The sequence below is a fragment of the Terribacillus saccharophilus genome (genome assembly GCF_002272075.1).
Lineage (GTDB): Bacteria > Bacillota > Bacilli > Bacillales > Amphibacillaceae > Terribacillus > Terribacillus saccharophilus_A.
On sequence record NZ_NPBJ01000004.1, the window covers coordinates 173015 to 230107 of the forward strand.

63 protein-coding genes and 1 riboswitch (2 of these 64 only partly in view) are annotated in these 57093 nt (G+C 44.6%); of the genes, 8 read left to right on the forward strand and 55 right to left on the reverse strand.

Annotation, left to right across the window (positions count from 1 at the left end; genetic code table 11):
- Window positions 1-1167: the 5' portion of a RecQ family ATP-dependent DNA helicase gene (locus CHH48_RS03560; protein WP_095217941.1), read on the reverse strand. 354 nt of this gene lie to the left of the window's left edge; the window shows 1167 of its 1521 coding nt (coding positions 1-1167); it begins with the start codon at window positions 1165-1167; its stop codon lies beyond the left edge, outside the window.
- Window positions 1164-2162: a helix-turn-helix domain-containing protein gene (locus CHH48_RS03565; RefSeq protein WP_095217942.1), complete on the reverse strand. Its 999-nt coding sequence runs from the start codon at window positions 2160-2162 to the stop codon at window positions 1164-1166. The genes CHH48_RS03560 and CHH48_RS03565 overlap by 4 nt, the downstream gene beginning before the upstream one ends.
- A gap of 102 nt (window positions 2163-2264) precedes the next feature.
- On the opposite strand from CHH48_RS03565, the gene CHH48_RS03570 reads away from it, so the two are divergent.
- Window positions 2265-2513 carry a ferredoxin gene (locus CHH48_RS03570; RefSeq protein ID WP_095217943.1) on the forward strand — a complete coding sequence of 83 codons (249 nt, stop codon included), beginning with the start codon at window positions 2265-2267 and terminating at the stop codon, window positions 2511-2513.
- Between the two features lie 14 nt (window positions 2514-2527).
- Here CHH48_RS03570 and CHH48_RS03575 read toward each other — a convergent pair whose 3' ends face one another.
- The 14 genes from CHH48_RS03575 to CHH48_RS03640 form a co-directional block, all read right to left on the reverse strand.
- The gene (locus CHH48_RS03575; protein WP_095217944.1) at window positions 2528-3058 is read right to left on the reverse strand and encodes an ECF transporter S component; all 531 of its coding nucleotides are present in this window, start codon (window positions 3056-3058) and stop codon (window positions 2528-2530) included.
- A complete protein-coding gene (locus CHH48_RS03580; protein WP_217903015.1) occupies window positions 3058-3435 on the reverse strand; it encodes a DUF4430 domain-containing protein in 378 nt (125 codons plus the stop codon). The genes CHH48_RS03575 and CHH48_RS03580 overlap by 1 nt, the downstream gene beginning before the upstream one ends.
- Before the next feature lie 73 nt (window positions 3436-3508).
- Window positions 3509-3687: riboswitch (cobalamin riboswitch) on the reverse strand.
- Between the two features lie 15 nt (window positions 3688-3702).
- Window positions 3703-5463, reverse strand: a complete 1761-nt coding sequence (locus CHH48_RS03585; RefSeq protein WP_095217945.1) for an ATP-binding protein — start codon at window positions 5461-5463, stop codon at window positions 3703-3705.
- Window positions 5463-6179 carry a response regulator transcription factor gene (locus tag CHH48_RS03590; RefSeq protein WP_038560981.1) on the reverse strand — a complete coding sequence of 239 codons (717 nt, stop codon included), beginning with the start codon at window positions 6177-6179 and terminating at the stop codon, window positions 5463-5465. The genes CHH48_RS03585 and CHH48_RS03590 overlap by 1 nt, the downstream gene beginning before the upstream one ends.
- Window positions 6180-6205: 26 nt before the next feature.
- Window positions 6206-7363, reverse strand: coding sequence for a c-type cytochrome biogenesis protein CcsB (gene ccsB / locus CHH48_RS03595; RefSeq protein ID WP_095217946.1), 1158 nt, complete (start codon window positions 7361-7363; stop codon window positions 6206-6208).
- On the reverse strand, window positions 7363-8910 hold the full coding sequence (gene resB / locus CHH48_RS03600) for a cytochrome c biogenesis protein ResB (protein ID WP_176466357.1): 1548 nt from the start codon (window positions 8908-8910) through the stop codon (window positions 7363-7365). Before resB ends, ccsB begins: the two co-directional genes overlap by 1 nt.
- Before the next feature lie 17 nt (window positions 8911-8927).
- Entirely contained in the window at window positions 8928-9461 is a 534-nt protein-coding gene (resA, locus tag CHH48_RS03605; protein ID WP_095217948.1) for a thiol-disulfide oxidoreductase ResA, read from the reverse strand.
- 56 nt (window positions 9462-9517) lie between these two features.
- Window positions 9518-10258, reverse strand: coding sequence for a pseudouridine synthase (locus CHH48_RS03610; RefSeq protein WP_095217949.1), 741 nt, complete (start codon window positions 10256-10258; stop codon window positions 9518-9520).
- 64 nt (window positions 10259-10322) lie between these two features.
- Complete coding sequence (locus tag CHH48_RS03615; protein ID WP_095217950.1) at window positions 10323-10856, reverse strand: spore maturation protein; 534 nt, start codon at window positions 10854-10856, stop codon at window positions 10323-10325.
- The gene (locus CHH48_RS03620) at window positions 10853-11446 is read right to left on the reverse strand and encodes a nucleoside recognition domain-containing protein (protein WP_095217951.1); all 594 of its coding nucleotides are present in this window, start codon (window positions 11444-11446) and stop codon (window positions 10853-10855) included. Before CHH48_RS03620 ends, CHH48_RS03615 begins: the two co-directional genes overlap by 4 nt.
- Window positions 11440-12495 carry a D-alanyl-D-alanine carboxypeptidase family protein gene (locus tag CHH48_RS03625; protein ID WP_095217952.1) on the reverse strand — a complete coding sequence of 352 codons (1056 nt, stop codon included), beginning with the start codon at window positions 12493-12495 and terminating at the stop codon, window positions 11440-11442. Before CHH48_RS03625 ends, CHH48_RS03620 begins: the two co-directional genes overlap by 7 nt.
- 101 nt (window positions 12496-12596) lie before the next feature.
- Window positions 12597-13448: a superoxide dismutase gene (locus CHH48_RS03630; RefSeq protein WP_245840295.1), complete on the reverse strand. Its 852-nt coding sequence runs from the start codon at window positions 13446-13448 to the stop codon at window positions 12597-12599.
- 51 nt (window positions 13449-13499) lie between these two features.
- The gene (scpB, locus tag CHH48_RS03635; RefSeq protein ID WP_095217953.1) at window positions 13500-14072 is read right to left on the reverse strand and encodes an SMC-Scp complex subunit ScpB; all 573 of its coding nucleotides are present in this window, start codon (window positions 14070-14072) and stop codon (window positions 13500-13502) included.
- A complete protein-coding gene (locus CHH48_RS03640) occupies window positions 14056-14808 on the reverse strand; it encodes a segregation/condensation protein A (RefSeq protein WP_095217954.1) in 753 nt (250 codons plus the stop codon). Before CHH48_RS03640 ends, scpB begins: the two co-directional genes overlap by 17 nt.
- Window positions 14809-14945: 137 nt before the next feature.
- Here CHH48_RS03640 and CHH48_RS03645 point away from each other — a divergent pair, with 137 nt between their 5' ends.
- On the forward strand, window positions 14946-15026 hold the full coding sequence (locus CHH48_RS03645) for a YjcZ family sporulation protein (protein ID WP_038561009.1): 81 nt from the start codon (window positions 14946-14948) through the stop codon (window positions 15024-15026).
- Between the two features lie 48 nt (window positions 15027-15074).
- On the opposite strand, the gene CHH48_RS03650 is transcribed toward CHH48_RS03645, so the two are convergent.
- Complete coding sequence (locus CHH48_RS03650) at window positions 15075-15428, reverse strand: GNAT family N-acetyltransferase (RefSeq protein WP_095217955.1); 354 nt, start codon at window positions 15426-15428, stop codon at window positions 15075-15077.
- Window positions 15429-15779: 351 nt separating this feature from the next.
- On the opposite strand from CHH48_RS03650, the gene CHH48_RS03655 reads away from it, so the two are divergent.
- Window positions 15780-16220, forward strand: a complete 441-nt coding sequence (locus CHH48_RS03655) for a peptidylprolyl isomerase (RefSeq protein WP_038561014.1) — start codon at window positions 15780-15782, stop codon at window positions 16218-16220.
- Window positions 16221-16255: 35 nt separating this feature from the next.
- Here CHH48_RS03655 and lysA read toward each other — a convergent pair whose 3' ends face one another.
- The 20 genes from lysA to CHH48_RS03755 all read right to left on the reverse strand — a co-directional run bounded on the left by lysA (window position 16256) and on the right by CHH48_RS03755 (window position 32129).
- Window positions 16256-17554, reverse strand: coding sequence for a diaminopimelate decarboxylase (gene lysA, locus CHH48_RS03660; RefSeq protein WP_095217956.1), 1299 nt, complete (start codon window positions 17552-17554; stop codon window positions 16256-16258).
- 159 nt (window positions 17555-17713) lie between these two features.
- Window positions 17714-19189: a spore germination protein gene (locus tag CHH48_RS03665; RefSeq protein ID WP_095217957.1), complete on the reverse strand. Its 1476-nt coding sequence runs from the start codon at window positions 19187-19189 to the stop codon at window positions 17714-17716.
- Window positions 19182-19745, reverse strand: coding sequence for a stage V sporulation protein AE (locus CHH48_RS03670; RefSeq protein WP_095217958.1), 564 nt, complete (start codon window positions 19743-19745; stop codon window positions 19182-19184). Before CHH48_RS03670 ends, CHH48_RS03665 begins: the two co-directional genes overlap by 8 nt.
- Before the next feature lie 7 nt (window positions 19746-19752).
- Window positions 19753-20103, reverse strand: coding sequence for a stage V sporulation protein AE (gene spoVAE, locus CHH48_RS03675; RefSeq protein ID WP_095217959.1), 351 nt, complete (start codon window positions 20101-20103; stop codon window positions 19753-19755).
- Between the two features lie 2 nt (window positions 20104-20105).
- On the reverse strand, window positions 20106-21116 hold the full coding sequence (spoVAD, locus tag CHH48_RS03680; RefSeq protein WP_095217960.1) for a stage V sporulation protein AD: 1011 nt from the start codon (window positions 21114-21116) through the stop codon (window positions 20106-20108).
- 5 nt (window positions 21117-21121) lie between these two features.
- Window positions 21122-21583, reverse strand: a complete 462-nt coding sequence (gene spoVAC, locus CHH48_RS03685; protein ID WP_095217961.1) for a stage V sporulation protein AC — start codon at window positions 21581-21583, stop codon at window positions 21122-21124.
- A 16-nt stretch (window positions 21584-21599) separates the two neighbouring features.
- Window positions 21600-22016, reverse strand: coding sequence for a stage V sporulation protein AB (locus CHH48_RS03690; protein ID WP_095217962.1), 417 nt, complete (start codon window positions 22014-22016; stop codon window positions 21600-21602).
- On the reverse strand, window positions 21997-22620 hold the full coding sequence (locus CHH48_RS03695) for a stage V sporulation protein AA (RefSeq protein WP_095217963.1): 624 nt from the start codon (window positions 22618-22620) through the stop codon (window positions 21997-21999). Before CHH48_RS03695 ends, CHH48_RS03690 begins: the two co-directional genes overlap by 20 nt.
- A gap of 113 nt (window positions 22621-22733) precedes the next feature.
- Window positions 22734-23489 carry an RNA polymerase sporulation sigma factor SigF gene (sigF, locus tag CHH48_RS03700; protein WP_095217964.1) on the reverse strand — a complete coding sequence of 252 codons (756 nt, stop codon included), beginning with the start codon at window positions 23487-23489 and terminating at the stop codon, window positions 22734-22736.
- 9 nt (window positions 23490-23498) lie between these two features.
- Window positions 23499-23942 carry an anti-sigma F factor gene (gene spoIIAB, locus CHH48_RS03705; protein ID WP_095217965.1) on the reverse strand — a complete coding sequence of 148 codons (444 nt, stop codon included), beginning with the start codon at window positions 23940-23942 and terminating at the stop codon, window positions 23499-23501.
- A complete protein-coding gene (spoIIAA, locus tag CHH48_RS03710) occupies window positions 23939-24295 on the reverse strand; it encodes an anti-sigma F factor antagonist (RefSeq protein WP_095217966.1) in 357 nt (118 codons plus the stop codon). The genes spoIIAB and spoIIAA overlap by 4 nt, the downstream gene beginning before the upstream one ends.
- A gap of 99 nt (window positions 24296-24394) precedes the next feature.
- Window positions 24395-25555 carry a D-alanyl-D-alanine carboxypeptidase family protein gene (locus CHH48_RS03715; protein WP_095217967.1) on the reverse strand — a complete coding sequence of 387 codons (1161 nt, stop codon included), beginning with the start codon at window positions 25553-25555 and terminating at the stop codon, window positions 24395-24397.
- A gap of 107 nt (window positions 25556-25662) precedes the next feature.
- Window positions 25663-26964, reverse strand: a complete 1302-nt coding sequence (locus tag CHH48_RS03720; RefSeq protein ID WP_095217968.1) for a pyrimidine-nucleoside phosphorylase — start codon at window positions 26962-26964, stop codon at window positions 25663-25665.
- A 15-nt stretch (window positions 26965-26979) separates the two neighbouring features.
- On the reverse strand, window positions 26980-27804 hold the full coding sequence (locus tag CHH48_RS03725; RefSeq protein ID WP_095217969.1) for a purine-nucleoside phosphorylase: 825 nt from the start codon (window positions 27802-27804) through the stop codon (window positions 26980-26982).
- A gap of 2 nt (window positions 27805-27806) precedes the next feature.
- A complete protein-coding gene (deoB, locus tag CHH48_RS03730; protein ID WP_095217970.1) occupies window positions 27807-28994 on the reverse strand; it encodes a phosphopentomutase in 1188 nt (395 codons plus the stop codon).
- Window positions 28995-29018: 24 nt separating this feature from the next.
- Entirely contained in the window at window positions 29019-29903 is an 885-nt protein-coding gene (gene xerD, locus CHH48_RS03735) for a site-specific tyrosine recombinase XerD (protein WP_095217971.1), read from the reverse strand.
- A 5-nt stretch (window positions 29904-29908) separates the two neighbouring features.
- Window positions 29909-30118, reverse strand: coding sequence for a DUF4227 family protein (locus tag CHH48_RS03740; protein WP_038561065.1), 210 nt, complete (start codon window positions 30116-30118; stop codon window positions 29909-29911).
- Between the two features lie 160 nt (window positions 30119-30278).
- A complete protein-coding gene (gene fur, locus CHH48_RS03745) occupies window positions 30279-30770 on the reverse strand; it encodes a ferric iron uptake transcriptional regulator (protein WP_051748136.1) in 492 nt (163 codons plus the stop codon).
- Window positions 30771-30878: 108 nt separating this feature from the next.
- Window positions 30879-31514, reverse strand: a complete 636-nt coding sequence (gene spoIIM / locus CHH48_RS03750; RefSeq protein WP_038561067.1) for a stage II sporulation protein M — start codon at window positions 31512-31514, stop codon at window positions 30879-30881.
- A gap of 66 nt (window positions 31515-31580) precedes the next feature.
- Entirely contained in the window at window positions 31581-32129 is a 549-nt protein-coding gene (locus CHH48_RS03755) for an NUDIX domain-containing protein (protein WP_095217972.1), read from the reverse strand.
- A gap of 125 nt (window positions 32130-32254) precedes the next feature.
- Here CHH48_RS03755 and CHH48_RS03760 point away from each other — a divergent pair, with 125 nt between their 5' ends.
- The gene (locus tag CHH48_RS03760; RefSeq protein WP_095217973.1) at window positions 32255-33175 is read left to right on the forward strand and encodes an aldo/keto reductase; all 921 of its coding nucleotides are present in this window, start codon (window positions 32255-32257) and stop codon (window positions 33173-33175) included.
- 13 nt (window positions 33176-33188) lie between these two features.
- Here CHH48_RS03760 and CHH48_RS03765 read toward each other — a convergent pair whose 3' ends face one another.
- Genes CHH48_RS03765 through CHH48_RS03775 form a run of 3 tightly spaced genes read right to left on the reverse strand, consistent with a single transcriptional unit; the run spans window position 33189 to window position 36019 of the window.
- The gene (locus CHH48_RS03765; RefSeq protein WP_175073000.1) at window positions 33189-33557 is read right to left on the reverse strand and encodes an iron-sulfur cluster biosynthesis family protein; all 369 of its coding nucleotides are present in this window, start codon (window positions 33555-33557) and stop codon (window positions 33189-33191) included.
- A gap of 14 nt (window positions 33558-33571) precedes the next feature.
- Window positions 33572-34360 carry an SDR family NAD(P)-dependent oxidoreductase gene (locus CHH48_RS03770; RefSeq protein ID WP_176466358.1) on the reverse strand — a complete coding sequence of 263 codons (789 nt, stop codon included), beginning with the start codon at window positions 34358-34360 and terminating at the stop codon, window positions 33572-33574.
- A 39-nt stretch (window positions 34361-34399) separates the two neighbouring features.
- Complete coding sequence (locus CHH48_RS03775) at window positions 34400-36019, reverse strand: M20/M25/M40 family metallo-hydrolase (RefSeq protein WP_095217976.1); 1620 nt, start codon at window positions 36017-36019, stop codon at window positions 34400-34402.
- Between the two features lie 79 nt (window positions 36020-36098).
- Here CHH48_RS03775 and CHH48_RS03780 point away from each other — a divergent pair, with 79 nt between their 5' ends.
- From CHH48_RS03780 to rnz, 3 genes are read left to right on the forward strand one after another with little or no spacing between them, the layout of a single operon-like run.
- Window positions 36099-36836, forward strand: a complete 738-nt coding sequence (locus tag CHH48_RS03780) for a glycerophosphodiester phosphodiesterase (RefSeq protein ID WP_095217977.1) — start codon at window positions 36099-36101, stop codon at window positions 36834-36836.
- A gap of 22 nt (window positions 36837-36858) precedes the next feature.
- Window positions 36859-37881, forward strand: coding sequence for an NADPH dehydrogenase NamA (gene namA, locus CHH48_RS03785; protein ID WP_095217978.1), 1023 nt, complete (start codon window positions 36859-36861; stop codon window positions 37879-37881).
- A gap of 19 nt (window positions 37882-37900) precedes the next feature.
- Window positions 37901-38836: a ribonuclease Z gene (gene rnz, locus CHH48_RS03790; RefSeq protein ID WP_095217979.1), complete on the forward strand. Its 936-nt coding sequence runs from the start codon at window positions 37901-37903 to the stop codon at window positions 38834-38836.
- Window positions 38837-38845: 9 nt separating this feature from the next.
- On the opposite strand, the gene CHH48_RS03795 is transcribed toward rnz, so the two are convergent.
- Both CHH48_RS03795 and CHH48_RS03800 read right to left on the reverse strand, forming a co-directional pair.
- Window positions 38846-40078: a DNA polymerase IV gene (locus CHH48_RS03795; protein WP_095217980.1), complete on the reverse strand. Its 1233-nt coding sequence runs from the start codon at window positions 40076-40078 to the stop codon at window positions 38846-38848.
- 82 nt (window positions 40079-40160) lie between these two features.
- On the reverse strand, window positions 40161-41288 hold the full coding sequence (locus CHH48_RS03800) for a M20/M25/M40 family metallo-hydrolase (protein ID WP_095217981.1): 1128 nt from the start codon (window positions 41286-41288) through the stop codon (window positions 40161-40163).
- Between the two features lie 158 nt (window positions 41289-41446).
- Here CHH48_RS03800 and CHH48_RS19915 point away from each other — a divergent pair, with 158 nt between their 5' ends.
- Window positions 41447-41506, forward strand: a complete 60-nt coding sequence (locus tag CHH48_RS19915) for a hypothetical protein (RefSeq protein ID WP_366249913.1) — start codon at window positions 41447-41449, stop codon at window positions 41504-41506.
- On the opposite strand, the gene CHH48_RS03805 is transcribed toward CHH48_RS19915, so the two are convergent.
- The 13 genes from CHH48_RS03805 to CHH48_RS03865 all read right to left on the reverse strand — a co-directional run.
- Window positions 41481-42020: a L,D-transpeptidase gene (locus CHH48_RS03805; protein ID WP_095217982.1), complete on the reverse strand. Its 540-nt coding sequence runs from the start codon at window positions 42018-42020 to the stop codon at window positions 41481-41483. The two genes, CHH48_RS19915 and CHH48_RS03805, sit on opposite strands and share 26 nt — an antisense overlap.
- A 30-nt stretch (window positions 42021-42050) precedes the next feature.
- A complete protein-coding gene (locus tag CHH48_RS03810) occupies window positions 42051-43034 on the reverse strand; it encodes an aromatic acid exporter family protein (protein WP_400660218.1) in 984 nt (327 codons plus the stop codon).
- Between the two features lie 70 nt (window positions 43035-43104).
- Window positions 43105-43539, reverse strand: coding sequence for a BrxA/BrxB family bacilliredoxin (locus CHH48_RS03815; RefSeq protein WP_095217983.1), 435 nt, complete (start codon window positions 43537-43539; stop codon window positions 43105-43107).
- Window positions 43540-43609: 70 nt separating this feature from the next.
- On the reverse strand, window positions 43610-44875 hold the full coding sequence (locus tag CHH48_RS03820) for a dihydrolipoamide acetyltransferase family protein (protein WP_095217984.1): 1266 nt from the start codon (window positions 44873-44875) through the stop codon (window positions 43610-43612).
- 13 nt (window positions 44876-44888) lie between these two features.
- A complete protein-coding gene (locus CHH48_RS03825) occupies window positions 44889-45872 on the reverse strand; it encodes an alpha-ketoacid dehydrogenase subunit beta (RefSeq protein ID WP_095217985.1) in 984 nt (327 codons plus the stop codon).
- Between the two features lie 12 nt (window positions 45873-45884).
- Entirely contained in the window at window positions 45885-46910 is a 1026-nt protein-coding gene (locus CHH48_RS03830; RefSeq protein ID WP_371809484.1) for a thiamine pyrophosphate-dependent dehydrogenase E1 component subunit alpha, read from the reverse strand.
- Complete coding sequence (gene lpdA, locus CHH48_RS03835) at window positions 46903-48324, reverse strand: dihydrolipoyl dehydrogenase (protein ID WP_095217986.1); 1422 nt, start codon at window positions 48322-48324, stop codon at window positions 46903-46905. The genes CHH48_RS03830 and lpdA overlap by 8 nt, the downstream gene beginning before the upstream one ends.
- A 12-nt stretch (window positions 48325-48336) precedes the next feature.
- Window positions 48337-49419 (reverse strand): butyrate kinase, encoded by a 1083-nt coding sequence (gene buk, locus CHH48_RS03840; RefSeq protein WP_095217987.1) that lies wholly within the window; start codon window positions 49417-49419, stop codon window positions 48337-48339.
- An 18-nt stretch (window positions 49420-49437) separates the two neighbouring features.
- Window positions 49438-50532 (reverse strand): Glu/Leu/Phe/Val family dehydrogenase, encoded by a 1095-nt coding sequence (locus CHH48_RS03845; protein WP_095217988.1) that lies wholly within the window; start codon window positions 50530-50532, stop codon window positions 49438-49440.
- 11 nt (window positions 50533-50543) lie between these two features.
- Window positions 50544-51446 (reverse strand): bifunctional enoyl-CoA hydratase/phosphate acetyltransferase, encoded by a 903-nt coding sequence (locus CHH48_RS03850; RefSeq protein WP_095217989.1) that lies wholly within the window; start codon window positions 51444-51446, stop codon window positions 50544-50546.
- Window positions 51447-51464: 18 nt separating this feature from the next.
- The gene (locus tag CHH48_RS03855; RefSeq protein WP_176466359.1) at window positions 51465-53477 is read right to left on the reverse strand and encodes a sigma 54-interacting transcriptional regulator; all 2013 of its coding nucleotides are present in this window, start codon (window positions 53475-53477) and stop codon (window positions 51465-51467) included.
- Window positions 53478-54287: 810 nt separating this feature from the next.
- A complete protein-coding gene (locus CHH48_RS03860; RefSeq protein WP_095217991.1) occupies window positions 54288-55637 on the reverse strand; it encodes an aspartate kinase in 1350 nt (449 codons plus the stop codon).
- Between the two features lie 182 nt (window positions 55638-55819).
- Window positions 55820-57093, reverse strand: the 3' portion of a protein-coding gene (locus tag CHH48_RS03865; protein WP_095217992.1) for an L-fucose/L-arabinose isomerase family protein. It continues 202 nt past the right edge of the window; 1274 of the gene's 1476 nt are visible here — the last part of the coding sequence; its start codon lies off the right edge, out of view; it ends in the stop codon at window positions 55820-55822.

Sequence of the window (57093 nt, forward strand, 5' to 3'; positions counted from 1 at the left end):
CTCACTAATCGGAATATGCTGGATGAGCAGCTCGTAGGAAGGCAGTTCAAGCTGTCCTGCTTTTACCCGCTGATAAAGGAAACGCAGCATTTGCTGAATCGAATCTTGCTCCGGAAGGTCCTGCTCAATTAGGTGGATCGGGATTTGCCAATCTCCCGGACTATAAAGAACCACACTTACACTTTCTTCGCCATCCCGGCCGGCTCTGCCGACTTCCTGAATGAAAGATTCCTTGTCACTTGGCAAATGATAATGAATTATCAGGCGTACGTCTTCTTTATCCACTCCCATGCCAAATGCACTTGTACAGCAGATGATCTGCAGCTGGCCGGATAAGAACTGCTGCTGTATCAATATCCTGTCTTCGTTCTCCATGCCTCCATGATAGTAAGCACATGGCATATCCGGCATATTAGCCCGGATGATGGCCGCAGTGCTTTCGGCCATATTTCGGCTTGAAAAATAAATAATGGTCGGAGCTTGAATCTTTCTAAGTAAAGCTAGCATCGTTTCATTTTTTTCCTGTTGATCTTGTACTTCTCTGATAAAGTATGAGATATTTTCCCGATCCATTGGATAGATATGCTTATCCATGTCCAAATCACCAAGCAAGTGCTGAATATCCACTTGGACTTCTGGAGTAGCTGTTCCAGTCAATGCAAGTACCGGCGGATTGCCTAGATTCCGAATCACTTCTGCCAGGCGCAGGTAATCGGTCCGGAATTCCTGCCCCCACTGGGAAATACAATGTGCTTCATCGACTACAAACAATTGGATATGCAGCGACTGCAAACGATTGATCAGATAATCATTTTGGAGCATTTCCGGTGACACATAAAGCAGATCGTAATTCTGGAGTTTTCGCATGATCTGCTGTTTGTCTTCATAATCGAGAAAACTATTCAGTGCAGCTACCCGCTTGAATCCTCTGGCACGCAGCTGTTTCACTTGATCCTCCATCAGCGAAAGCAGGGGGGAAACAACAATAACTTGTCCGCTCCGCATAAATGCAGGTAGCTGATAGCAAATAGATTTCCCTGTTCCAGTCGGTAAAACTCCCAATGTATGACGATTCTTCAATACACTTTCAAGTATCTCCTCCTGCCCAGTCCGGAAGTTGTCATACCCATAGAACTTCTGCAATGCCTTTTGTAAATCTGCGTTCATGCTTTCACCTCCTGCTCTTTCCGCAAAGCTAAAGCCAATCTAATTTGAAAATAGTCATATTTACCTTCCAGCAAAGCATGGATTTGTTTCAATTTATTAGTACCTGCTTGCATGGCGCACTCTAAAATGACAGCAGCATCGGTATCAGAAATAAACTTACTGGAAAGTGCTTCTCCATCAAGCCAAGTTATTTCCACTATATGATCCTTTATCGTGTTCTCCGTCAACCCTCTGACAAGCGCAATCTGCTCTACTGACATACCGCGTTCAAGCATTGTCCGTGTCTTTTGCGCCGTGGAAGTTATGGAGCGGATCTTGTGCTGGGGTCTATCCATAAGAGCAGCAAGGTGTGGAAAAGCTGCCGTATCGGTCTCTGCGTGCTGCAGGAGATGGTGAATAGTTGACGTCTGGTATAGGAGCACATCCGTATCATGCACATGATATTTTTCTGCTAGCTGTACAGTCGTCAACCCGATATGATGGTATCCCGTCAATCGATCTACAAATAACTCAGCCTGTATCTGCGGCAGTTCCTCCAGCAAGCCGTATAATTCCTCATATACTCCGTTTCGCCAATCATCCAAGCGATGCTGTTCCTGTCGATACAACTGCTTTATCCAATGCTGAATAGCAGGGTTATCCGTTACAGGTATATACCGATTCTCCCCTTTTGTTTGATTGGAAAGCAGCTGGACAAGCAGAAGCAGCCGATACAGAAATGGCTCTGTTTGTGATTGATAGGCCATACCATTGAAATACGGCATATTTTTTTTAATATCCTGTCCTTCTTCTTGCATGATATTGGCAGCTAATTTGTCGAATACCTGTCTCGATAGCTTCGGGTAGATACCGAACAGATGGGTAAGACCGTACATATGTGCATCCTGCAATGTTTGAGCGGATCGCTTCCCTTGCAGCAGATGATAGATAGATGCCGCGCTCCGTTCCTGACGTATGGGCTGTGCGGCATGGATTATGATAGATGCCAGAAGCATGCTAACCAACCTTTCTGTAAGCTTGTATTCCGTATCGGTACGCGCTACACTTAGTATAAAGCAAGAAACAGCTTTGGTGAAAGCGGAAGGGGGAAAAGCGGGATGGCAATGTATACATATGTCGATCAAGATACTTGTATCGCCTGCGGTACATGCGGAGCTGTCGCGCCCGATGTATACGATTATGATGATGAAGGTCTCGCATTTGTCCTGCTCGACCGCAATACTGGTACCTTCTCTGTACCGGAGGAATTGCAGGAGGATGTGACAGAGGCATTTGAAGCGTGTCCGACCGAGTCGATCAAGCTGAGTGATTTGGTTATTGCAAAGGATGCATTATCCCATATATGAAGAACCACTTCCCGTTAAGAGGAAGTGGTTCTTTTTCCTTCTGCAGGAATCCACTTGCTGAACAACCTGCGCAGTACAGGATATAAGATGAAAAAGAAAATTCCATTGCCGATCGCATGCATCGTATCGAAACTTATACCAGCAAGATAATACGCCAGGAAATGTTCCATTATGAACACATTCGGCAATGATATCAATAAGCCATACACATATCCTGCCAAAACGCTGGCAGCTGTCATGACAATCAGCGGGGGGTTTTTCCATAGCTTGCCCGCGAGACCGAAAGTCAGACCAATCAGTCCCCAAGCCAGCATCTGCCACAATGTCCATAATCCCATTCCTAGTATCATATTGGATAACAGCGTGGACAATACAGCGATAATGACACCTGCAGCCGGGCCAAGCAAAAGCGAACAAATGATGATGACACTCGTCATCGGCTGCATGTTCGGCAAGAAAGGAAACAGCACATTCGCATATATCCTTCCTACCGCAGCAAGTGCCGTCAGCATTGCTAAAAGAGTCAGCTTACGTGTGGTAAACATTAAGATTCCTGCAGATTGAAGATAACCTCGTCGCCGTCTTTCAGTTCAACCTCATTCGCTCCGACTGGTGATATTTCCTCATTCACGGTAAAAAGCCAATATTTGTTGGCATTTGCATCCTGAGCGTGGCCATCAATAGAAGTAATAAATCCACCATCTTCTTCGATGTCGAAGTTCTCTTTCATCACATCCAACAGAATATCGCCTTTCTCAAAGCTGACTTCCTTGGATGAAATCTCTTCTCCGTCTTCAGATAATGTTACTGTGACCTGCTGCTCTGCTTGCTGGTTTTGCTGCGGCTGTTCTTCCGTCCCGCAACCAGCCAGGACGCCTGCTGTCAGCAATAAAGCTGATAACATATGTAGTGCTTTTTTCATAAAAAAATCCTCCCTTTAGTAAAGGAAAGAGCATTAGAAGCTGCCGCTCCACCCGCTCAGTCCTCGAAGCGGTGAAACACAAGCACACAGGGCAGGTCTGCTGACTGATACCTTTATCTACTAAGAACCCTTCCCATCCAATTGGACAGTGGTTATGTTCTTTTCGGCGGTAATCACAGCTGCGAGGACAGTCACGGAATCACACCGCGTTCCCTATCAAGTCTGTTCGACACCTTGTACGCTTTGAATCCAGCTTATTTTATCATATTATGTCAGGTTTGTATCCCGCGGGAGACGAATAGTGAATGTTGTCCCCTCATGAAGCTTACTAGTTACTTTGATTGTTCCATCATGTGCTTGAATGATATTTTTAGCAATCGCAAGTCCTAATCCATTTCCGGTTCTGACAGTTTTTCTCGTCCTAGATTTATCGGCCTTGTAGAATCGTTCGAACACAAAAGGCAGATCCTCTTCAGGGATCCCGCTTCCCGAGTCTTTCACAATCATAACAAGCTGATCTTTATCGTCAGATACCAACACTTGGACAGCTCCTGCATTTTCAGTATGGGTAATCGCATTATCAATTAAATTAGTAAGTACTTGTTCAATTGCATCGGGAGCAAACTGGTAGGTCCGTTTATCTACTGCATTGACGAGTCCCAGTTTGATTTCCCGTTCATCAGCTAAACCCTGAAACTTACGGACGATCCGCTCCAGAAATGGATTTATTTCTACTTCTTCCATTACTAGATTTGTATCGCCTGCTTCCATCCGAGCAAGATCAAGCGACTGGTTGACGAGCCTTCCGATTCGTAAGGATTCATCATGAATGATTTGAGCAAGCTCGTTTTTCGCTTCAATAGTGTCAGCAATATCATCAATAATTGCCTCGCTATAGCCTTGCAGCAAGGAAATTGGTGTGCGCAGTTCATGCGTAATGTTCGTAATAAAGTCTTCGCGAAGCTTATTCAATCTGCGTTCCTGCGTCATATCCCGCACAACTGCAACCGCACCGCGAATTGCCGCATCATCATAAAGAGGTGTAGCAATAATCACCCATTCCCGTCCTTGGATCGTTACTTCACGGGTAACCTCCGATGCAGTTGAGACAACACTTTCCATGATTTCAAGCCAGACGCCTGGCACTTCATGGAATGTTTCGCCATTTTCAAACTGCCAATCATGGATAAATTCTTCAGCCGGCGGATTCGTCACGGTTAGTTCACCTTGCCGGTTGATCATGACAACACCATCTACCATTGCATTAACCACGCGGGCAAGATGTTCTTTTTCCTGACTGAGGGCATTAATATTGAATTCCAGCTGTTTTCCCATCTTGTTAAGAGCAGTCGCCAGCATACCTATCTCATCATGTGTGACAACAGGTACTTTGGTCCCGAATTCTCCTCTAGCAACGTTTAGTGCTGCATCCTGCATCTTTATAAGTGGTTTCGTGATCCTCGATGACAAGAAAAAGGCAAAAACGGTTGTAAGGACAAAGGCAATTCCTGCTCCCAGCAGGATGATTTGTGTCGTCTGATTACCTGTCTCTTTTACAACAGATAACGATTGATAGACATAAACCGCACCAGACCCATCCTGCAGTGGAGTACCGACAACTATTACACTTCTATCGGTATTAGGCAAGATAAGCTGTTTGGATACATCTTCTCCTTCTGTTACAGCTTTATTTAATACAGCATCATCCAGCAGCCATTGCTGGTCAACATCAGGCAATGGCTCCGCCTCATCCGGTTCAGATATCCAAAGCTCATCATCCTGAAGGATAGCAATGCGGGAATTCGGATCCTGGACACGCTCCGCAGTATCGTAGACGGTACTGCGGTCATCGATTTCTTCCAGCAAAATAGACACCTTCGCAGCTGTCTGCATAAGGCTCTCCTCTGCTTCTTCAATATGAAAATTACCGAAGAACTCCAGCAGCAGAAAAGTAAGCAGACCAAGGACGACTGACACAAGAACCAAGATAGTCAGCCATAGTTTGTTAACAACACTTCCCCACAGCATCAGCTTTTATCCGCTTCGAATTTGTATCCGACACCCCACACTGTCACTATCATGCTAGCTGCTTCTTCTGAAACCTTGCTCAGTTTTTCCCGTAGTCTTTTGACATGAGTATCTACTGTACGCAAATCTCCGAAGAACTCATATTTCCAAACCTGCTTCAGCAGCTCTTCTCTTCCGTACACTTTATCTGGTGTCGAAGCAAGAAAATGCAGCAGTTCATATTCCTTAGGTGTCAGTGTTACTTCCTGGTTATCCGCTGTCACCCGATGGGCATCTTTATCGATAGTAAGATGGGAAAATACAAGCAAATCCTTCGCTTTTGCATCGGTATGCAAATACTTAGTCGTGGAAGACCGTCGTAATAACGCTTTGACGCGCAAAACAACTTCACGAGGACTGAAAGGTTTTACAATATAATCATCCGCTCCGACTTCGAAGCCTTCCACGCGGTCAGCTTCTTCTCCCTTAGCTGTCAGCATGATGATCGGTGTTCCTTTTTCCTTGCGGATTTCCTGGCAAACTTCGATTCCATCCTTGCCAGGCATCATTACATCCAGCAAGATAACGTCATAGTCTGTTTCGTTTGCCATTTGAAGTCCCTGGTCTCCGTCAGCAGCTTCATCGAGCGTGTAGCCTTCTTTCTCCAGATACATGCGCACGAGTCTGCGGATTCTTTCTTCATCGTCTACTACAAGAATATGTGCTTCTGTTTCCATGGTCCTTCCCCTTTTCTCTTTTTAGGTTAAGCATACGCGTGTAAACCAACGATAAGCAAGTTTACTGCCAGCAAATTGAACATGATAATACAAAAACCGATAACTGCAAGCCAGGCAGATCGAATTCCTTGCCAACCTCTCAGCATACGTATATGTAAATAAGCAGCATAGAAAAGCCAAGTGATCAGCGCCCATACTTCCTTCGGATCCCAGCCCCAGAAGCGGTCCCATGCCTGCTGGGCCCAAATCATTGCAAAGATTAGGGCGCCAAGTGTGAAGATAGGAAAACCGACTGCTACTGAACGATAGCCAATGTCATCCAGCATATCCTTTGGCATCCTTTGCACGAACGGCTGCAGTGCTGCGCCAATCCTTTTTCTAGTGAAGAATCGAATGAGAATATACAACACACACCCTGAGAGCAAGGATAAGAAGATTGTATTAAGCTTCAGTGCCGCATTTTCACCGCGCATCCAGTCCGGAACAGAGACCTTGAACGGAAATGGTGAAGATACCATATCAATTGGAACAAAGAAAGGCGGCAGCTGATAGATGATGCTTGCATCTGCAGTCATCACAGTCGCAGTATATCCGAAAGTTCGGAAAAGAATAGCGAGCAGCATATACCCTGCAACCGATAAGATAAGAGCGATTATAGCTTCGATGAGCCATACCCTTCTATCCGGTTTCTCTTGGTCCGTTTCATGTAGGATATAAAGAAAACCTGCGAAAAAGCTGACAGCAAGTACTGCTTCTCCAAGTGCAGCCGTTGTTACATGAATATACAGCCAATGGCTTTGCAGCGAGGGTACTAGCGGTGCCACCTCACGCGGAAACATGGCGGCACAGCCAATGATAAGAATGCTAATTACCAATGCCATCACCGCTAAGAGTTGATAGCGATAAAACCGATACACAATCAGCAGCACCAATATGAGCATCATGCCAAAGAAGGTCATGAATTCGAATAAATTGCTTACTGGTGCATGTCCGCTGTACACCCACCGAAGGATGAAGAAACCGAGCTGTGCAATCCACCCGGCAGCAGTGACTCCCCAGGCAATCCTCTCAGTGACGCCATGCCGCTGCTTGGCTGCTGACCAAGTGAATAGAACGATACCAAACAGGTAACTGATAAAAGCAGCTTCCAGTAAATGTCCGCTTAAAATAGATAACTTATCCATCAGCTGCTCTCCCCTTTATCACAGATGTCAAAGATACGATCCATTTCTCTTTCAAAGGAGGACGTATGCTTATTCGTATGTCCCGCAATCAGATAGGAGCCATCTGCTTGTCTTTGGAGCCATATTCTGCGATGCTGCCAATAAAGACCTTGGATAAGACCGATCATGAAAATGAGTCCACCGAGCAGGAATACCGGCAAGGTCAAATCACGCTTTACTGACAATCCAGTTACATTATGCGTATCATAATCCACTGCACGTACGCTGTAATTGTTCGTTCCCGTTTTCGATACAGCCTCATCAATTGCTATGAAAAGCCTCTCCGTATGATTGTCCTCTGAAATATCGAAAACGAATCCAGGATTACGAGGAAATTTCGTTGCGGTGATGATTTTGTCCCCGTCTAATTGATAATCCGGATAATAATCAACCAATTTAGCTTGCAAGCCATTATCAAGCTCATAATCTGCTTGGGGATTTTCGGTATCGATCTTAAAATCAGCTGTTACACCTTCTTCATTTTCAGTGCGGAGAGTCAAGCTGCTGAATTCATTCAGCTGATAGCCTGATTGATAAATCGTAAATCCCGCAGCTTTGCCAGGATGATTCACAGACACCGTCATTTGATTCAATACATCCAAATCAGGGGTCTCACCTGCTATATGATCCTCAGCTTTGTAGACGATGATATCTGTTGAGAAGCTTTTCGGAATCGATCTACCTTCTTGTTCGATAGCAGCTTCGAATTTTGGATCGTCATTTTCGTATGTATCTACACTGAATTGCTCATTTTTGATAAACAATGATTGATCGGTATCGGGTACTACCGCTGTCTCTCCATCTCTTATCCAGACAAATTCATCTTGATAGAAATAAGGAAACAGTCGGAGAAAAGCAGCCAGCAGCACTAGCAGCAATCCGATATGATTCACATAAGGTCCCCATCTGGCAAACCTGTTTTTCTCTGCCAGATAATCTTCACCATTTTGACGAATCCGATAACCTCTGCCTCGTATTTGCTTCAACAAGCGCTCCTGATTACTTATTTCCTTATATCTCACATACACTTGACGTATGAGGAAATGTTTCTTGCGTTTCACTGGCTGCAGCTTCAAAGCACGGTATAACGGAAAAAAGCGATCGATACTGGCAATCAAGATACTGGCACCAAGTAATCCGAGCAGCGTCATATACCACCATGAGCTGTATAACTGATCAAAACCCAAGTCAAGATACAGACTCCCAAACACACCATATTCTGATTCGTAAAATTCCTGAGGTGTTCTCCCAATTGGAATGTATGCCCGCTGTGGAAGAATGGTCCCGATCGCCGTTATAAGCAATACCAGCAGAAGAATATACATTCCGTTCCGCACAGAAGCGAAAAACCGCCAGATCTTATCAATTATCGTCTGGGTACGCTGCTGGGAGCGCCGGTCTGCGCCTTCATAGCGCATATCCAGCTTTTCTATCAATACATTCCCACAATTATGGCATCTTTCGCTATCCAGATTGTTCTCATGCTTACAAATAGAACATTTCTGCAAATACATCGCCTCTTTTCTCAAGGCACAATCTCATCCACATATTCCTCCAGCCGCTCCGTCTCTAACGGACCATAAACCGTCCTGCTGACTGTTCCGTCAGCGGAGATGAAAAACGTAGCCGGCAACGCATCTACTCCATATGCTTCCATCACTTGTCCATTATCCAATAAGATTGGAAAGGACAAATTATACAGATCCAGGAAACGCTCAATAACAACGCTGCTTTCGTCCACATTGACAGCAGCAAAGATTACATCCTTATTTTCATATGTATGGGATGCCTTTTCAAATAAAGGCATTTCCTGCTTACAAGGCTCGCAATAGGTTGCCCAAAAATTGACTATAACACCTTTGCCGCGCTTTTCGGATAGCTTGAATTCCTGACCTGTCTGTAAATCCTTCAGCATGAAATCAGGAGTCTGCTGTCCTGCTTCCACTTTTGACGCCTTCCCTTCTCCCAACAGCTGCCAGCATGCTATCAAAACAAAGCAAGCCAGTATGGCAAGCACAGTCAGGCGTACAATGAAGCGCCGTTTACGAATAGGTGTCACGTATCCTCACCTCTTTGCCAAGTATAGCACGTCCGCCGGCTGCCAATTTTGACAAATTATTTACGATTTTCTTTGTATTCCTGTTTAATGCGATGTACTTCTTCAGGAGTCAGCTTACGATACGCACCTGGCTGAAGCCCTTCAAGTGTTAAGAAACCGTATCTTTCGCGCTTCAGCTTCTGAACAGGAAATTGAATTCTCTCCATCATTTTCCTCACCTGACGGTTACGTCCTTCATGAAGGATAATTTGAACGAGGCTCGTATTCTTCTTTCTATCAGCGCTCATCAGCTTCGCATAGACAGCTTTGCATTTATGCCCGTCTATCATAATGCCTCGTTTCAGCTGTTTCAGCTCTTCGGGGGAAGGTATGCCCTTAACTTTGGCAACATATACTTTGTCAATCTTCTGGCTTGGATGCATGAGCATGTTGGCAAATTCTCCGTCATTCGTCAAAAGCAACAAGCCTGATGTATCATAATCCAGACGGCCGATCGGATAGACTCTTTCCAACACATCCGGCATTAAATCAAGCACAACTTTCCGGTCTTTCTCATCCTGTACGCTTGAGATGACACCGCGTGGCTTGTACAGCATATAATAGACTGATTTTTCCTTTTCAAGCGGTATACCATTTACCTCTACGGTGTCTCTATCGGTTACTTTTATGCCAAGTTCCTTTACAACCTTGCCATTAACCTTAACTTTGCCTTCCAAAATCATCGTCTCTGCTTTTCTTCTTGATGTAATGCCACTGTGGGCGATTACTTTCTGCAGGCGTTCTGCTTGTTTATCCATGTACTGATCCTCACTTTTTATCATCAGGAACAAAAGAAAGAGCGTTAACGGTTGTCAACGCCTCTCATGCTCCGAATATAATCGTTACTACTATGATTGAAGCCATTATACCAATAACATCAGCTAACAGTCCAACTTTTAATGCATCTCCCATCTTCCGGATACCGACAGCACCAAAATAAACTGTCAGTACATAAAAGGTCGTATCCGTACTCCCCTGAAGAACCGAAGCCAGCCGGCCAATGAAGGAGTCAGGTCCATGGGTCGCAATCAGCTCGGTAGTCATCCCGAGTGCGGCTGTCCCGCTGATCGGCCTTACAAGCGCCAGAGGGACAATATCAGCAGGCATTCCGATAAAACTCAAAAAAGGCGTAATCAGACCGATTATGGCATCCAATGCACCAGAAGCCCGAAGAATCGCAATCGAGACAAGCATCCCTAGCAGAAAAGGGAGAATCGAGATAGCCAGACCGATGCCTTCCTTGCCGCCATCTACAAACAGTTCGTAAGTCGGCAGTCGTTTTGCTGTGGCGATAGTTAGTACGACAAGGATGAGACAAGGAATGATCCACATGCTGGCGGTCGCAAGCAGACTCATAGATGACGCTCCTTCCGTCGCCTGATTTCATAGAAAAGCCGATCAATCAGAATGGCTCCGATGAATGAGATGATAGAAGCCAGCAAAGTTGCGCTGACAATCTCAGTTGGTGATTGCGAATCATATTTCATCCGAACAGCAAGCACTGTCGTAGGAATAAGCGTCAAACTCGATGTGTTAATTGCAAGGAACGTAATCATGGAACGGCTTGCTTTCGGACTGCCGCTGAGCTTTTTCATCTCTTCCATCGCTTTGATTCCCATCGGTGTCGCAGCGTTTCCTAAACCAAAGAAATTGGCAGTCAAGTTGGACAGGATATATCCCATTGCCGGGTGATCCTTCGGAATGTCCGGAAATAATCGAGCAATGAATGGCTTAGCCAGCCGGACTAGACCCTTTAAAAGTCCGGCGGCTTCTGCTATTTTTGTGATTCCGAGCCAAAATACCATCACACTAATCAAACTGATGGCAAGCACAACTGCGTCATCTGCACTTTTGAAGATAGCTTTATTTACTTCATCCATCGTGCCATTGATCATGGCATAAATAATGCCGCCGATCGCCATGATTGCCCATATATAGTTCACCATAAGCGGACACCAGCCAGCTCATCAAAAAGTTGCTTTGTAGAACCAGCTAGCGTCGGTGTCTGCGGGACTGCGAAAATTGGCACTGTACCGATTTTCTTTTCGTTCAAATAATAAACATCGGCACCAATCTGCTGGTTTTCCTTTTGCTTGTCCTCTTTCAGGAGCTGGGTCATAGTATGCGCTTGTTTCTTTTCCTGCTCGGAAAGCGGATAAATAAGGGACGTGCCTGTTTCAGACTGTTTCAGCTTGGTAAGCTCATATTCATCGAATCCCCATTCAAAAAGATTCATATGATCACGCCAGTCATCCGGGTCGTTTATCGTGACAACAACCAGTTCCATTCCATCTTTTTCTGCAGTACTAACAAGTGTCCGGCCCGCCTTTTTCGTATAGCCTGTCTTACCGCCGGTAGAGTAATCATAATAACGCGTGAGCATCTTATTTTTATTGCCCCAGGCATACAGCTTAGAATCGGCTTTGTATGTTTTCGTCCCGCTGATCTTACGGAAGGTCTCATTTTGCATGCTATACTTCGTTAATAATGCCATGTCATATGCGGAGCTTTGATGTGTTTCGGTATCCAGACCGTGCGGATTATCAAAATGAGAATCCTGCATGCCAAGCCATGCTGCTTTCTCGTTCATCAAATGCGTAAATCCTTCTTCACTGCCGCCCACATGCTCAGCTATGGCTACGGCTGCGTCATTTCCGGATCGAAGCATCAGCCCGTATACAAGATCTTTCAACGGTATTTCCTCTCCTTCCTCCAGGTAAATGGAGGATCCCTCTGTATATACTGCATTTTTACTGACATGGACTTCTTCATCCATCTTGCCTGATTCAATAGCGATGATAGCGGTCATGATTTTTGTGATACTGGCGATCCTTTTCGGATCAGATGCATTTTTTTCATATAAAATCCTGCCCGTAGAAAGCTCCATCAGGATAGCAGCATCTGCAGATACTCCAGGTTTGGCGGCCGCTTGCCCTGGCAGGAGCATCGCACAGAGGATTATAACTATCATTACAACCAGAACGCGCTTGAACATGTTTCAAACCCTCCCTTAGTCATCTATCATCAGTGTATGCACAGAAGACAAGCTTATGAACAAGTGAAAGACCCCTATCCATATGGATAGGGGTCTTTCACTCAGAATGGCGCCCAGTTCACTTGCTTGGCAGTTTGAAATCTTTGTGTCACATTCGCCCAATTGACGACGTTCCACCAGTTTTCCACATACTGCTTCTTTTCTGTTTTATATTGCAGATAATAAGCATGCTCCCACATGTCTAAGACTAATAAAGGAATTGTATCTGCCAAACTGAAAAATTGATGCTTTTCAAGTGTCTGAATAGCCAAGTGTTGTGACCTTGGCTCCCAGACAAGGATAGCCCAGCCGACTCCTTCGACACTGTCTGCAGCCTTGGAGAACATGTCCTTAAACCTCTGGAAGGATCCAAAATCTTTTCGGATCTGCTGCGCGAGCTGTCCGGAAGGTTCTCCGCCGCCATTAGGCGACATATTGTACCAGAAAATCGTGTGAAGGAAATGACCAGAACCATGGAAGGACTGCTCTCTTAAATAATGCTTATAATCCGAGCTTGTTTTGTTCCCTCTATTCACGTACAGCATTTCCTCTGCTTTATTCAGTCCATCGACATAGGATTGATGGTGTTTTGTATAATGCAGTTTCATTATCTCTCTGCTTATGTGCGGCTCTAATGCATCAAATCGGTAAGGAAGTGGCGGCAGTCTATGCTGACCCCATCGGATACTATTCTGACGACTGACCTGCTCCGCTCGGGCTGCTAATCTCTCTGCATCCTGACGAAGTTGTAACACAGCTTCCTGTGAAATAGTTTCTGCAGATGATAGCGTCTGCTGCAGGTTATGCTGCAGTTCACGTAGATCAGGTTCCCATTCCTCTAAAGCCTCTCCTGCATGTTCTTGCATTGCCTTACTCCATTCTAACAATGCTTCCAGATAATTTCTGCTGTTCAAGATCACTCACCTCGCCCTAGCATATGTACCCGTACAGCTAGGGGAATCTTGTCAATCCGATTCGGCTGGAAAATCTTCGAAGAACAGATCTGCTGCTCCTTCAGGGTCATCGGTTCCTTCCGGTAAAGGAGGCAGGTCATCCAATGTATGTAAACCAAAGTAAGCAAGAAAAGCAAGTGTCGTAACATATAAGATCGGTCTTCCGATGCCTTCCTTGCGGCCGCTCTCTTCTATAAAGCCTCTGGCAACAAGTGTCTGAATCGGCCTCTCGCTCTTAACACCGCGAACTTCCTCAACCTCGATTCTTGTGATCGGCTGTTTATATGCTATGATTGCCAGCGTCTCAAGGGCCGCTTGCGATAGCTTGCTGTTTTGCGGAGAATCCAGCAGTTTACGATGATAAGCTGCATGCTCTGATTTTGTTGTCAGATGGTAGGCACCTTTCATTTCCATAATAGATAGACCGCGGTCTGGAGATTCGTAGGCCACCCTAAGTGCTGCCAATTCCTCTTCAACTTCTTTTTCTCCTAATTCCAATGCATGCATAAGCTGTTTCTTTGTCAAACCTTCATCGCCGGCTGCAAACAACAGCCCTTCCAGAATACTGTTATACGGTACTTCCATCTTGCATCCCCATTTCAAATACGATTAACTCATCAAAATGCTGTTTTTGCTTGCAGAAAATTTGCTGTTTTTTCATCAATTCTAATATAGCCATAAAGGTGACGACAATGTGCTGCTTTGTTCGTTCCGGGAATAATTCAAAGAAATCGACCCCTTCTTTTCTGGCTTTAAGAGAATGCAGTACCTCTCCCATTCGATCTTCCAGCAAAATTTCTGCACGCTGGATTTTCGTATCGAGCGGCTGGCTCCATTCTCTTCGGCGAAAAACACGCTGCAAGGCAGCTACCATATCATAGACCGTAACTTCACCTGGCTCGAGCGGTTTCAATTCCGGTTTATCCGGAAGCGGTGCTGGCGGTCTTGTATAAAGCTTGTCAGCAGACAGCTCTTTTTCTTTTAATTCTTCCGCTGCTTCTTTGAACTTACGATATTCAATCAAGCGATTCATAAGCTCATCTCGAGGATCTTCCTCCTCCATTGCGGCTTCTTCATCGAGTGCTGCTTGATTCGGCAGAAGCAGCTTGCTTTTCATTGCAAGAAGCGTTGCCGCCATCACTAAATATTCACTGGCAATGTTCAATTCCAATTGCTGCATCGTATGTATATAGTGCATATATTGCTCGGTGATCACTGCCACCGGAATGTCATAGATATCGATTTCATATTGGTTAATCAAATGCAGGAGCAGATCAAGCGGGCCTTCAAACCCATCCAGTTTCACACTGTATCCTTGCATATAATCTCCTCCTTCCGAAAAAAGTTCACTACCGCCCATACCCTGACTTAATTCCCGACATACCTTATACCGTAGGATAAATGTTCAGACATCCTGGCTTTTATCTGAGTCACATTTTATAAAGGAGGAATTTCACCATGGGTAGCTACGGCGGAGGATTTGCTTTGATCGTTGTGCTTTTCATTCTTCTAATTATCGTAGGTGCTGCTTGGCTATAAGCCGAGCGCATAAAGAAAACCAGCCTTCTTAGGAGGCTGGTTTTTATTTTAAGCTTCTGTTTCGCATTTCTCAAGGAAATTCTTTGTTTCATCCGTCGCAGTAACTTGATGCATAGGCGAATACATGTTACGTAACTCACAAACCATCTGCTTGCCGATGCCATTGCCTCGGTGAGATGGATCGACCGAAATATGCTGCACGATGGCTTTATCCTCATCGATCACGACTCCCAGTGCCCCGAGGATATCATCTTCATCTTTCCAAAGAAACAAGTGCCAATTCGGATTGTTATTGTATTCCTGAATTGTCTGCTGCAATTTTTTTACTTCTTTTACATCGGGCATAAAAGATAAAAGTCCCATTGCGATTTTTTCCATTGACTTCTTGTATCGTATTAGCATAATAACCCCTCATTAAGAAAATAACTTTCCGATCAAGGACAGAAGGAATAAGCAGCTTGCTCCCATCATGACCCAGAAAAGCACCTTCTCTTGTTTGTCACTATCCTGCAACTGTGTTCAACTCCTGCCGTACGTAGTCTTATTTAAAACCTATCTACGTTTTTTGTCAACTTTACTTTCACGCATTTTCCCCATATACTTACTGCCGGACTACAACAAAGAATTCTATGGTAGTTTCTCCTACATCCCTCGCTCCATACAAAGGATAGAAGCAGAATCTGGCGAGAGTGACGGTTTATGTGGTAGAATCATCACGAGTACATACTCATTTTAATCTAGGAGGACAAGCAAATGGCTAAAAAAGGTTACATCCTAATGCTGGATGGCGATAAAATTGAATTCGAACTATATCCGGAGGAAGCACCAAACACAGTAGCGAACTTCGAGAAGCTCGCGAACTCCGGTTTCTATAATGGCGTAACGTTCCACCGCGTTATCCCAGGCTTCGTGAGCCAAGGTGGCGACCCGACTGGCACTGGCGCTGGCGGCAGCGGTACAACAATCAAATGTGAAACAGAAGGAAACCCTCATAAGCATGAAGCCGGCAGCTTGAGCATGGCGCATGCAGGTAAAGATACAGGCTCCAGCCAGTTCTTTATCGTGCACGAGCCACAACCGCACTTGAATGGTGTTCATACTGTATTTGGTAAAGTAACTTCCGGTTTGGAAATCGCTCGCAACATGAGAAACGGCGACACAATGGAAACTGTAGAAGTTTTCGACGAAGAATAAAAAAATCCTGTATGCATCATGCATACAGGATTTTTTTATTCATAAGAAAGATCAAGCCTTGTTAGTTCCTCAGCTTCTTCTCTTCTGACGACAAGTCTATCGACTCCATTTTCGACAAAGACAACCGCTGGTCTGCCAAAGCGGTTATAGTTGTTTGCCATCGCGTAACCGTAGGCGCCGGTACTGAAAACTGCGAGCAAGTCTCCAGCCTCTGCTTTCGGTAAATCGATATCCCAAATCAGCATATCTCCTGATTCGCAGCATTTACCGGCAATGGATACTGTTTCTATTGCTTTCTCATCTGCACGATTAGCAATTTTAGCCTCATAAACAGCTTTATAAAGTGCTGGACGAAGATTGTCCGTCATCCCACCATCAACAGACACATATTTACGTACACCAGGAATCTCTTTAACAGAACCGATCGTATAAAGTGTTACTGCCGCATTCCCAACAATTGATCTCCCTGGCTCAATCCAGATTTCCGGCATCTCAATTGATGCTTCCTCGGCCTCCGCTTTGATTCGTGTTACCAATGCATGAATATAATCTGACAATGGAAGCGGTTCGTCGTTCTCCGTATAACGGATACCAAAGCCGCCGCCTACGTTAAGTACTGCAGGTGCATAACCAAAATCATTCTGCCATGCTTTAATAAGCTCGAACAGCCTGCCTACTGCCATCAGAAATCCATCGGTTTCGAATATCTGGGAACCGATATGACAATGCAGCCCCTTCATTCTGATCACTTCGCTATCCTTTACCTTACGAAACGCTTCCTCAGCTTGTCCATTACTAATATCAAAGCCGAATTTTGAATCCTCATTGCCTGTCAAAATATAATCATGTGTATGTGCTTCGATGCCCGGCGTAACACGCAGCAGGATATCCATCTGCTTTCCTTGTTCCTTCAATACCGCTTCCAATAAGGCAATTTCATGGAAGTTATCCACAACCACACAGCCGATGTCATGCTCTACAGCCATTGAAAGTTCTTCATAGCTCTTGTTATTGCCATGCAAGTGAATTTTTTCAGTCGGAAAGCCGGCTTTCAATGCAGTATGCAGTTCTCCGCGGGAAACTACATCCAAGCTGAGTTTTTCCTGCTTCGCTACCTGCACCATTGCGACCGAAGAAAAAGCCTTGCTCGCATATGCGACTTGAGCTTTGACTCCCAATGTTTCAAACGCCTCGACAAATGCCTTAGCATTTTTCCGGATAACGCCGACATCGTACACAAATAATGGTGTACCATATTTTTTGGCTAATGTGACGGCATCTACTCCGCCTACTTCCAAAATGTGCTGATCATTTACTACAAAAGGGTGCTGCATAAAATTACCTCCAAACAACGGCTTCATCGGATAAGGCATAAAACAAAGCCCATCTTTCCGCATAGGAAGAAGATGAGCTTTCGCTTCACACGCTACACTACCCGTACTGTCGTAAAAAATAGATAGAGTAAACGTACCATATTCTCATTTTTCTAGCAACTAAGAATTCGGCGCTCTTGTTTTATCTGGAGAGTTGGTAATGGTGGGACGATATTTTGTCAGCGGAACCGGTGTCCGGTAAGCAATCTCCAGAAGTGCTTTCATATTGAAAGGAATGAACGGCCACATATAAGGTGTGTTAAGTGATTTTGTCCCTACAAGAATCAAGATGGCTAAAGTGATGCTGATGACGAATCCCGGAACCCCGAAAATTGCTGTTGCTACGAGGAAGAAGATTCTTGTTATTTTGTTTGAAACACTAAGCTCGAAGCTAGGCGTAACAAATGAACCGACAGCAGAAACCGCTACATAAAGAATTACTTCTGGCGTGAACAAGCCTACGTTAATGGCAATCTCACCGATCAGGACAGCTGCGATAAGACCCATTGCCGTGGATAGCGGCGTAGGAGTATGAATTGCAGCTAGTCTGAGGAATTCTATACCAAGATCTGCAAGGAGGACTTGCAGAAATAATGGTATATGTCCGTCATCCTTATTGGGACCGATAAAATCGATGCTTCCTGGCAGCAATTCCGGATGAACTGTGATCAGATACCAAAACGGCAGGAGGAACAATGATACAAAGATCCCTGTGAGACGGACCCAGCGTATGAATGTTCCAGGCGCTGGTGATTCTCTGTATTCCTCGGCATGCTGCAAATGGGAAAAATAAGTCGCCGGTGTAATGATAACGCTAGGTGACGTATCCACAATAATAAGGACATGCCCTTCAAAAAGGTGAACCGCGCCAATGTCCGGACGTTCGGTGTATCTGACAAGCGGGAATGGTCTATTGCCTTGTTTTACAAGATATTCTTCCACAGATTTATCAGACATCGGAAGTCCGTCGATCTCGATTTCCTTCAATTCTTTTTTAATAAGCTTTACTAAATTTGGGTTAGCAACGTCTTCGATATAAGCGATACAAATATCTGTCTTTGATCTTTCTCCTACCTGCATCATTTCCAGTCGCAGCCGTTCATCCCGAATCCTTCTGCGCGTCAAGGCAGTGTTGATGATAATATTTTCCGTATATCCATCCCGCGGACCGCGGATGACCTTCTCCGTGTCTGGCTCCTCCGGCTGTCTGCCCGGATAGGACCTTGTGTCGACAACAAAAGCAAAATCACAGCCGTCCATGAATACGACAATTAATCCTGAAAGGAATTGATCGACACAATCATCGATGCTTTCTGTCCGCTTCACTTGCATGTGTACCAGTCGGTTTTCAATGATTTCGGAAACTTTGTTAGTATTTCTTTCGTCATCATTGATACTCATCAATTTCGAGAGCACACGCTGTACGACTTCTGCATCAGCAAGTCCAGTGGTGTAGTAGATTTCTACTTTTTTCTTAAGAATGATCAAGGTGCGGTGACCGACGTCGAAGGAGACACCGACACCAACACGCTCTTTCATAAACTCATTTACATCATCGACCTTTGCTGGTATGGGCATTTTTTGCTCATCAGCCATTTCTGCTTCCCTCCCTTTCTAGGATGATACGAAGCGCTTGTTCTGTAATTGGGGAGCCGATTTCGATTGCATCTTTTCCGTGCATCTTTCCGATATCTCCGATTGCCACGACTAAAGGAATATCCAGCTGGTCAAGCAGGTACACCGTATCGCCGTTGATACGGCCGATTTCCTCTGTAATGACCCCTTCTTTATCTACACCAAATGGCTGCAGCTCCCCATCCTGATCAATAGAGAAGTTGACGCGGCTCCATTCCCGGTTTTGCGTATGAGCCGCAACCGCTAATGCACCAATAACGTTGATTTCGGGATCATCTGAAATCGTCTGAAGCAGCATTTCACCGCTGCCTACACCCGGTACACCTCCATCATCGAGAAGGACATAAACCGGTTCTGCTTCAGCTGCATGGATAGCATCGACCATAGATTTAGCCTCCACTGTCATCGGATTATCAGCCAAATAAGATAGAGACGTCCCGCCTATTTTCTTAGCTAAATGGTCGATTGTTCGCTTTGCATAAGCGTCTCCGTCTGTAATCAGAATTACTCTCTTCATAAAGGGTTCATCCCCTTGGCTTAAAGATTACAGACACTAGGAACCCGAAAAGAATAGCGGCAGCGATCCCTGCAGATGTCAGCTGGAACATTCCGAGTGCAATGCCCCAAAAACCATGTTTGTCAGCTTGTTCCATTGCACCGTGAAGGAGGGAATGTCCAAAACTAGTGATGGGAACCGAAGCACCGGCACCTGCGAAAGAAAGTAAGTTATCATACAAGTCGAATCCATCCAGTACACAGCCTAGAACTACAAAGGTACTCATCACATGTCCAGCATCCAGTTTAGCAACATCTAAAAGCAGCTGACCGAGAACACAAATCAAGCCGCCGACTACAAATGCCCAAAAAAAGTCCATGCTTATCCCTCCTCCCTTACGAGTACGACACTATGTGCGATAGCTGGTATCGATTCCTTTTGACGTATCAGTGTTGGGTTCATTAATGCACCAGTTGCGGTAACAAGTATCCGTTTGTAGGTCCCTTTCCGCATCTCATCCAAAAGATGGCTATACGTCACAATGGCGGAACAGGCTGTACCGCTGCCCCCGGCGAGCATTCCTTGATCACTGTTATAAAGCAAGTTGCCGCAATCCTTATGTACGGCATCAATATTGATTCCATCACTCCGGAGCATATCCTTTAGGATAGGAGAACCAACGCTCGATAAGTCACCAGTAACTATTAGATCATAATCAGCAGGTGTACGGCCAAAATCGCTCAAATGCCGCTTGATCGTGTCATATGCTGCCGGAACCATTGCGCTTCCAAGGTCAAATGCGTTCGTTGCACCGAAATCGACTACCTTACCGATCGTTGCTCCCTCAATCCGGATTTGACTCTTTTCACGGCTTACTAGTGCACATCCAGCTCCAGTGGCTGTACTAGTTGCTGTAGCTGGTTTCTGATTACCGTATTCGGTTGGAAAACGGAATTGACGCTCTGCTGTTGCGTTGTGGCTGCAGACAGCCGTCAAAATGCGATCTGCCACTCCTGCATCGACCAATTGAGATGCTACAGCCAGCGTTTCCATACTAGTGGAGCAAGCTCCGAACATACCGAGATAGCTCATATCCATGTCACGTGCTGTGTAATTGGCACTCACATTCTGGTTCAGAAGATCTCCAGCAATGAACATATCAATATGTTGCTGCTTCAAACCAGCTTTCTCCAACGTTATTTGGATAGCATCCTGCAAGAGCTTTCTTTCTGCCATTTCCCAATTATCTTCACCGCAATATAAATTATCATAAGATTTATCGAAGGAATCTCCTAATGGACCTTTTGATTCCTTGGGTCCTACACTCGTACCTGTTTCTTGAATATAAACCTGTTGATTCAGCGTCCAGGATTGCTTGCCTAATTTCACCATTTTCTTTATCCCCCGATCAGCTGGTTGAATATATATCGGATAATGCCGACAATATAAGCCGACGTAACCCCGAATACAATGACACTGCCAGCAAGTTTAAACATATTGGAACCCACACCGAGCACATAACCTTCCGATTTATATTCCAAGGCAGCGCTTGTCACAGCGTTAGCGAATCCTGTTACCGGCACTGCTGATCCTGCCCCGGCAAATTGCGCGATCCGATCATATACACCAAGTCCTGTCAATATCGCAGATATAAGGATTAATGTTGTGACAGTAGGCGTTCCAGCCTCCTGCTGGGACATATCAAAGACTTGCATGTAAAATTTAGTTAGCAGCTCTCCAATGAGACAGATAAAACCGCCGACTAAGAAAGCTTTTAAACAATTTCTGACGTATGGGACTTTCGGATAATACGTTTTTGCTGTATCGGTGTAATTTTCTTTCTTGAACTTGGAATCCATGATGTCACCTCTTTAGTTAGTAGGAAAGTAAAAGCCATTGGAACAAGGATCCGGTGATTTTCCCCAGGACGATTGCCATAAAGAACCAGATCAGACTACTATCCAGACCAATTCGTCTAGTCAGGATCGGGAATACATTCAGCACCTCTGTCAAAGCTGCAGCAAGCATTCCGACGAATATACCATGCAAAAGACCCCAAAGCGTGATCAGAAGAGTCGGCGCATGAAAATGAAAATAGTGGAAGGAAAGAATTGTTCCGGCGAAAGCGCCGGCAGTGACACCTGCTTCATATGAAATCAGGAAATTCTGTGTCTTGCTAAGCTGCACCAATCTCGGAATAATACCTAGTACAGTCAGAAAAGCAACAAATCCTGCTCCAGTTGCAAGCCCGGCACTGAGCCCGATCAGCAGTTCAACTGTGGCGATCCACATGCTGCTGTTCCAATTCGTTTTCGTGATAAGCTACATAAACATCCATATCACGCTGATATTTGTGCATCTCTACCTCCAGAGGGCTAGGCTCTTCATTCAAACGCTTCTTGAATACATGGTTGAAAAAGAGAATCATTCCCACTCCGATGCCAATGCTGTACGGAATTTGCAGCCAAAGCGGATGCACAAGCCTTTCTCCAGTCAACAGAAAGTGAATCTGCTGCTGCACCGGCTCCATCGCAACATCGAAATGAAAATTCATGATCGTCATTGCCGACCCTATGAACAAAAGCAGCCAGATGAGAATGACGAGAGGCCATACAGTGCGTTTCTTTGCATGCTGGACATGGACAATCGTTTGTTCCGCGCCGATCAGCTGCAGTTCATGCTCCGGGAAGAGCTTCATCAGCTGCTGAAATACCGAGAAACAATCGAGGACAACGATATTGCTGTCTTTTTTAGTTATACGGTAGATAACGGTGTCGAGCATGCGTTCCTTATAATCTCCAGCATTCGCGATATGAGCGATATCTTTGAGCTTGATCACGGATTCTGGAGAAATAGTGATCTTCCGGATGAACCGGATATATACAATAGCTGGCATAATACACCTCTCCTCCTATGAAGAAGGGTTTCTGTACTTAGTATGGGAAAAGCACAGGAAAACATGCTGGTAATTACAGGCAATAAAAAAAGCTTCTGCACGATGTGCAGAAGCTACTTTTCCAGCTGTTCTTTTATACTAGCCAAAATTTTCTTTTCAAGACGGGAAACCTGGACTTGGGAAATACCGAGCCGTTCTGATACTTCAGATTGCGTTTGATCTTTGTAAAACCGCAAGTACACGATCAGCCGCTCTCTTTCACCAAGTGATTGAATCGCTTCTTGTAAGGCAAGTTTATCGAACCAGTTATCGTCCTGTTCGGCAATCTGGTCCAATAAAGTGATCGGATCTCCATCATTTTCGAAAACTGTCTCATGGATTGAATGAGGCAGCTTGGCAGCCTCTTCCGCGTGGACAATATCCTCCGGTGACAGCTCCAGCTCCTTGGCAATTTCCTGAATTGTCGGCACTCGATTGAGTTCTTTTGTTAATTCTTCTTTTTTCTTTCTTACTTTATTGGCTGTTTCTTTAAGTGAGCGACTGACCTTCAGACTGCCATCGTCGCGGATAAAACGTTGAATCTCCCCGATGATCATCGGTACCGCATATGTGGAGAAGCGTACGTCATATGACAAATCAAATTTATCAATTGACTTAATCAACCCAATACATCCAATCTGGAACAGATCATCAGGATCATAACCGCGATTAATGAAACGCTGGACGACAGACCAGACGAGTCGTACATTTCTTTCGACAAGGATGTCCCTTGCTTCTTTATCACCATTCTGACTTAACTGGATGTATGTTTTCACTTGCTTATCGGTCAATTGTTCTTTTGCCTTCTGCTGTTTCAAATATACATCCATATTTCCCACCTACTGACTCATGGCTTTGCTTCGATTGAACTGCTTATTCATCGTCACTGTTGTGCCTTCGCCTTCCCTTGAATGCACATATACATGATCCATGAAATTCTCCATGATCGTAAAACCCATGCCGGACCGTTCCAAATCAGGCTTTGATGTGTAAAGAGGCTCCATTGCTTCCTCTACATCTGGAATGCCAACACCTTCATCCTGAATGATCAATTCCACTTCATCATCAGACAGTGCACAAATAATTGTGATCATCTGGTCTGGATCTGAATTGTAACCATGGATAATGGAATTGGTTACTGCTTCAGAAACGACTGTTTTGATTTCGGTTAGCTCGTCCATTGTCGGGTCCAGCTGTGAGACGAAGGATGCAACTGTTACACGGGCAAAAGCTTCATTCCTGCTTTGACTCGAAAAGGAAAACCGCATCATATTCGTGTTCATGATAATACCACCCCGAAAGTTTCCAGCGCATAGCGCTCATTTTCTTCAAATCGGATAATCTTGAATAGTCCGGATAACTGGAACAGTCTGTCTACAGCCGGTGTAAGACTGCAGACGACCATTTCCCTTCCTTCTGCTTTTAGTTCTTTATATCTGCCAAGAATGACACCTAGTCCAGAGCTATCCATAAATGAAAGAGATTCCAGATTCAGAACCATATGTTTGATGCCAGGCTGCTGCAGGGCAAGCTGCCAGCTTTCTTTTAAATCGCTCGCTGTATGATGATCGAGCTCCCCGTTCAGACGTGCCAGCAAAATGGTTTCCTTCAATTCATAATCAACTGTCAACCCCATAGATTTTCTCCTCCCTTATCTGCTTATAGATTTCTGCAGAAAAAGGCGAATACCTTTCGAGTGACAAAAATAGAAAAAACTCGCACGTCTTAGTCAGAATCAGCGAAATTTCACCACATCGTCAAAGCTGCGTTTGATCAGCAGCCAATAGCTTGCTTTTGGAACGTCTTCTTTCATGATGAGCGGCGTTGAAGAAACATGTTTACCATCGGCTTTCACTTCAAGCACACCTACTTGTTCCCCTGCTTTTAGCGGAAGGGAGAGCTCTGGTTTATAGACGATTTCCGTCGACAATTCCCCAAGCTTTTCCCCTTTTTTGACAAGCAGCGACACTGGTGTGCTAGTCACTACTGGTACATCTTTATTGCGAGCCTTCAGCATATCAAGCTTGGCCACGGTCTGGTCCTGTTTATAAAGCTGCTTTATCGTATACTGGTTGAAACCATAATCGAGCAGCTGGGAAACTTCATTATTCCGCTGCTTAGGTGTCTCAGCGCCCATTACGACTGCTATAACCCGCATTCCATCTTTCTTGGCGGTAGCCGTGAGGCAATATCTTGCTTCTTTTGTAAATCCGGTTTTCAAGCCATCAACACCAGGATAAAACTTTACTAGCTTATTCGTATTGACAAGCCAGAATGGATCGTCGGTGTCCTTGCGCAGATAATCTTCATAAATACTTGTAAATTCAGTGATTTCTTCATGCTCAAGCAATGCTCTGGCCATCATCGCCATATCTTTAGCCGTCGAATAATGATCTTTAGCAGGAAGGCCGGTAACATTTTGGAACTTTGTATGAGTCAGGCCGAGTTCTCTTGCTTTCTCGTTCATTTTTTGGACGAATCCATCTTCGGTACCTGCAATCTTCTCAGCCAGTGCTACACTAGCATCGTTACCTGATGCAACAGCGACACCTTTAAGGAGATCTTTCACTGTCATTTCTTCTCCAGGTTCAAGGAAGATTTGTGATCCGCCCATGCTTGCTGCATACTCACTTGCTCTGACTTTTTCATCATATCGCAGCTTACCAGCTTCGATTTCTTCCATAATGAGTAGCATCGTCATGATTTTTGTCATACTGGCTGGCGGAAGCTGCTCCTCCATATTTTCACCTGCCAGGACACGACCGGTATCACGTTCGATTAAAATAGTTGATTTAGCTGTCTTTTCTTCTTGTTTTGCAGCAAAAGTCTGTGGCGGGAGTGCCATAAGACTAATAACGAAAGCGATCAGCAAACTTAATAGACTCATTTTTTTCATTTAAGGTTCCTCCGTTTACGGTAATACAGTTAGAATCTCCCAAATGAAATGATTTATTAATATTTTGCACACAAAAAAAAGCAGCCCTTAAAAAGGACTGCTTAACATTAGGAAATGACGTCGTATATCAGTTCCATTTTTTTAGGCTGAGCTGTATCGATAGTATATGAAGCTAATACTTTAGTCACGGAATCCACAGCTTGTGCATCACGTGCGTGCAAAATCGCAATTGTTTCGCCTTGTTCTACAGCATCTCCCTGCTTTTTCTTCAAGGTGATACCAACAGCATGATCGATGTCATCATCTTTTGTCGCACGACCTGCACCTAAATACATAGCTGCCGTTCCAATTCCTTCCGCATCAATGCTGTGAACGAAACCAGCAACAGGTGCTTTTACTTCAATATGATAATCCGCTTGTGGTAATAGTTCCGGGTTATCGACAAGCGCCGTATCGCCGCCCTGAGCGCCGATGAACGTACGGAAAGCTGCCAATGCAGTTCCGTTATCCAAGCATGCTTCCAGATGCGCACGGGCTTCCTCGTAGCTTGAGAACTTATCTGCTAAAAGTGCCATATGAGCTGCCAATTCAACGGAAATTTCACGTAAATCTGTTATCTTCTCACCACTTAAGACTTGGATTGCTTCTTTCACTTCGTTGCTATTTCCAACCTCAAATCCCAGCGGCTGGTTCATGTCCGTGATGACAGCAACCGTCTGACGGCCGAGATTCTTACCGATTTTAACCATTGTTTCTGCCAATTTCTTGGAGTCATCCAATGATTTCATGAAAGCACCAGAACCTGTTTTCACGTCAAGTACGATCGCTTCCGCACCAGATGCCAGCTTTTTGCTCATGATAGAGCTTGCGATGAGTGGAATTGTGTTAACCGTACCTGTAACATCACGCAGCGCATATAGCTTTTTATCTGCTGGTGCCAGGTTACCGGTCTGACCAGCTACTGCAAGTTTATTTTCATTCACCAATCCCATGAATTGCTCGCGGCTCAAATCAATTGAGAAGCCATTGAAGGATTCAAGTTTATCCAATGTTCCGCCAGTGTGACCAAGACCGCGGCCAGACATCTTCGCAACTGGAATTCCGATAGCAGCGACAAGCGGTCCTGTAATCAAGGTGATTTTATCTCCTACACCGCCTGTGCTATGTTTATCGACTTTTTTACCTTCGATGCTGCTAAGGTCAAATGTTTCGCCAGAGTTGGCCATCTCTTCTGTCAGCCAAGCTGTTTCTTCTTCTGTCATGCCATTGAAATAGACTGTCATTAAGAAGGCAGAAGCCTGATAATCAGGGATATCCCCTTTTGTATAACCATGGACGAAAAAGGCTACCTCTTCTTTGGAGAGCGTACCGCCATCTCTTTTTTTTGTAATTAAATCAACCATTCTCATATTCGTTCACCTGCTTTATTTTATTGGAAGCTGCTTAACAATTTCTTTTACGAAACGCAGGAAATCTTCCCTAACTTGACCCGTTGTCTCCATCACTTCATCATGCGTAAGCGGCTGGTCAAGGATACCAGCTGCCATATTGGAGATACAAGAAATACCCAGAACTTCCATTTTGGCATGACTGGCAACGATCACTTCCGGAACTGTAGACATACCGACTGCATCTCCGCCCCAAACTCGAAGCATCCGCACTTCAGCACCTGTTTCATAAGATGGACCTGTATTACCGACATAAACGCCTTCCTTCACTCCAAGTCCGATTCTAGCGGCCACTTCACGCGCATAGCCTAGAAGCTCTTTGCTGTAGACAGAAGACATGTCCGGGAAACGAGCTCCCAGCTCTTCATCATTTGGTCCGATAAGCGGATTTGTCCCCATATTGTTGATATGATCTGTGATCAGCATCAAGTCGCCTGGTTCGAAGCTTTCGTTAATTCCACCTGCTGCATTCGTAACAATCAATGATTGAACACCTAGAGCCTTCATTACACGGACAGGTAAAGTCACGAGCTCCATCGGATATCCTTCATAGAAATGGAACCGTCCCTGCATAGCTATTACATCTTGTCCTTCTAGCTTTCCGATGACAAGTTGACCTTTATGTCCGCTGACCGTCGAAACTGGGAATCCCGGAATATCTCCATAAGGTACGACTGTTGTTTCTGTAATCTCATCAGCCAGTACTCCAAGTCCAGATCCTAAAATTAGGCCAATCTTTGGTGTGCTAGTCAGTTTCTCTTTTATATAATCTGCTGCCTGTTTGATCGCTTCAGCCTGCATGTTCATTTCCCCTTCTTCTTCAATGCTTGTAAAAAGCTTGTTCCGTGCTCTGGCATTTCGATACCAAAGTTATCTGCAATCGTCGCAGCGATATCTGCAAATGTATTGCGCAATTCCAGTTCCACTCCTTGATCAGTACCAGTATGGTAAGCAATCAATGGCACATATTCACGTGTATGGTCTGTCCCAGGCGCAACAGGGTCATTACCATGATCAGCTGTAATAATAAGCAAATCGTCTTCTTTCAGTTTATCAAGTACTTCTGGAAGCCGTTTATCATAATCCTCCAGCGCCTGTGCATAGCCCTCCGGATCGCGGCGATGACCATATTTCGCATCAAAATCGACCAAGTTAAGGAAGCTGATGCCCGTAAAATCATCATCCATACTTTCTACAATCTTCGTCATACCATCGTCATTATCCTTCGTACGAACAGACTTTGTCACACCTTCACCATCGTAAATATCAGAAATCTTTCCTAGAGCGATGACATCAAAGTTCGCATCCTGCAAGCTATTCATGGTCGTTCTGCCGAAAGGCTTCAATGCATAGTCATGGCGGTTCGAAGTACGTTCAAAAGCACCTGGTTTACCAACGAATGGACGAGCGATGATGCGTCCTACCATATAAGGATCATCCAATGTCATCTCACGTGCGATTTCACAAATTTTGTACAGCTCATCAAGCGGGATGATATCTTCATGGGCAGCAATTTGTAAAACGGAATCTGCAGATGTATAAACAATCATATCTCCAGTTTTCATATGCTGTTCTCCGAGTTCATCCAAGATCTCTGTACCGGAAGCTGGTTTATTACCGATAATACCTCGTCCAGTCCGCTGCTTCAGTTCATCAAGCAATGCATCTGGAAAACCATCAGGGAACGTGCGGAAAGGCTGATCGATACGCAGGCCCATGATTTCCCAGTGCCCAGTCATTGTATCTTTGCCATTAGATGCTTCCTCCATTTTTGTGTAAAACGCTTTTGGCTGTTTGGCAGCCTGTATACCTTCTACTTCTCGGATGTTACCAAGGCCAAGAGCCGCCATATTAGGCATTTGCAAACCGCCGCGGTGAGAAGCGATGTGACCGAGTGTATCTGCTCCTTTATCACCGAAAGCTTCTGCATCCGGTGCTTCTCCAATACCGACAGAATCCATTACTATAAGAAATACGCGTTTGAAATCCAAGTTAAAGCCTCCTAATTTAAATCTTTAAGCCCGAGGATGATGTGTTTTGTAAATATCCTTCAGTCTTGTTTTCGTCACATGCGTGTAAATCTGTGTCGTACTAATATCAGCGTGACCGAGCATTTCCTGAACAGCACGCAAATCAGCCCCATTCTCCAACAAATGCGTTGCAAATGAATGACGCAGTGTGTGTGGGGTGATTTCTTTCTGAATCCCGGCATCCCGGGCTATCTGTTTCAACACCTTCCAGAATCCTTGTCGAGATAAAGGATTTCCATGATGATTCACAAACAGGATGTCGCTTGCTTTGGATTTTAGCAAGACCTTACGGGACCGGTTCAAATATTCCTCCAGCCTCGCCTTTGCCATATCTCCTAGCGGAACGATCCGTTCCTTCGATCCTTTCCCGAAACAGCGGACAAAGCCCATTTCCAGATGAAGATCATCCAGTTCCAATGCCAAGAGCTCTGATACCCGCAGTCCTGTTGCGTATAGTGTTTCCAGCATCGCGCGATTACGAATCGTCAATGTATCAGTTCCTGGACATGTGAGCAGTTTGTCCACTTCATCAGAAGAAAGGATCTTCGGCAGCTTGCGTTCTTTCTTCGGTGTATCGATATGTATACTCGGATCTTCCTTCAGTCCGTATTCGCGCAGCAAAAACTGATGGAAGAGTCTGATGCTGGATAATGTCCGTGCTATCGTCGCAGCTGATTTCCCATCATCATGCAGCCAGCGCAAATAGGCAGTCAGTTTGGCTCGAGTCACTTGTGCCCACTCTTGCACTTCATTTTCCTGAAGATATCTTGTATATGTACGCAGATCTCGGGCGTAGGATTGCAGTGTATTCTCCGAAAGACCCCGTTCGATCTGCAAATAATGGATAAAGTCATCCAGTGCTTCCTGCATCTATCCTACTCTCCTAACCGGAAGAATAACGTCATCCTATCCACTAGACTTTCCTGCTCCATTGCTGCAACTTTCACTGCATTTCCCTCTGGAGGGTCATAGCGGTGATAGCTCTCATATTCACTATGGATGAACCGTAATCCAAAATAGAAGAATGTGGAGCAAGCTACAAATACGAGCAGAAGTTTACAGGTGTCGAAGATGAATCGCTTCATGTATACGTCCCCTTTCTCTGGCTTGTCTTTGTAACAGACTATGCCAAAGAAGGCGGAATTTATACGTACAGGATAACGTTACCTCATTCCTCTTGTTTTGTAAATTAGTTAGTGAAACGAAAGAAAGCCTTTTCCATCTACTTGGAAAGGCTTCATCTGCTTATGATGTTCGATTCACTTGCACAGTGGCTGCTTCGAGCTCTTCTTCCTTCTCACTAGCCTGACAGACACGGCAGATACCATGGAAAGTAAGGCGGTGATCCTTCACCTTAAATCCCCAGTCACTTTGGACGATCTTCTCGACGTCCTCTAGAAGGTCTTCATCAATTTCCTCGACGGATCCGCATTCCATGCAGACAAGGTGGTGATGGAAGTGCGTTGCCCCTTCTTTGCGAAGGTCATAGCGGGAAACGCCGTCCCCGAAGTTTATTTTATCAACAATTTTCAATTCTGATAATAATTCCAGTGTACGGTATACAGTAGCCAAACCGATTTCCGGTGCTTTTTCCTTTACGAGGAGGTAGACGTCTTCAGCGCTTAAATGGTCCTCTTCTCGCTCCAGCAGCACACGTACCGTTGCTTCCCGCTGCGGTGTCAGCTTGTAGCTCTGCGCATGTAATTGCTTCTTTATGCGTTCAATGCGGTGTTCCAAGTGAATTCCTCCCTCGTAATCCCACACTTATTATATACTGATTGCGAAAAAGGTGTCAAATTATAATTATTATAAACAGCTAATTATAATTATTCTTAATAGATTATCTCACAGCAAATCATTTACAAGCATTGACAGAAGCGGATTCGCAAGAAAAGTTTCAATGATAGACGCAGCAGCCGAACCTGCAATAAGCACCAGAAAAATGGTACTGTATTGGAAAAAGTATCGCCTTAATGATAATGGAGATCGCTTGGCGATAAGCTTACGCAAAAGTGTAACAGAAAACAGCATCGCGCTAGTGCCAGCAATAAGATATAGCGGGATGACGACTAGATTCTGCGGAGCAACAGCTGCTGCTGCAAGCGTAAGTCCTTTCCAGCCGAGCTGATTGACAAGGAATCCAACACTGAACCCCATCATGAGCCCTTTGCTGAACAGCAGCATCCAGATGATCGGTATGCCGATGATAGAAAGTCCGAGCACATACAGAAAGAGCAGAAACTTGAGGTGAGCAAGAAAACTTGATTGGAGAATCTCCTGCTTGCTGATCACCTGTCCTTGCTGAAGCTGTGCAAAAAACCGTTCCAGATAATAAAACAAATCTTCCTTTTGCGTAAAGTTCATGCTGTTAACAACAATCGCCCCGAATATGATTCCGATTAGAAATAAAACAAGCATGAACAAGTAGCTTGTAGCATGCTGCTTTAAATGATGAAAAAGAATAAACTCCCGCTGTTTCATCTTATCTGCCTCCGTATTCTAGTCTAGTTACTAGAATCTATGACGGAAGCCTGTCTGATAGAACTGTTACTTGTTAACGTGTTTCAATCGTAGATGAAGCAGGGCATACATTGTTTTCGCATCATGAATTCGTTCTTCTTTTACAAGCTCTTCCGCTTCTTCCAGAGTCAGTTCCATCAACTCGACAAATTCATCCTCATCACCGACTACCTTTTGAGTAAGGAGTTCGATATCATCTGCTTCGTATACATGAAGTAATTCATCTGCAAAGCCTGGAGATGTATAGAATGATCCAAGCTTTTTCAATTTTTTAGTTGTATAGCCTGTCTCTTCCTCAAGCTCCCTTACAGCCGTCACTTCTGGTTCTTCACCAGGCTCAAGCTTGCCTGCCGGGATTTCAATTATCGATTTTTCCAGTGCTTTTCGGTATTGCTCAACAAAAATTATTTTCCCTTCTTTTGTTATCGGGATGATAGCTACTGCACCAGGATGTTTGATTAGTTCCCGTTTAGAAGTCTTTCCATCTGGTAAAGAAACAGTATCTACTCTTAAAGAGATAACTTTACCTTCATAAATGGAGGATGTATCGATTGTTTTTTCTTCAAATTTCTTCATTATGTACACTCCTTTATATCGCTTCTTTCATCTTACCACAGCTTGTCCGGGACACATAAGTTGTCTGCTGATCTGCTTACGCTTACACTGAACACGTAGGATAAAAAGAAAGGTGGGACCTTACGATGCAGAAAAGACGAGTAGGTACTTCTGATCTTCAAGTTTCTGAAATATCTTTTGGGACAATGAGTATCGGTACTGACGAGCAGCAAGGAATCCGGCTGCTTCACGAAGCACAGGATCTAGGTATCAATTACTTCGACACAGCAGATTTATATGATCAAGGTAAAAATGAAGAGATTGTCGGAAAAGCATTCAAAGGCAGAAGAGACAAAGTCATTCTTGCCAGCAAAGTCGGGAACCGGCTAGATCCTGGAGGAGAGTCATGGCATTGGGATGCGAGTAAGGAATATATTGTGTCACAGATTAAAGAAAGCCTCCGCAGACTGCAAACTGATTACTTGGATCTCTACCAGCTTCACGGAGGAACGATGGACGACAATATTAACGAGACGATCGATGCATTCGAAACGTTGAAAAAAGAAGGCCTGATCCGTTATTACGGTATTTCCTCCATCCGTCCGAATGTCATCCGTGAATATGTGAAGCGTTCGAATATCGTCAGTGTTATGATGCAATACAGCTTACTGGACAGACGACCAGAAGAGAAAGTACTCGATTATTTGACAGATAACAATATCAGTGTATTTGCACGCGGCAGTGTTGCCAAAGGGATGCTGAGTGACAAAGCCAGCGAGAAGGTAAAACAAAAAGGTGCAGATGGCTATCTGACTCACACCTACGAGGAACTGCTGGCTGCCAGTGAAAAACTGAGTGTACTGGCTGAGCAGGAACAAACTTCCGTCACCTCGTTAACTGTACGTTATGTGCTGCAGCACCCCGCTTTGGCCAGTGCTGTTATGGGAGCAAGTTCTTTGGAGCAGGTAAAGCAGAATGCCAAACTCCCTACTGAAAGGCTGCCTGATGCAATGTACGAAAAGCTTCAGCAATTCACTCGGCAAATCACTTATACCAGCCATCGATAATACAAATTAGAAGCTAGCAGGAATCTCCCCTGCTAGCTTCTGTTTTTTTCTCTATGAAATCCGTTTGAGTCAGGTGTGTTTGCGGAATCAGTGCGTTCAAGTAGCCTTCCTTACTGGATAAACGAAATACATTATTACTGAAATCGAGCTTCACTTCCTCGGCAAAAAATACTTCCTGCTGCTGGTCTATCAATGCGGGTATCGCTTCACTCTCAACATCGATATCATGCGCTCGCGGTTCTTCTGCAAGACGGACTGTCGGGATGCCATTCACCTTACAGCCGATTCCTACTGTATCGTAAAATAAAACCAGATAACGATGAGTCTCATCTTGTAATGCTTGTATTTTTTCTAGAGCTGTTTCTGTAACCGTCAATTTCATATTTTCTTCCTCCTTCATTTCTTATTGAACTGTTTGCCGAGCAGTATTTCCGCCAGACCCGGCATTAGCTGATACACCTTGCTGCCTATTCCCATCCAGCTAGGAAGGTTGATTTCACGCTTGTTCTTCCCGATGCTAGAAATGACTTTACGGGCCACTTTATCAGGCTGCAGCATATAGCGAGCACTCGCCTCACGATATCGTCCGCTCGGGTCAGCTGTGTCAAAAAAGTTTGTGTCCATCGGTCCAAGATTTACCGTTGTAACATGAACCCCGTATGGCTTCAGCTCCTGGCGCAGTCCATTACTGAAGCCGATAATGCTGTGTTTACTTGCGCCGTAAACTGCCGCTTTAGGCGTGGCTACTTTACCAGCCATCGAACCAATCATTATTACATGTCCTGTACCCTGCTTCAGCATAACTGGAAGTATTGCTGCTGAAGCTTCCATTGCTGCCAAGGAATTAACTCGCATGGTCGTTTCTATTTGCGTTGGGTCTGTATCGGTGAAAAGACGGAAATAACCGACGCCCGCATTATTGATCAATACATCAATACGCTGATTTTCCCTAACGATCTGCTGCAAGGCTGATTGCCATTCATCGGGGTTATTCAGATCTGCCTTGTATAATGTTACATTCGTCTGGAATCGTTCATTAAGCTCTTCTGCTATCTGCTTCAGCTTATCCTCAGATCTTGCGACGAGCAGCAATTGATAGCCAGCTGCTGCTGCTTCAACGGCAAGTTCTCTTCCAAGTCCACTTGAAGCTCCGGTAATCAATAGGCTTTTCTTGTTTGCTTCCATATGCTGTACCTCTTTCTGTTTACCCATCTTTCAATATGTTTATGTACGGAATGCAAACCGAATGGCACGTTCCATCAAGTCTGGCAGCTTGCCAAAACTATAGTTCACTTCCAGACGCTCTGTCCACTGATGTGCATCCTTACCGTAAGGTCCCAGATGTAAAACTGGCATTTGCAACCCTTTCATCAGGTCAGCCGGCAGCGTGAATCCTTTCTGCTGCAATGGCATATTCAATATCAGATCCTGTATCGCCGTTCCTGAAGTTGGCTTTCCAATGAAGCTGGAATCAGATAGACCAGGGAAAAACTGTACTTCTGTCAATTCTGTAGAAAACCTAACTTTTGCATCAGATTGAATATCAGCAATCAAATTCTGTATATAAGCATCCTTCTTAGATGAGACGGCAGGATAAAATGGCGGGCTGTAAAAAAGAACAATAACAGGAGCTAGATCATGACACATGCTCACCAGTTCTTTGACAAGCTTAGTCGAAAAATCACGGTCCCCTTCCTTCCGAGTCGTTACGAGCCGGTTTTGCCTTCTTTCCACTTTTGTCTTACCAAACCGTTTAACAGCATGCGCATAAAGTTCCTCATAAAACATAGTCTTAATTTTGAAAGCTATTGGCTGAAAAGCATTCGATTTTGCCGCAGAAAGACTGGCTTTTTGCTGATAATGTCTTTCTATCTTCCTAGCAGCTCTCTCCATTGCTTGCTTTAATTTCGTATTTATCTCTTGAATGGATTGTTCCAAAAACAGCACATTGTACATCGTCACAGCAGATACAGGAGTCTGCACAGAATATGCCTCTTTCAGATCACGCAGCATTAAGCTTACCGGCGGCGGAGTCACTTCCCCGTCCACTTCTTCAATGAAGGACTCCTGCAGCTCCAATTCCTGTGACAGATAACTGATCATCAGGTTAGCATTCAGTCCGCCAAAGGGCTCACCCACATGTGTTTCCTTGCCATAGCAAAAGAATCCTGGGAGTACTTTGCCGATAGAACCGCTATACATATAATTACCTGTATCACCTGGGTATTTGCTGAACACGGGTTCTCCGTTCATGCATAATTTATATACCAGCTCCTCAGTGGATTGCAGCTGCTGGAGCACTTCGAGTGCTCGCAACATACCGGCAGAATTCACCTCTTCATCCGGTACTGTCAAAAATAGGATATTTCCGTCAAAACTATCATCCATTGCACGTTCTAACATGGAAAGATGGATTGCCAGCCCAGCCTTCATATCCATCGTCCCTCTGCCAAAAAGCCATTCACCTTGCTGAATTTCGTTTTTAATATACGCTGGCAGTTCTACTTCATCATTCAAATAAGCCGCAGTCAAATCATGCACCTTAGTAGCTAGATGCTGAAACGTGCCAAAGTCCTCCGTTCCAACGACATCAAAGTGACTGAGCAGGATGATAGTATCTTTTTTGTCAGATTTCTTTACTAGTGCCGTTAAAAGCTGACGGCCGTCCTTCAACGGATGAAGCTGCAAGTGATTCGGATGCTGCTGGAAGTAATGCTTTTGTTCCAGAAGGGCATGAACATGCTCCGGAAAACGGATCTCTTCGGGAGAACCTGTAATACTCTCGATTTCGACAAGCTCTGCCAGTAACGCAACTAATTCGTCCTTCGATTGCCATTGTTTCATACATGCACGTCCTTTCAAATTGACTTTTGCCAGTTTTTCTCGCACAATTCAACTATACGTCCAAGTTCGGGGTGAAACCATGTCTACCAAAATCTTTGCACATCGCGGTGCCAGCAAATATGCACCAGAAAATACGATGGCCGCTTTTCGGCTGGCGGAACTGATGCAGGCTGACGGCATCGAAACCGATGTGCAGCTGACGAAAGACCAAGTACCTGTCATCATTCATGATGAAACAATCAATCGCACGACGAACAAACGTGGATTGGTTCGAAATCTTACATATGAAGAACTGCGCCAAACAGATGCCGGTGCCTGGTTCTCTCGTGACTATGCCGGTGAGAAGATCATTTCATTGGATGTGTTTCTGCAATGGATCAAAAAGACTCCTATGCTTCTCAACCTGGAGCTGAAGACAAATAAGTTTCCGTACCCTGGTATCGAGAAAATCGTCTTACAGTGCCTCACCTACCATGGGATGAAAGATAGGACGACCATATCAAGCTTTAACACAGATACTATTCTTCGTTTTTCTGCACTGGATAACGAAATAGATACAGGCTTCCTTACATCAAGACGGCCGCGTCAGCTTTTCTCCTTGATGGAAGAGATAGGAGCGAAAGCCTTACACCCGAAATATCGCTTGCTGAATAAGAAACTTATTCAAGATTGCTTGCAGCATCAGGTGCCTATTCGGGTATATACAGTCAACCAGCCAGTTTATATACTGCGTGCTCTTGAAGCGAATTGTGATGTTATCATCTCGGATGTGCCAGATCGGGCACTCGAATTGCAAAAGGGCTATATCACTAGTTAATCAAACAATCGGAGGTCCTACAATGGCTACACCTAAATTATTTCAGCCTATCACATACAAAAACCGTACCTTTAAAAATCGCATTGTCGTCTCCCCGATGTGTATGTACAGCGTCGAAGAAAAAGATGGCAAAGTCACTCCTTTTCACATCACCCATTATGAAAGCAGGGCGATTGGGCAAGCTGGACTTGTTTTCTTGGAATCTACGGCTGTAACACCAGAAGGAAGAATATCCGATCAAGACCTTGGCATTTGGTCTGATGCTCATATAGAAGGACTTCGTGCCGTCAGCGATAGAATTCAGGCTCATGGCAGCAAAAGCGGTATCCAGCTTGGTCACGCCGGCAGAAAATCAAGAGCAGAAGATCCAATTGTCGCACCAAGTAATGTGCCATGGGATGGTGAATCCATCGCACCGGAAGCTTTAACAGAAGATAAGATAAACGAATTGGTCGACGCTTATCGTAAGGCTGCCATTCGTACAAAGGAAGCTGGATTCGATGTAATTGAGATCCATGCTGCTCACGGTTATCTGATCAATCAGTTTCTCTCTCCACTGACAAACAAGCGAATTGATTCCTATGGCGGAGCACGTGAAAACCGCTATCGTTTTCTCCGAGAGGTGCTCGATGCAGTCAAGCAGGTTTGGGATGGTCCATTATTCGTCCGTATTTCTGCAGATGAATATGCAGAAGGCGGCAATGGTATAAATGACTTTATCTACTTCAGCATTGAAATGAAACGGCAAGGAGTCGATTTGATCGACTGCAGCACAGGAGGAGTCGTCCCTGAAGGTCCATCCACGGTGTATCCTGGCTATCAAGTGGTTCATGCAGAACGGATACGAAAGCATGCTCTTGTCGATACTGCAGCTGTCGGATTAATTACAAACGGACAAATGGCTGAGGAAATATTGCAAAATGAACGTGCAGACCTTGTCTTTGTCGCACGCGCAATGCTGCGCAACCCATATTGGCCGCTCGAAGCGGCCGAACAGCTGAATTATACATTGGAAGCGCCGGTTATGTATAAACGGGGCTGGTAACTGCAGGAGGCTTTTTATTATGGAACTACATTTTTTAGGAACAGGTGCGGGATTGCCATCAAAAGATCGAAATGTAACGAGCATCTGTTTGTCAATGCCGCAGGAGCGGCAAGCAGTCTGGATGTTTGATTGCGGCGAAGCAACCCAGCATCAGCTGCTTTATTCACCGTTAAAGCCTGGTAAAATTGAAAAAATCTTTATCACTCACTTGCACGGGGATCATATATATGGATTGCCTGGTTTGTTATCGACCCGCTCGTTCCAGCAATCCGATCTGCAACTGGAAATCTACGGACCGCTAGGCATCAAGGAATTTATCGAAGTCTCCTTGCGCGTCAGTGGCAGTAATGTGGCTAGCTCCCTTATCATCCACGAGATTGAACCAGGGCGAATTTTCGAAGATGAAGGCTGGAAAGTCGATGCCATCAAGCTTTCTCACGGCATCCCCTGCCTCGGATATATTGTGGAAGAAAAAGCAGTACAAGGGGAACTTAAAGTGGAGAAGCTCAGACATATGGGGATCTCGCCCGGCCCGATTTATCGTCAAATCAAAAACCAGGAAATTACTGAATTGCCTGATGGGCAGCAAATTAAAAGATCTGATGTTGTCGGCCCGGACAAACCAGGCAGAAAAATAGCTATTTTAGGTGACACAACCTATCTGCCTGAGCTTAAGGATAATGTGGAAGGCGCTGACATTCTCGTCCATGAGTCAACTTTTTCCGCAGATGAACCAGAAATGGCAAAGGCTTATGGGCATTCTACCGCTTTACAAGCCGCAAGCCTAGCTAGCAATGCAAATGTGAAAAAATTAATCTTAACCCATATCTCAGCACGATATCACCAAGACGATGCACAGATACTAGCAGATCAAGCACGATCCATTTTCCCTGAAACAGAACTGGCGGAAGATATGCGTGTCTTCGATATACCAAAAAATAGCAGCGATTCATGAGAATCGCTGCTATTTTTTATAGTCATCAAGAAAATCCTTTTGGAAGCTTGTTCTTATACTATCTGAAGCTGATGAATGTAAAGTTTGGAAAGGATTTTTCCCAAATTTAGCTGTCAGTTGATCGATGGCCTGATATAAGCCCTCTTTTGATGCTTCTTTTTCGTATGTGAACAAATCAAGTTGCTTGCCAACGTCCTTTTTCTCCGCCACATCAAAAACACTGACACCTAACAAACGAATTGGTTCTCCGTTCCAATGCTTCTGCAGCAAGGATTGCGCATGGTTGAACACTTCATTCGCTGATTCCATAAAATGCTGCAACTTCATACTTCGAGTGATTGTTTTACGATCATGGTAACGTATCATAAGCTGTATACCCTTTGCAATCGCTTCTTTCCGGTGCATGCGTTTCTCTACACTTCTAGATAAATCCCTGAGTAGCTTATCCAATTCTTTATCATCGGTTGTATCCTGCGGAAGCGTCTGCGAGCTTCCGATACTTTTGAAACTGTTTACCGCTTCTGGGTCAACCGGTCTGTCATCTAAACCATTGGCTCGATTTGCCAGTCTCTCCCCGTTTATACCGAAGATGCGTTTTAACTGGTATATATCCTTATGAGCTAAGTCACCAATCGTCTTAATACCGAGTGACCGCATTTTCTCTGCAGTCTTTTCACCGACACCGTACATTTCTTCAATCGGAAGCGGCCACAGTAATTCAGGAATATCCCGCTTTCGCAATATTGTGATGCCAAGCGGTTTTTTCATATCTGAGGCCATCTTGGCTAGAAATTTATTCGGAGCGATCCCGATGCTGCAAGGTAAATCCAGCTCCTTCAAGATACGGTTCTGTATTGTTTGGGCAATTTCCAAGGAAGATCCCAAATGAGCATAATCCGTTACATCCATATATCCTTCATCTATGGAAACCGGCTGAATAACTGGCGTCACTTCCTGCAGAATTTTAAACATCTCACTGGAAGCTTTCCGGTACCGTTCAAAGTTCGGGCGCAGCACGAGCAATTCCGGGCATAAGCGCCTCGCTTCCCAAAGCGTCATTGTCGTTCGAACACCCTTTTTCCTCGCTTCATAGCTGCTTGTTACGACGATACCTTTCCGCTCGGCAGGGTTTCCGCAGATTGCGAGCGGCTTTCCGCGGAGCGTTGGATCATATGCCATCTCAACCGAAGCATAAAAACTATTCATATCCACATGGAAAATAGCCCTTCCTTTTGGCTGCATGCTGTCCCTCCTCTCAATGCGAACTGTCGTTCTTATTATATCATGTTTGCAAAAAAAATAGGAGGCATGTGCCTCCTACTTATCAGCTGTTCGCAACCTCACGGATGATGGCTGCAACCAATTCAGCTGATTTAACCAATTCAGCTACTGGAATACGCTCATTAGTTGTATGGATTTCTTCATAGCCGACAGACAGGTTGACGGTCGGAATTCCAAAACCTGCAATTACATTCGCATCACTGCCGCCGCCACTTCTTGTTAAGTTACTGTCACGCCCAATGGTTTTCGCCGCAGCACGAGCAACTTCGACAACACGGTCTCCAGCTTGCTGCTTATAGCCTGGGTACATCACTTTTACTTCTACCTCTGCACGGCCGCCCATATCTTCGGCAGTCTGTTCAAAAGCACGTTTCATTTTCTGAACTTGTTCTTCCATCTTACTTGTTTCCAAAGATCTTGCTTCAGCTAGTATTTCGACGTAATCACAAACTATATTTGTCTGTTTACCACCAGCAAAGCTTCCGATATTCGCAGTCGTTTCTTCATCAATTCTTCCAAGAGGCATCTTCGAAATTGCTCTTGCTGCTAACGTTATAGCAGAAATCCCCTTTTCAGGTGCCACACCCGCATGTGCAGTCTTTCCATAAATCTTGGCCAGCACCTTTGCTTGCGTTGGAGCTGCCACGACAATGTCACCAACCGGGCCATCGCTGTCAATTGCATACCCGAATGAAGCTGTCAGCAAGGATGGATCTAGTGCCCGGCTTCCGACAAGTCCGGATTCCTCACCAGCTGTGATAATGAACTGCACTGTGCCATGCAGCAATTCCTGCTCCCTATAAACCTTGATAGTTTCAAGGATTGCGGCTAGTCCCGCTTTATCATCCGCACCGAGAATAGTCGTACCGTCGCTCGTAATATATCCATCCTTGATCTGCGGTTTAATTCCTTGTCCAGGCACCACCGTATCCATGTGAGAAGTGAAATAAATTGTTTCAGCTGACTCGACATTTCCTTTCCATGTACAAATCAAATTATTTGCTCCATGGCCGGTTTTCGCCATTGAGTCATCTTCTTTTACTTGCACACCTAGTTCGGTGAACTTTCTTTTCAGCACTTCAGCAATTTCTTTTTCATTCCCTGTTTCTGAATCAACTTGTACTAATTCGAAGAACTCTTCGACTAAACGATCTTCATTCATTTTAATCATAATTATGTACTCCTATTCTACTTATTGGTTTCTCCTTGTCCCCTTACCTGCTTCCCTGTACAATGGACATAAATAGATAAGGGGGGTCCGCTTCAATGGCCAAGCATAACAAAAAAAGATCTAAGCAAAATATTGCCATGAAATTTATGGTTTACTTAATGATATTCACGATGCTTATCTCCACACTCGCAATTACCCTGAGCTATTTTGTCTTTTAGGAGACAAAATAGCTCCATCTTCTATCCCAATTTCCTCAAACGACTTCCAGCCTGTCATGATCCTTACCTTCGTCCCGACGGGCACTTGTTCAAACAATTCTTCGACATCTTCGTTCCGCATCCGTATACAACCTGCTGAGACTCGGCTGCCGATGGACTCCGGTCTGTTCGTTCCATGAATTCCGAAAGTACGTCCTTGCGTATTATTCGCGTTGAAGCCGATCCATCTGCTTCCTAACGGATTGTCTTTGTCACCACCTGCAATCTGTTTACGGGTATAGGCAGGGTACTTTGTTTTGAACAATGTCATAAACAGTCCTTCAGGTGTCGCTTCAGGTGTCTTTCCAGTGGCAACCGGATATATCTTGATAACTTCACCATCATCCAGAAAGGCGAGCTGATTTGTCGTTTTATTGACGATGATAAGCGGTCTTCCCGGCACTGGATTCTCCCCAAACGGCCATAAAGGAGAAAGTATAGACAGACAAGTGAAAGCTACAAGCAGCGTACGCATAAGAACATCTCCTTAAAGGTGATAATGCTCTTATTGTGGCTTCCTCTGTCTATTTCTATGTTGCACATCGCTTTCTTTGAACGATTGTTTCAGTTCCAGGTAGTTTTCCATTTCGTACAATAGCTGTAACAAATGGGCACGCGTTTCGAATTCCTCTCTTGTCTTTGGAAGTGGATCTTCATCGAAGGACTGTCGCAACGACTCGAGTTCTTCCAGGAACAGTACAGCCGTATTACCTGGATGCACTGAATCGGCAAGGCCGGAAAAGAAATGAGCCAGCTGCTCGCACTGCGAATAAGAAGTCTCCGGAAGTCTGCTGATAAGCGGCAGAATCCGTTTCAATATTGCAAATTGCTTCGTTCGCATCTCGAAGTAATCATAATACGGATGCTCTGACCTGAGCACATGATTCTCCACATCCCTGCCGACAAGCTGGTTTGCTTCCTTCAGAACTTTTTCCGTCTGGGTGATTTCTTCCCCTGACCATGACTGGTCGCCTTCTCGAAGATACAGTGCAACCTCTTCTAAGATCTTCGTGAAATTCCGTTCAAGAATAATCTGCTTACGTCGGATCGTAGCATCCAAGCTTGGCATATATAAATTCACTATGAGCGCCACGCCTATCCCGACAGTTATAAGGATAATCTCATTAATTATCAAATCCAGCGTGATATGGTGAGAATTATATAAATGCAAAATGATAACAGCACTTGATACGATTCCTGGCGAGACTCGCAGCATGACAGTAATCGGAATGAAGACAAGCAGCAAGATGCCTATACTAATCGGATGGAAACCAATTGTCTCAAATATCAAAAAAGACAGCACGATTGCCAACAAACAGGCAGCCACTCGATGCCAAGCAGCCAGAAAAGATTTTTTTCTCGTTACTTGAGTACACAAAATCGTCAGGATACCTGCTGATACACTGTTTTCCAGCTGCAGAAGCTCCGCTATCCATATCGCGAGCGGTGTTCCTACCGCAGTCTTAATCGTACGGTAACCTATTTTCACAATGGTGCTCCTCGTCAAAAGTGATCAAAAGAAGAATAGTCCCTCATCCAATGGATGGGGACTTCTTCTGTCAAACTTCTTTACAATGCTCATCAAACAATGATTGCAGTCTATTGACTACCTCCATCGGCTCATGACCTTCGATATCATGACGTTCGATCATCGTAACAATTTCGCCGTCCTTTAAGAAAGCAAATGACGGAGAACTTGGCGGGAAGCCTGTGAAATATTGTCTAGCTCTCTCTGTCGCTTCTTTATCCTGACCTGCGAAAACCGTCACAAGCTGATCAGGGCGCTTGTCATAATGCAGACTATGCGCAGCTGCCGGGCGAGCAATCCCGCCGGCACATCCACAGACGCTGTTGATCATTACAAGTGTTGTTCCGGAGTTTTTAAGCGTGGAATCCACGTCCTCCGGTGTTGTTAATTCTGTATATCCTGCATCGGTAAGATCTTTCCTAGCAGTCGTTACAATATCGTTCATAAACATTCTGAAATCTGCCATCGGTATTCCTCCTTTTACACTATTTTAAGTGTATCAGCAATTTCAGTCTCTTTCAATTTCTTTGAACTTCTCAGTAGACCGGCATCGTTGATTCGGATACGTTCTCCAGAATCTCTTTCACTCTAGCCATGAATTGTCCGCAGATCAAACCATCAAGAACTCGATGATCCAGGCTGAGACACAGATTCACCATATCTCTAGCAGCGAACATATCATTGATGATGACTGGCCGTTTTACAATCGATTCTACTTGCAATATTGCTGCTTGCGGATAGTTGATGATGCCCATGCTTTGGACTGAACCAAAGGAGCCAGTGTTGTTCACCGTAAATGTTCCGCCTTGCATGTCAGCTGCTGTTAGTTTACCTGTACGAGCTTTTTTAGCAAGGTTCGTAATTTGTTTTGCAACACCTTTTACACTCAAGTCATCAGCAGATTGAATGACCGGGACAAATAATTCCTGATCTTTTGCTACCGCAATAGAAATATTTACGTCGTCATGCTGGATTATCTTATCGCCTGCCCAAGAGCTGTTTAGCTGCGGGAATTCCTTCAGTGCCTGTGCGATAGCTTTTACGAAGAAACTAAAGAAAGTTAGCGAATAACCTTCTTTTTCTTTGAATGTATCCTTTACCTTATTACGGTAAGCAACCAGGTCAGTAACATCCACTTCCACCATCATCCATGCATGCGGAATTTCAGTTGCTGCTTTAACCATATTATTTGCAATAGCTTTTCTAACACCGGTAACCGGTATAGCTTTACCAGCAGCGTCTGATTGTGTTACTTTTGCTGGTTCAGTTGTCTGCTCATCACGTACAGGTGATGGTGCCTCTGCAGTTGCTGTTTGCTTTTGCTCTTGTTTTTGCGGCTTTTCACCAGACGCAATGATTGCTTCGACGTCCTTGCGTGTAATCCGTCCGCCTTTCCCGGTGCCTGTAATAGCAGTAAGGTCTAAATCATTTTCTTGTGCAAGCCGCATAACTGCTGGTGAATAACGCGATTTCATCGCTGTATCAGGACTAGCAGTACTGATTGATTCTGTTTCAGCTGCAGCAGATGAAGGTGTATCTGTTTGTTTCTTCTCTCCCGCCTCTTCTGTTTCAATTGTACAAATCAACGTGCCTACTTCGACCGTATCACCTTCGGACACAACCAATTCTTTGATCACACCAGTAAAACTGCTTGGGATTTCTGCATTGACTTTATCTGTCATCACTTCTGCGATGGCATCATATTTACTTACTTGGTCACCTGGTTTGACGAGCCACGTGCTAATCGTACCTTCTGTGACACTTTCACCAAGCTTTGGCATTGTTATTTTTTCTATCGTCATCATTACACCTCGTTTAGAATTCCGCTAATTCTCGCATGGCTGCTTCCACTTTAGCAGGATTGACCATGAAGTATTTCTCTGTACTAGGCGCATAAGGCATCGCTGGCACATCGGGTGCTGCCAATCGCTGAATCGGCGCATCCAGGTCGAAGAGGCAATTCTCTCCGATGATTGCTGCAACTTCACCAATAATCGAGCCTTCTTTATTATCTTCTGTAATAAGCAAAACTTTTCCTGTCTTGGAAGCAGCCTCGATGATCGCATCTTTATCAAGCGGATAAATGGTACGCAGATCAAGGATATGTGCTTCGATACCTTCAGCAGCAAGCTTTTCAGCCGCCTGCAGTGCAAAATGCACACATAAGCCGTACGTAATAACCGTTATATCGGAACCTTCGCGTTTCACATCTGCTTTTCCAATCGGCAACGTGTACGGATCAGCTGGCACTTCACCTTTGATAAGACGGTAAGCACGTTTATGTTCAAAGAACAATACAGGATCCGGATCCTGTATAGCTGCTTTTAAGAGCCCTTTCGCGTCATAAGGCGTGGAAGGCATAACAATCTTCAAGCCAGGCTGGTTAGCGAAAACCGCCTCTACGGATTGGGAATGATATAAAGCACCATGGACGCCGCCACCATATGGAGCACGTATCGTAACTGGACAAGTCCAGTCGTTATTGGATCGGTAACGGATCTTTGCTGCTTCTGAGACGATTTGGTTAACCGCCGGCATGATGAAATCAGCGAACTGCATTTCAGCAATCGGCTTTAAACCATACATCGCAGCACCTACTGCAACACCGGCGATTGCCGATTCTGCAAGAGGAGCATCCAGTGCACGGTCTGCACCGAATGTATCATACAGGCCATCTGTAGCTCGGAACACACCGCCTTTTTTTCCGACGTCTTCTCCTAATACGAAAACTTTTTCATCTGCTTCCATTTCTTCACGCATCGCCTGCGTAATTGCCTGGATATAGGACATTACTGGCATTATTTCTCCCCCTTAATCGGCATACACATGAAGCAGTGCGGATTCCGGTTCCGGATCTTCAGCATGCTCAGCATAGTCTGTTGCTTCATTTACGATTTGCTTAATTTCTTCTTCCATTTGGTTTTCTAAGTCTTCTGTCAGAACTCCAGTTTCACGCAGATAGGCACCGAATGTCAGCAATCCATCTTTCTTACGCTCTTCCTCGACTTCTTGCTTTTCCCGGTATGTCATATCATCGTCATCACTGGAATGCGGTGTGAGACGGTATCCTACTGTCTCAATAAGCGTAGGTCCTTCTCCATTCAGTGCACGCTCTCGCGCTTCTTTCACAGTTTGATATACAGCTAAAGGATCATTACCGTCAATCGTAAATCCTGGCATGCCATACCCTTGAGCGCGATCAGACACATTCACGCAGCCAAGCTGTTTTTCCTGCGGAACACTGATGGCATATTTATTATTTTGAACCATCGTAATTACCGGTAATTTATGAACACCTGCAAAATTCAAACCCTCGTGGAAATCACCTTGGTTTGAGGAACCCTCACCTAATGTTACAAAGCTGACCAGCTGTTTCTTTTCCATTTTGGCAGCTAGCGCAAAACCAACAGCATGCGGCACTTGTGTTGTCACAGGTGAAGAACCAGTGACGATTCGAGAAGACTTCTTCCCAAAATGTCCTGGCATTTGACGGCCGCCGGAGTTCGGATCTTCCGCTTTCGCGAATGCAGATAGCATCAAATCTTTCGCAGTCATACCAAACGGCATTACTAAGCCTAAGTCACGATAATAAGGCAAAAGATAATCGATGTCTCTATCCAACGCCATTGCAGCACCAACCTGCGCTGCTTCCTGTCCTTGACAAGAAATAACAAACGGTATTTTACCAGCTCTGTTCAAGAGCCACATACGTTCATCTACTCTCCTTGCCAGGAGCATCCACTTATACATTTCCAATACTTTTTCGTCTGATATTCCAAGAGAAGCATGTCTTGTTTCTGACATCGCCGCTCCCCCTTTCTTCAATATCTTAGCCATGGATTTGCTCTCCATCGACCGCAAGTGCCGCTTCTCCGATAATTTCCGAGAGTGTCGGATGCGGATGGATCGTCTGACCAATTTCCCAAGGTGTCGCATCAAGCAGCTTGGCAAGAGCAGCTTCTGAGATCATATCAGTCACGTGTGGACCAATCATGTGCACGCCAAGCAGGTCGTTTGTCTTCTCATCGGCGATTATTTTCACGAAGCCTTCAGACTCCCCGTATACCAATGCTTTTCCGATTGCCTGGAAACTCATTTTTCCTGTTTTAACCGTATAACCTTCTGCTTTCGCTTGTGCCTCTGTCAAACCAACACTTGCTGTTTCCGGGAAGCTGTAGACACATGCAGGAACCATGCTGTAATCCAAGCTTTCCGTTTGAACGTCTGCAATATGCTCTACCGCGATCATGCCTTCTCTGGAGGCAACATGTGCCAGCTGCATACCGCCAATACAATCGCCGATTGCATAAATGTGGGATTCATTCGTCTGATAAAAAGCGTTCGTCTGGATGAAACCTTGCTCTGATAACTGGATATCAGTATTTTTCAGCCCGATATCTCCTACATTCGCCGTACGACCAACAGAGACTAGAATCTTATCAGAAACGAAAACTTGCTGTTCTCCGTCCATCTGCGCCTTGACCGTTACCTTGCTTTCATCAGCTGCAGCGTTCTCCACTTGCACATTTGTATGGATAACAATACCGCGCTTTTTGAGCTGCTTGAACATTTCCTTGCTGATATGTTCGTCTTCAGTAGGCAGGATTCGATCCTGGTATTCGAGTACGGTAACTTTTGTACCGAGATCATGGAGCATCGATGCCCACTCGATTCCGATTACACCTCCACCGATAATCGTTATGCTTTCCGGCAGTTCCTGCAGCGCCAGCGCACCTTCAGAACTAAGGATCTTAGATTCATCAAATTCGATACCTGGTAAGGCACGGGGAGAGGAACCTGTTGCAACGATTACGTTTTTCGGAAGTAAGATTTCATTTTCACTGCCGTCGGTAAATTCCACAGAAATCGTTCCTGCTGTCGGAGAGAAAATAGAAGGTCCGAGGATTCTGCCGTATCCTTGGAAAACATCAATCTTACCTTTTTCCATTAAGTGCTGAACACCGCGATGCAGCTGATCGATGATTTTTTCTTTTCTTTGCTGTACTCCTGAAAAGTCCAGACGTACATCTGTTGTATGTATACCGAAAGCTGCTGCTTCCTTTGTTTGCCGGTAAATCTCAGCGGAACGGAGTAATGCCTTGGATGGGATGCATCCTCGGTGCAGACAAGTTCCGCCAAGCTCTGCTTTTTCCACAATAGCTGTCTTTAAACCTAATTGGGAAGCACGGATAGCGGCTACGTATCCGCCCGTACCGCCTCCTAAGATGACAATGTCATATTCTCTTACCATTGTTTCTGCCTCCTATACGACATAAACTTTTGCCGCTTCTTCTTTTCGCATGACACGAAGTGCACCTTCCGTTAGAGCACGAAGCTCGTTTTCACCTGGATACACAAGCACATCAGCAATCCAGCTCACTCGATCCTTTAGCATGGAGATGAACAGCTCATCATTTGCAAGCCCGCCAGTCACTGCAATCGCATCGACTTCTCCAGAGAGAACGACGCTCATTGCGCCAACTTCTTTCGCTGTCTGATACACCATGCCTTCAAAAATCACCCTTGCTTCTTGATCGCCTTTTTTAATCCGGTCGGCAATAAGTCTTCCATCATTCGTACCGAGATAACCCATGAAACCACCCTTGGTCGTCAGCATCTTTAGAAGCTGATTCTTCGTGTACTCACCGGTTAGAGCCAGCTCAATCAAATCACCAGCCGGAACTGTTCCTGCGCGTTCGGGTGTATAAGGTCCTTCTCCGCTCAATCCATTGTTCACATCGATCACGCGTCCATGATGATGTGCACCGACAGTAATTCCGCCTCCAAGATGCACGACGATAATATTAGCTTCCTCGTAAATCTTATCCTTGGCAGCTGCCGCTTTGCGTGCAATAGCTTTATGGTTCAATGCATGGAAAATGCTCTTTCTCTCCACTCCAGGCAACCCAGAAAGCCGTGCCAGCGGATCCAATTCATCGACCACAACAGGGTCAGTGATGAAAGCCGGTATATGAAGGCTGCTTGCAATTTCATAAGCAATCAATCCTCCTAAATTGGAGGCGTGTTCGCCATTATAGCCTGCTTTAAGATCAGCAAGCATTGCTTCGTTCACACGATATGTACCGCCCTCAAGCGGACGGAGCAGTCCGCCGCGTGCACAGACCGCAGTTAGCTTCGATACGTTGATACCTTCGAAATCCAATGCATCCAAAATGATTTGTTTCCGAAACTGGTACTGATCCATCACTTTTTCAAATCCGCCGATATCTTCTAAATCATGGCGGATCACTCGTTCAAAAATGTTATGCTCGTCATCAAACACACCGATTTTCGTAGAAGTAGAACCTGGATTAATAGCTAAAATACGGTTTTCTGCTGTTTGCACGCGGTTTCCCCCTCGTTATTATCTTCTGCTTAAAGTATGATGACCGTTACGCAGGAATTGGCTTCTGGATCTGCGCATTGTTTCGATTCTCTCCTCAGCCATTCTATCAGCAGCAAGACTAGTCGGAATGTCATCACGTTTTGCAATTTCGAATACGCGCTGCAAGCTGTCATAGATTGTTTCTACTTTGCGAAGCGCACGCTCTCTGTTGTAGCCATGTAATTCATCCTCAACGTTGATAACACCGCCGGAGTTGATCACATAGTCAGGTGCATAAACGATACCGCGTTCGAACAGGATTTGTCCGTGATGTTCTTCTTTCAGCTGGTTGTTTGCAGCTCCAGCTACTACTTTCGCTTTCAACACACGCAATGTATCGTCATTGATTACTGCGCCGAGAGCACAAGGAGCAAAGATATCACATTCAACACCGTAAATATCATCCGGGTCTACTGCAGTTGCTCCGAATGCTTCAACTGCTTTCTGGACAGCTTCCTTGTTAATGTCAGTGACAATCAGTTTGGCACCCTCTGCATGAAGATGTTCACACAAAGCATAAGCAACATTTCCGATACCTTGTACAGCAATAGTCTTTCCTTCCAAGCTGTCATCACCGAATGCTTCTTTGGCCGACGCTTTAATTCCTTTGTATACGCCATAAGCTGTTACTGGAGATGGGTTGCCTGATGAGCCAGATTCAGCAGAGATACCAGTTACGAAATCCGTTTCTGTATGGATAAGCTCCATATCCTCTACTGTCGTGCCAACATCTTCTGCTGTGATGTAGCGGCCATTCAAAGATTGTACGTAACGGCCGAATGCGCGGAACATCGCTTCGTTTTTGTCTTTTTTCGGATCCCCGATAATAACAGTCTTTCCTCCGCCAAGATTCAAACCTGCAGCAGCATTTTTATACGTCATACCTTTTGCCAGTCGCAGTGCATCGACGATTGCCTCTTCTTCTGTTGCGTATGTCCACATTCTTGTGCCGCCAAGAGCCGGACCGAGTGTTGTGTCATGGATTGCGATGATTGCTTTCAAACCGGATTCTTTATCCTGGCAAAGGACTAGCTGTTCATAATCGTATTGTTCCAACGTTTCAAAGATTTTCATCTTAATTCCTCCTAGGCAAGTGATGCTGCCGCTATTGCGAAGCATATTGCAAAATATTTACTAGTGCTGTCGTCCGCACGTGATGTGAGGATAACAGGTGATTTTGTTCCGACAAGCAAGGAGGCACTTACAGCTCCTGCTGTATAGGTAAAGGATTTATATAGCATATTTCCACTTTCAATTTCCGGGACCAATAGTATGTCTGCATCTCCCGCAACAGTTGAATCAATTTTTTTGATAGCAGCCGACTGTGCAGATAAAGCACTATCCAGTGCGAGCGGACCATCAATTTGACAATTTGTAACCTGCCCACGCTGCTGCATGACAGAAAGCAGCGCTGCGTCAGTCGTCGCCGGCATGGCAGAGTTCACTTTTTCAGTGGCGGCAAGTGCGGCGACTTTAGGTTCTGTGTGGAGCATCTTCGTGTAAACAGATACGGCGTTATCTAAGATTTTCCTCTTCAACTCTAAGGACGGTGCGATATTAATACCTGCATCCGTCAAGAAAAGCAACTTATGATAAGACGGAATATCAAAGATAGCGAGCTGCGACAGGATGCTGCCTGGCTTGAGCATCGTTTTATCCTTCAATATCTTACCCGCCAAGACATCTGTGCTGACAATTCCTTTCATCAGCATTTCCGCCTTGCCTGATTTCCAGGCTTCTATCGCCATATCTGCGGCTCTGTCTGCGGATGGTGCGTGGATGCACGTAATTTTATCTTCTGTCAGCTGTTCTTCCTTCATAAACTGCTTCAGCCGATCAATATCTCCATACAGCAGAAATGTTGCCATCTGCTGATCCGCCGCTTTCTTTACTGCCTTAAGAATGGAAGGGTCATCTGAAGCTGCTATTGCAATAGTAAAACCCTGCTTCGCAGCTGCCATTTTTTCAAGAGCGGTAAACTTATGCATCGTATTCTTCCTTCCCCATTATGAAAAATCTTGCATGCCACTTCTATCAAAATCATATTTATCCATCTTATAGTAAAGATTACGAATCGACACTCCAAGCTGATCTGCCGTCGCTTTTTTATTAAAGTCGTTCGCCCGAAGAGCTGATTCAATCAGCTGCTTCTCTAAGTTCTCCACCTGTTCCTGTAAAGTGCCCGCTAAGAATTGCTGATCCAAGGATGAAATCTGCAGATGCTTCGGTTGGATAATATGTTCCGTCTTTTCCAGGAATGTCATTGCTTGGGCTATTGTTGTTTCCAGCTCTTTCACATTATGGGACCATTTCTTATCTTTCAATACACTTATTGATGCTTCAGAAACAGATTGAACAGAACATTGCAGCAGCTGATTCTGCTTGTGGACAATTGTGGATAACAGTCCTTCGAAATCTTTCATCCGCTCAACTAAAGCTGGTATATAGATTGTTATACGCTTTAGCCTCTCGAAGAACGGTTCATAAAATCGTTTTTCGAAAACCGCGCGTTCTAAAGGATGACGCGCACTAACTATTATCCGAACATCCACTTGTTTCAATTTCCCGGAGGTGAGCTGCAGTTTACCTGTAGTCATGAAGTCTGAAAGCTTTTCCTGGACACGAATCGGCATACCATCTATATCATCCAGAAACAGTGTGCCGCCGTCACTTTTTTCAATCATTCCAGTAGTGTGATTGTTGCGCAGTGATCCGAATAGCTGTTTTTCTAAACTTTCTTCATCACCAACTGCACAATCGACTCGGATAAACGGCCGATGGCGTCGTTTACTTTCATTATGGATAATAGCAGCAAACATACCCTTGCCTACACCTGCATCCCCTCGCAGTAGACACGGCGCATCTGCATTTACAGCGAATTTGACTTGTTCAAGTGTGACTTGCATCGTTTCCGATTCAGATATAACATCATTCAGCGTGTATTTATTTTCCAGACTGCGGATAATCTTTCGGGCTCGTTGCACTTCATCCTGCAATTCGTGCAGTTCAGAGATATCATGTAGGACACCAACACTTCCGCGAAGCTTTCCATCGACAATGATCGGCGCCGCATTGACCATCATTTCTTTACCGTGTTTCCCGACACGCAACCGAGCACCAGTGGCTGGTCTGCGCGTCCGAAGAACCTGCATATGCAAGCTCTCCCCTTCCATGATATCCGTCACCGCCGGTTTCCCGACTATCTGCTCAGAAGTGTATCCGGTTAGCCGTGTATAAGCAGGATTGACAATCAGACCAATACCATTCTCGTCTACTACACTGATTGCCTCCTGCGAGGAATCAATAATCGCTTCCAACATTGACTTCACTTCTCTGGCATCTGTAAGTTTTTCTGCTAAAGCAACGATATCAATTGTTTTCTTCATTACACTAAAAGCACCAGTTACTTCCTCTTGGTCATTTTCCATCGGAGCACAGGTATAGACAATCTCAATACCGGAAGGAAGTCTTAGCTGTTCATCCACGTAACGCTCTCTTTTTCGAATAGTCTCAGGCAGCCTCGAGTCAGGCAGAACATACGTAATCGGCTGTCCTATCAGTTGGTGTTTCTTGCTGCCAAGCAGTTTTTCGGCTGCTTCGTTTATATATATAATCTCGTCCTGGCGATTGACGCACAGGACCCCCTCATGCAAGTACTCCAGCGTTTTACTGCGAAACTGCTGGTTATTATATGTAGAAGTTTTCTCTGTCTCTTCTTGAGATGCGAATGCTAGCATCAGATGTGCGCTTTGTCCGGATATGATTTCCGCTTTGCAGGAAGTCGGTTCAAGGTAGTCTGTTAATCTTTCTGAAGTTTCCAGCACAAAGTCGACGTGATCAAGCGATTCCGCCGTCACGTCTTTCCAGAGAGGAATATCTAATCGTTCAGCTTGATATTTCACGATTGCACTAGGCTGTTTGACTAGCATTCCGACTATCCGAAAGCCTTTTTTCCGTTGGAACAATTTAATAAATTCAACTGCTTCTTCCCCTGCTCCAACAATAAGTAATTGTTTCAATATAATCACATCCTGCAAAGTTTTGCACATATATAGCGTAAACTAGTCTGCAGAAATTAGCAATAATAAGATTTTTGACATGCAAGGAGTGACTATTTCATCTAATATCTTTCTTAACTATACCTCTTATCTTCCCTTCACGCTCATAGAGTTCTCTGAGGAAATTCATATGCAAATAGGCAGAAGTTGAGGACTCTCAGATGATTGAACACAACCTTACTACAGAGGATAACTCCAACTATATATGTGTGCATTATTTCGTAGTTGGTTCTGCAAAGAATTTCATTTATAAAACAGGAAACAAGGTTTCATTTGATACACTCGCCTATTTAAAAAATCACCTTGCATCCATAACGCTATCCAAGTTATCAATTTTAACCTGTAGCTCTATGTCCTTCATTGCATCAAACAGCATAAAGTTCGTATTCTCTTACAGGATTACCAATGCACAATAAATCGAAACATTTTCAAGTATCAGTCCTCTGAATAATAGAAAATACCTTCTTTTTTCTGCAGATAGAAGCGTCGGTGTAAGGGGCAATATCGCAGAACTGATCTACAGCTCTACTCGTTATATGTACAATCAGATTATCGAGCTAAGCTTTAGCAGACTGGAACGTTCATTCTTGGGGATTTAGAGGAATTGACGTGCAAAGAAGTAATAGAAACCCCTTCCAAAAGATTGAAAGCACTTTTACACTATTGCTATAAGGGTACCTGAAAGCAGAAAAAGGAGTCTAGGAGACAGCAGTTCTATAGATTTAAAGTTAAAAATCCGGACAACGTCGGAAAAGACGCTGCCCGGATGCTTTATTTCTGGAAAAATGCTGTATACAAAGATTGCACTGCTTCATTGATTTGACGTGCTTTGACACCGAACATCAACGATACTTCTGAGGATCCTTGGTTGATCATTTCGATGTTCACATTTGCATCAGTAAATGCTTTTGTAGCTGTGCTGGATACACCAATTGTCTCGATCATTCCTTCACCAACAATCATGATCATGGCCAACTCACGGTCAATCGATACTTGATCCGCTTGCAGTTCTTCTTTTAGTCTGCGAACGACAATTGCTTCTTTGTCAGGCGGCAGCTGGCTTTCACGGAGAATTACGCTCATATCGTCGATTCCGGATGGTGCATGCTCGAAGGATATATTCTCTTCTTCAAGTATTTGCAGCAGTTTCCGTCCGAACCCTAGCTCACGGTTCATTAAGTACTTGCTGATATAGATACTCAAGAAGCCTGTATCACTGGCGATTCCGATGACTGGATTACCGGATACTTCCCTTTCGGCCACGATCATCGTACCAGGTGCAGAAGGATTGTTTGTATTTTTCACACATACTGGTATTTTTGCTTGGAAGGCCGGAATAAGTGCTTCATCATGGAAGACAGAGAAGCCTGCATAAGACAACTCTCGCATTTCCCGGTATGTCAGCGTGTTGATCTCTTTTGGATTATCGACAATATTAGGATTTACACTGTAAACGCTATCTACATCAGTGAAGTTCTCATATAAAGAAGCTTTCACGCCTGCGCTTACGATAGAACCAGTAATATCCGACCCACCTCTTGGGAATGTTGCTAGCTTCCCTTCTTTTGTGTAGCCAAAGAAGCCCGGAATGACAAGTACTCCATCACGGTCGCGCAGTTTGTATAAAAGCTCGAAGCTCTCATCCAATATTCGCGCACCGCCTAATTCCTCTCTTACAAGCAAACCTGCTTCTTGAGGATTCACATAGGCTGCCTGCACACCTAATTTATTTAGATAAGCACTGAATACTTTGGCAAGAGAATCTTCCCCTGTCGCCTTCAACGCATCCATCTTATTAACTGCAGGGATTGAATCGGCCAGGATACCCTTCAGTTGATCCGCTATTTGCTCAACTAAATGATTATCGAGCTCTAGTTCTTCAACAATAGATCGGAAACGTGACAGAACTTTTTCTACCTGTGTACTGACGTCTTCCCCTTTGCTATGTGCTTCTCCTATAGCAATAAGTAAATCCGTTACCTTAGTATCCGCTTTGTCGCGTTTACCGGGCGCAGAAACGACGATGATTTTCCGCTCCTGATCAGCTTTCACGATTTGTGCTACTTTGCGGAGCTGTTCCGCGCTTGCTACTGAACTACCACCAAATTTTGCTACCTTCATGTGTCTCTCTCCATTACGCTTTTTCTTTACTTAGGTAAAATAGTATCACAGAGTTTCTTCTGCTGGCTAGATGAAAGACATAATTTTGAGAAAAAAGTGACTATATTAGTTAACATAATATAAATATGGTTAACTAGTGTAGTCGATTGTGTTAAAATATAGCAATTCCGAAGGTTAAAAAATCATAGAATGACGTAATCTACATCAAGAAGTATGGATATCTTCTCCAGTTGAGAAGCAATATGGCCGACTGCCAGTGCACAATGATGCGTCGGTGCTTCCTTAAACCATCTTTTCATATAAGCATCCGGATGCTCTTCGAAGCTGACATGTGTCTGTGTATTTCCAATTTGCATGATTGGACCATCTATTGCTTTTCCTTCACTGATAATGAATTTTACTTTCCCTTCCACTGTCTGGGTGACATTCAATGTTGTAACCGGACCGGCTTTCACCTTCGCTTCCACTGCCACACCAGATCCCTGCTTTCCATGATATAGTCCCATTCCACGCAATATAGGCTTATCCTTTGCTATAGCTATATGGAAAGGACCATCATGACCAAGCAATATCGTTCCTTCTACGTAGTCCGTGAGCACAATTTCAGCAAAACTGCCGCCTGCATCGAGTAAGTCGCAGATTTTCATTGCAATATTTGTTTTTAAGTCACCTTCTCCAGCACATGGAATATGTTTAGCTGTCAGCAGACTGTTGCCGACAATCATTCCTGCCTGCAATGCTTCTTCCTCACTGCCTGGCGCACCATGATAATAATAAGTTAAAGCAGCTAAATTCCTTTGATTAGCGAGCTGTTCCTCCGCTGCAGCCACTTTTGCAGCCCAATTCATTTGTTTTTCTGTCGGTTTCTTAGCAATTGGGTCACTGTGCGAATCGTCACTGATTGTAAACACATTCTCTATTTCGGCCCGTTTTGTCTCCACCTCTTCTTCCGACACTTGCTCTAATTGTTCTTTTAAGTCCCCAATTTCTAATACATCTACATGGATGCCCAGCTGTGACTGCAACATAGTAAAGTCACTGTACATATCCAGCATGCCGCTGTATGTGTTTCCGAGAAAACCAAAATTACTATATTGGAGACTGTTCCTCACAGACGCGGCAACGGTCCATTCTTTGATCTGCTCCCAAGCGGCAATTGTCTCCGGTTCCTCCGCTGTCACTTCATTTGCTATAGAAACAGATGGAGTTTCCCTGAGTCCAAGCAAACCATTCACAACATGATATGGGATGTTTGCTCGATGACATGCATTTGCAAACTCAGGTACTGGACAAGCGCCACAATGTGCGAGCCATTCCTCAGTAGACGTTTCTGCATAATTGATTTGGCGAGTCGGCTGGAGATTGAGGAAAATGACTGGAACCGAACACATTCGATGAATCGGCAGAATGGAAGCACTCGTACAATAAGTTGCTGCATGACAGAAAATAAGATCTA

Excerpts from the sequence above, each read along its gene's own strand:
- CHH48_RS03565 (WP_095217942.1), bottom strand. The coding sequence starts at position 2,162 with ATGCTTCTGGCATCTATCATAATCCATGCCGCACAGCCCATACGTCAG.
- CHH48_RS03570 (WP_095217943.1), top strand. The coding sequence starts at position 2,265 with ATGGCAATGTATACATATGTCGATCAAGATACTTGTATCGCCTGCGGT.
- CHH48_RS03575 (WP_095217944.1), bottom strand. The coding sequence starts at position 3,058 with ATGTTTACCACACGTAAGCTGACTCTTTTAGCAATGCTGACGGCACTT.
- CHH48_RS03580 (WP_217903015.1), bottom strand. The coding sequence starts at position 3,435 with ATGAAAAAAGCACTACATATGTTATCAGCTTTATTGCTGACAGCAGGC.
- CHH48_RS03585 (WP_095217945.1), bottom strand. The coding sequence starts at position 5,463 with ATGCTGTGGGGAAGTGTTGTTAACAAACTATGGCTGACTATCTTGGTT.
- CHH48_RS03590 (WP_038560981.1), bottom strand. The coding sequence starts at position 6,179 with ATGGAAACAGAAGCACATATTCTTGTAGTAGACGATGAAGAAAGAATC.
- ccsB (WP_095217946.1), bottom strand. The coding sequence starts at position 7,363 with ATGGATAAGTTATCTATTTTAAGCGGACATTTACTGGAAGCTGCTTTT.
- CHH48_RS03610 (WP_095217949.1), bottom strand. The coding sequence starts at position 10,258 with ATGGATAAACAAGCAGAACGCCTGCAGAAAGTAATCGCCCACAGTGGC.
- CHH48_RS03615 (WP_095217950.1), bottom strand. The coding sequence starts at position 10,856 with ATGAGTCTGCTTGCGACCGCCAGCATGTGGATCATTCCTTGTCTCATC.
- CHH48_RS03620 (WP_095217951.1), bottom strand. The coding sequence starts at position 11,446 with ATGGTGAACTATATATGGGCAATCATGGCGATCGGCGGCATTATTTAT.
- CHH48_RS03625 (WP_095217952.1), bottom strand. The coding sequence starts at position 12,495 with ATGTTCAAGCGCGTTCTGGTTGTAATGATAGTTATAATCCTCTGTGCG.
- scpB (WP_095217953.1), bottom strand. The coding sequence starts at position 14,072 with ATGGAAGTACCGTATAACAGTATTCTGGAAGGGCTGTTGTTTGCAGCC.
- CHH48_RS03640 (WP_095217954.1), bottom strand. The coding sequence starts at position 14,808 with ATGCAAGGATACAGTGTGAAACTGGATGGGTTTGAAGGCCCGCTTGAT.
- CHH48_RS03645 (WP_038561009.1), top strand. The coding sequence starts at position 14,946 with ATGGGTAGCTACGGCGGAGGATTTGCTTTGATCGTTGTGCTTTTCATT.
- CHH48_RS03650 (WP_095217955.1), bottom strand. The coding sequence starts at position 15,428 with ATGCTAATACGATACAAGAAGTCAATGGAAAAAATCGCAATGGGACTT.
- CHH48_RS03655 (WP_038561014.1), top strand. The coding sequence starts at position 15,780 with ATGGCTAAAAAAGGTTACATCCTAATGCTGGATGGCGATAAAATTGAA.
- lysA (WP_095217956.1), bottom strand. The coding sequence starts at position 17,554 with ATGCAGCACCCTTTTGTAGTAAATGATCAGCACATTTTGGAAGTAGGC.
- CHH48_RS03665 (WP_095217957.1), bottom strand. The coding sequence starts at position 19,189 with ATGGCTGATGAGCAAAAAATGCCCATACCAGCAAAGGTCGATGATGTA.
- CHH48_RS03670 (WP_095217958.1), bottom strand. The coding sequence starts at position 19,745 with ATGAAGAGAGTAATTCTGATTACAGACGGAGACGCTTATGCAAAGCGA.
- spoVAE (WP_095217959.1), bottom strand. The coding sequence starts at position 20,103 with ATGGACTTTTTTTGGGCATTTGTAGTCGGCGGCTTGATTTGTGTTCTC.
- spoVAD (WP_095217960.1), bottom strand. The coding sequence starts at position 21,116 with ATGGTGAAATTAGGCAAGCAATCCTGGACGCTGAATCAACAGGTTTAT.
- spoVAC (WP_095217961.1), bottom strand. The coding sequence starts at position 21,583 with ATGGATTCCAAGTTCAAGAAAGAAAATTACACCGATACAGCAAAAACG.
- CHH48_RS03690 (WP_095217962.1), bottom strand. The coding sequence starts at position 22,016 with ATGTGGATCGCCACAGTTGAACTGCTGATCGGGCTCAGTGCCGGGCTT.
- CHH48_RS03695 (WP_095217963.1), bottom strand. The coding sequence starts at position 22,620 with ATGCCAGCTATTGTATATATCCGGTTCATCCGGAAGATCACTATTTCT.
- sigF (WP_095217964.1), bottom strand. The coding sequence starts at position 23,489 with ATGGATGTATATTTGAAACAGCAGAAGGCAAAAGAACAATTGACCGAT.
- spoIIAB (WP_095217965.1), bottom strand. The coding sequence starts at position 23,942 with ATGAACACGAATATGATGCGGTTTTCCTTTTCGAGTCAAAGCAGGAAT.
- spoIIAA (WP_095217966.1), bottom strand. The coding sequence starts at position 24,295 with ATGGGGTTGACAGTTGATTATGAATTGAAGGAAACCATTTTGCTGGCA.
- CHH48_RS03715 (WP_095217967.1), bottom strand. The coding sequence starts at position 25,555 with ATGAAAAAAATGAGTCTATTAAGTTTGCTGATCGCTTTCGTTATTAGT.
- CHH48_RS03720 (WP_095217968.1), bottom strand. The coding sequence starts at position 26,964 with ATGAGAATGGTTGATTTAATTACAAAAAAAAGAGATGGCGGTACGCTC.
- CHH48_RS03725 (WP_095217969.1), bottom strand. The coding sequence starts at position 27,804 with ATGCAGGCTGAAGCGATCAAACAGGCAGCAGATTATATAAAAGAGAAA.
- xerD (WP_095217971.1), bottom strand. The coding sequence starts at position 29,903 with ATGCAGGAAGCACTGGATGACTTTATCCATTATTTGCAGATCGAACGG.
- CHH48_RS03740 (WP_038561065.1), bottom strand. The coding sequence starts at position 30,118 with ATGAAGCGATTCATCTTCGACACCTGTAAACTTCTGCTCGTATTTGTA.
- spoIIM (WP_038561067.1), bottom strand. The coding sequence starts at position 31,514 with ATGAAACAGCGGGAGTTTATTCTTTTTCATCATTTAAAGCAGCATGCT.
- CHH48_RS03755 (WP_095217972.1), bottom strand. The coding sequence starts at position 32,129 with ATGAAGAAATTTGAAGAAAAAACAATCGATACATCCTCCATTTATGAA.
- CHH48_RS03760 (WP_095217973.1), top strand. The coding sequence starts at position 32,255 with ATGCAGAAAAGACGAGTAGGTACTTCTGATCTTCAAGTTTCTGAAATA.
- CHH48_RS03765 (WP_175073000.1), bottom strand. The coding sequence starts at position 33,557 with ATGAAATTGACGGTTACAGAAACAGCTCTAGAAAAAATACAAGCATTA.
- CHH48_RS03770 (WP_176466358.1), bottom strand. The coding sequence starts at position 34,360 with ATGGAAGCAAACAAGAAAAGCCTATTGATTACCGGAGCTTCAAGTGGA.
- CHH48_RS03775 (WP_095217976.1), bottom strand. The coding sequence starts at position 36,019 with ATGAAACAATGGCAATCGAAGGACGAATTAGTTGCGTTACTGGCAGAG.
- CHH48_RS03780 (WP_095217977.1), top strand. The coding sequence starts at position 36,099 with ATGTCTACCAAAATCTTTGCACATCGCGGTGCCAGCAAATATGCACCA.
- namA (WP_095217978.1), top strand. The coding sequence starts at position 36,859 with ATGGCTACACCTAAATTATTTCAGCCTATCACATACAAAAACCGTACC.
- rnz (WP_095217979.1), top strand. The coding sequence starts at position 37,901 with ATGGAACTACATTTTTTAGGAACAGGTGCGGGATTGCCATCAAAAGAT.
- CHH48_RS03795 (WP_095217980.1), bottom strand. The coding sequence starts at position 40,078 with ATGCAGCCAAAAGGAAGGGCTATTTTCCATGTGGATATGAATAGTTTT.
- CHH48_RS03800 (WP_095217981.1), bottom strand. The coding sequence starts at position 41,288 with ATGATTAAAATGAATGAAGATCGTTTAGTCGAAGAGTTCTTCGAATTA.
- CHH48_RS03805 (WP_095217982.1), bottom strand. The coding sequence starts at position 42,020 with ATGCGTACGCTGCTTGTAGCTTTCACTTGTCTGTCTATACTTTCTCCT.
- CHH48_RS03815 (WP_095217983.1), bottom strand. The coding sequence starts at position 43,539 with ATGGCAGATTTCAGAATGTTTATGAACGATATTGTAACGACTGCTAGG.
- CHH48_RS03820 (WP_095217984.1), bottom strand. The coding sequence starts at position 44,875 with ATGACGATAGAAAAAATAACAATGCCAAAGCTTGGTGAAAGTGTCACA.
- CHH48_RS03825 (WP_095217985.1), bottom strand. The coding sequence starts at position 45,872 with ATGCCAGTAATGTCCTATATCCAGGCAATTACGCAGGCGATGCGTGAA.
- CHH48_RS03830 (WP_371809484.1), bottom strand. The coding sequence starts at position 46,910 with ATGGCTAAGATATTGAAGAAAGGGGGAGCGGCGATGTCAGAAACAAGA.
- lpdA (WP_095217986.1), bottom strand. The coding sequence starts at position 48,324 with ATGGTAAGAGAATATGACATTGTCATCTTAGGAGGCGGTACGGGCGGA.
- CHH48_RS03845 (WP_095217988.1), bottom strand. The coding sequence starts at position 50,532 with ATGAAAATCTTTGAAACGTTGGAACAATACGATTATGAACAGCTAGTC.
- CHH48_RS03850 (WP_095217989.1), bottom strand. The coding sequence starts at position 51,446 with ATGCATAAGTTTACCGCTCTTGAAAAAATGGCAGCTGCGAAGCAGGGT.
- CHH48_RS03860 (WP_095217991.1), bottom strand. The coding sequence starts at position 55,637 with ATGAAGGTAGCAAAATTTGGTGGTAGTTCAGTAGCAAGCGCGGAACAG.